Genomic DNA, 57,092 nt, shown 5'->3' on the forward strand with positions numbered 1-57,092 from the left:
AACGCGGAGAACGAGTAGTACACCCGCCCGACCGGATTCAGGTTGTCGCCGACCGTCGAACCGGCCGCCGGCTCCACGATCAGCCAGGTGCCGTCCGGTGTCAGCTGAGAGAGCACGTGCCGTGCCGCGCCCAGCGGGTCGCCCATGTCGTGCAGCGCGTCGAACGTGGTCACCAGGTCGTACGGCCCGCCGCCGAAGGTCTGTGCCCCGGCCACCTCGAAGCGGACTCCGGCGGTCCGCTTGCGTGCCTGGTCGATCGAGCCGGCGTGCAGGTCGGAGCCGGTGAAGTCGGACGACGGGAACGCCTGCGCCATCAGGGCCGTGGAAGCGCCGTGCCCGCAGCCCACGTCGGCGACCCGGGCGCCCCGGCGCAGTTTCTCCTCGACGCCGTCCAGAGCCGGGATCCACTCGGCGACCAGATGCGCGCTGTACCCGGGCCGGAAGAACCGCTCGCACCCGGCGAACACGTCGTCGTCGTGCTCGTGCCAGCCGATGCCCTCACCGGTCCGGAACGCCGACTCGACCCTCTGCGAGGCTCGTAACGAGCCCAGGGCCAGCTGGAACGCGCCGGGAGCGAAGATCGGGCCGTCCGGATTGGTCAGCGCGAAAGCCTGCTCCTCGGTGAGCGAGTACGTGCCGGTCGCCGGGTCGAACTCGACGTAACCACCGGCGGCCTGACCGCGCAGCCACTCCTCGACGTACCGGGGTGCCGTGCCGGTCTTCTCGGCGAGTTCCTCCGGCTTCGCCGGTGATCCGGCGAGGGCCTTGTAAAGGCCCAGCCGGTCGCCGATGACGATGCCTCCGGCGGCCATCGTGGCGCCGAGGTCGCCCACGAAACGGTGAACGAATTGCATGAGTTTTTGCTCGTCAACTGTCATGAATCCGTTCTACGGGTGTCGGCTCGTGCCGGAATCGGTGTGAACTACCTAGGTCGGAGAAGGGACGTACCTAGAAGTGCTGGAACGGGAGCACGAGCTGGCCGAGCTGGGCGCCGCGGCCCGGCAGGCCCTCGACGGCCACGGCTCGGTCGTGTTCGTCACCGGCGAGGCCGGCATCGGCAAGTCCACAGTGGTCGGTGCGGTGCGCTCAGTGCTGCCGGCCGAGGGGCGGCTGCTCGTCGGTTACTGCGACGACCTCGCCACCCCGCGGGTGCTCGGCCCGCTGCGTGACCTGGTCGGCAAGGTCGGTACGGCGCTGACCGACGCGCTCGGCTCCGGCGACCGGTCCCGGGTGTTCGAGGCGTTCCGGTCCGAGCTGGACTGGCCGGGTCACCCGACCGTGCTGGTGGTGGAGGACCTGCACTGGGCCGACGAGGCGACTCTGGACGTGCTGCGGTTCCTGGTCCGGCGGATCAACGGGCTGCCGGTGGTGCTGGTCGGGACGTACCGGGACGACGAGATCGGCGCCGGCCACCCGCTGCACGGCCTGCTCGGGCTGGCCGCCGGAGCGCCGATGCGCCGGCTGCCGCTGGCCCGGTTGTCGCCCGAGGCCGTGTTCTCCCTGGCTCGCGGGACATCCGTCAAGGCCGACCGGATCTTCACGGTCACCAACGGGAACCCGTTCTTCGTGGCCGAGGTCCTCGCCGCCGGTGACGCCGACGCCGTGCCGGCCACGGTGACCGAGGCCGTGCACGCCCGGCTGCAATCGTTGGACGGCCGCTGCCGGGACGCCCTCGGCCTGCTCTCGGTGATCCCGTCCACGGTGGATCACTGGCTGGTCGGCGCGGTCGTGCCCGGCGGCCTCGACGTGCTGGCCCCGGCCGAGCAGCACGGTGTTCTCACTGTCACGCCGGCCCGGGTGGCGTTCCGGCACGAGCTGATGCGCCTGGCCGTCGCGGCCGGCCTCACCGCGTCCCGCCGGATTGCCGCGAACCGGGCCGTACTGGCCGCGCTCCTGCGGCACGGCGGCGCCGACCTGTCCCGGATCGTGCACCACGCGGCCGAGGCCGGCGACACCGATCTGCTGGTCAGATATGCACCCGCCGCGGCACGGGAGGCGGCGAGCGCCGGCTCGCACCGCGAAGCGGCCGCCCATTACCGGCTCGTCCTCGAACACCGCGCCGCGTTCGGTCCCGATGAGCGGGCCGGCCTGCTGGAGGCGTACGCCGAAGAGTGTTACACCCTCGGCCTGGACGAACCGGCGGTCACCGCGCAGGAGGAAGCCGTCCTGCTGCGCCGGGCCCTGCCCGACACGGCGGCGCTCGGCCTGGCGCTGCGCCGGCTGTCCCGCCTCTACTGGTACGCGGGCCGGCGCCCACCCGCCGAGAAAGCCGCAGTGGAAGCGGTCGCTGTCCTCGAACAGGCGGGCGACCCGGCCGCGCTGGCGTTCGGCCTCAGCAACCAGTCTCAGCTGCACGCTCTGGGCGGACAGCCCGCCGATGCGATCCTGACCGGGGAACGCGCGATCGGCCTGGCCCGGGCCGCGGGTGACGCGGCGGTGCTGGCCCACGCGCTGAACAACGTGGGTTACGCGTATTGGGATCTCGACGATTCGCGGGGGCGGGGGCTGCTGGAGGAGAGCCTCGCCGTCGCGCTGGAAGCGGGGGAGGACGATCACGCCTGTCGTGCGTACACCAACATCGCCTGGCACCTGATCGACCAGCAACGACCACGGGAAGCCGGCGCGCTGCTGGACGCGGGGATGGCGTTCGCCGAACGTACCGAAGTCCTGGGTTTCCTCCGCTACCTGCACATCACTCGCTCGGTCGTGCATTTCCAGCTCTGCGAGTGGGACGAGGCCGAGGAACACGCCCGCTGGGAGGAGGGCGCGCCGTCGATGATGCGTACCCCTGCTCTGGTTGTCCGGGGCCTTGTCCGCGTCCGACGCGGTCTCCCCGGCGGCGAGAAAATGATCGAGGAGGCCTGGGAGATCGCCCGCGGCATCGGCGAGGCGCAGCGGATCGGCCCGGCGGGCGCGGCGATGGCGGAGGCGGCGTGGCTGCGCGGCGACGTCCGGCTCGCCGACCGCCTCACGCCGGTCTACCTCGAACGCCACGCCGCGGAGGGCGGCCGCCGCGTCGGCGCCTTCGGCTTCTGGCTGGTCCAGCTGGGCGCGTCGGTCCCGCTCCCTCTTCCGTACGCACTGATGCCCGCCGGCCGCGCGAAAGAGGCGGCGCAACGATGGCGGACGGCGGGTTGCGTTTACGACGAGGCGCTGGCGCTGAGCTACGGCAACGACCCGGCCGACCTGCTGACCGCGGTCCGCCTGCTCGACGCGGCCGGCGCCGAACCTCTTGCTCGTCGTGTCCGGTCCCGCCTGCGCGAACTGGGCGTGCCCCGCATCCCCCGAGGCCCATCCCCGTCGACGAGAACGAACGCGGCGGGCCTGACGGGCCGCCAGTCCGAGGTCCTGCACCTGCTGGCGGCCGGCCTGAGCAACCCGGAGATCGCGGCGCGCCTGGTGCTGTCGACGCGAACGGTGGACGCGCACGTGGCGGCGGTGCTGACAAAGCTGGCAGCCCACAACCGCCACGAGGCAGTACGCCGAGCCCAATCCCTAGGCCTACTCCCCACCCACTAAACCCGCCCGCCCCGCCGCGGCGTCGCGCTACCGCCGCCTCGCGCTGCCGCGGTGTCGCGCTGCCGCGGTGTCGTGCTGCCGTGGCGTCGCGCTGTGCAGCCCGCTCTGCCTGCGCCTATCACCCGCCGCGCGTCGTCCGCCCGCACACCGCTCGCAGCGGCCCCGTCCCGTCTCGGCCCGTCCCGTCTCGGCCCGCCCCGCCCCGCCCCGCCCCGCCCCGCCGATCTTGTGAGTTTTCGGTTGCTTGGGCGGCGCAAACTCACTAGATCGTTGGGGGAGCGAAGCGCTCAGCCGCGGCGGACGTCAGCGCGGAGTTCCTGCGGCGGTTGCCGCCCCGCCCCGCGGCCCAGCCCTGCCGCCCCGCCCCGCGGCCCAGCCCTGCCGCCCCGCCCCGCGGCCCAGCCCTGCCGCCCCGCCCCGCGGCCCGGCGCTGTCGCCCCGCCCTCGCGGTCCGGCGCTGTCGGCCCCGCCGGATCTTGTGAGTTTGTGCCGTTGCTTCAACCGCAAACTCACAAGATCAGGCAGGGCGGCGGCGGGAGACGAGTGGTCGATATGGCGGTGACGCCGCGAACCGTAGCCCAGGCACGTCATGGCCGTGTCATTCCAGGTCTGAGCTACGGCCGGTTGCGCTCGGCCGTCGCTGAGGCATCTCATAGCCCTGCCATTCCGTGGCTGAGCTACGGCTCGCGGCCGAAAGCTCTGACGCCACCCGGGCAACCCGTGCGACTGGGCGTGACCATCCCGGCCCGCATACCGACGACGGCGGCGAGGCCGCGCCAACGCCAAGAGCGGACGAGGCCCTGGCAACGCTAGGAGCGGACGAGGCCCTGGCAACGCTAGGAGCGGACGAAGCCGTGGCGACGCCAAGAGCGGGCGTGCCGAGCAGGAGCGTGTCGATTTCGGGTTCGATCCGCACCCGAAGTCGACACGCAGCAGGTGAAACGCCGCCTCGTGTTGACTTGAGGTGCGATGCGCACCCGAAGTCGACACGCGGCAGGTGGAACGCCGTCTTGTGTCGACTTGAGGTGTGATGCGCGCCCGAAATCGACACGCTGGGACTGTGCGGCGGTGGCCGGGCGGACGTCCGCCCGGCCACCGCTTCTGCGACGTGCTGTCAGGGCGCGGGTGTGCCCACTACCTTGAAGTCGCGGGCTCGGCCCACGTTGTCGAAGGAGCCGAAGCCGACGCGGCCTGAGGCGAACGTCTTGTCGCCCGCCGTGAAGACCGGGTCCTTGTTGCCGTCGACGTAGACCGCGATCTCGCCCGTCGCCGGCAGGTGCTTCACCTTGACCTTGTGCCAGGCCGTGTCGGTGATCGCCGGGTTGGCGCCGCGGGAACGGCCGTTCCACTGGTAATCGATCCGCTCCCGGTCACCGTTGTTGACCTTGAAGATGCCGTTGTGCGGAAGGATCGTGTTGTCCGACGAGAGGTGTGCGTAATAGAACTGCGTCGGTGACTGGTACCCGAACACGATGATCACGTCGCGGTTCGAGATGTCGACCGGTGTGTCCAGCCGGACGTCGGCGGTGACCTCCACACTGGAGAACGCCGGGCCCTTGGTCAGCACCGCGTACTCGAACGGCCGCCGCGGCGGGCCCGGGTCGGTGCCGGCCTCGGCGAGGATGATCTCGCCGTTGGTGAACTGCCATTTTGACGGCGTGACCGGTGCCCAGTTCGCGGCGATCGCCGTACCGTTGACGCGGGTGTGCCCGACGGGGCCGGCGGCGAACGTCCGGGTGCCGGTCACCTTCCAGACCTTGCCGTTCGCCTTCGCCAGGATGTAGAGCTCACCGCGCGCGTCGGTGCCGAACCGCAGGTCGACCCGGTTCGGGTCGCCCGGTGCGCCGGGGCTAGACAGCTGCTGGAACCTGACCGGCTCGCCGGCCGGGGTGAACAGGTTCAGCCGATGGATGGTGGCCCGGGGTCCGCCGCGCCGCATCTCGCTGACCTCGGTGTAGAACACCGTGCCGGCCACCAGGTCGCCAAAGACGTACTTGCCGCGCAGCGCCGGGATGGCGTTGCCCCGGTAGACGAAACCACCGGCGACGGCGACACCGACGTCGGAGGTGCAGTTCCAGCCGGGCGCCGGGTTGTGGTCGTACGCGGCAACCGGATAGACGTACCCGTTCTGGGCGTCGTCGGCGGGCAGCGGGTAGAGCCGGTCGCAGACGTTGGTGGCGGCCCGGTCGAAGACCCAGGAGCCCTCGCGCTCGCTCCAGCCCGCGTTGTCACCCTTGCGGACCTCGTAGATCGCCTCGATGGTTTTCTCACCGATGTGGCCGAGGTACAGCTTCCCGGTGGCGGTGTCCCAGCTGAAGCGGTGCGGGTCGCGATAACCGTACGACCAGATCTCACCGGCCGCGCCGGCCTGGCTCACGAACGGGTTGTCGGCGGGGATGCCGTATTTACCGTTCGGCGAGTTCGTGCCGCTCGGGTCGATCCGGAGCAGCTTGCCGTGCGGGATCGTCAGGTTCTGCGGGTCGGTGGTGCGCACACCGATGCCGCCGTCACCCACCGCGAGGTAGAGCTTGCCGTATTCAGCCGTTCCGCGACGCGCGGTCGGGTTGAAGTTGATCTCCTGGATGCCGTGGATCTGGCCGGCGAAACCGATCCGCAGCAGCTCCCGGTGGGTGCCGGAGAACGTGTCGGCGGCCGGGTCGGTGGCGTGCCACTCGTTGATGATGCCGTGGAAAAGGGTGGCCTCGGACTGCTGGTAGTCCGGCACCGCCGTGGTCAGCACCGCCTGCTCGGTGTGGATCGTGTAGAACAGGCCGTTGCGCTTGAAGTCCGGGTGGAAGGTGACGTACCCGAAGCCCTGGCCGAGACCCCGGCCGGAGAAGAACGACGGCGCGAACGTGGCGGCGACGTCCAGGTAGACGTGCGGCACCCCGTTCTTGACCAGATACAGGTTGCCGTTGAGGTCGGGGACCGCGCGGCGTCCGGAGCCGTCCGGCACCTCCAGGATCGTGTTGATCCGGGCGATCCGGTTGAGCCGCTGGTCGACAAGCGGCGGGTTGGTGAACGACTGCGGGAACTGGGCGTACTCGGTGAGCTCCAGGCCCAGCCGGGACGCGATGGGCTCCTCGACGATCGGGTCGTCAATCGCCTCGGCGGCCATCGCCCTACCAGGGAAAGCCACCAATGTGGACAGTAGTAACAGAATGGGAAGAATAAAACGACGCATGAATTACCCCCGGTTCTTCATGTAGCGGTACTGGTTCGCGACGTCCCGGGCCGACAGCGAGCGGTCCAGGAACATGAGCGCATCCATCCGGCAGTCACACGGGTTGCGCTCGACACTGTTCTGCGGGAAGCTCCCGCCGATCTTGATGCCACGCGGGTCGGTGGCGGTGGTGACGTGCGGTCCCGGGCCGGCCACCAGCCACGGGTCACCGGTGACCGTGTAGAAGCCGTCCACCGGCACGCCGTTGCGGTACAGCGCCATCGTCCCGGCGTTGAAGTCGAACGTCGCGGCGATGTGCACCCACTGGTCCTTGGGCAGCAGCGTCTTCCAGTCGGCGCTGGCCGCGAACGTCTGCGAGGCGCCGCCGTCGAGCCGCCGTCCGAGGGCGACCAGACGCAGCGTCCCCTGCACGTCGATCAGTTCGAGCAGGGCGCGTACGCCGTGCCCGTCCGAGTCACCGGTCAGCACACCGGCCAGGCCGATCGCGTTGAACCGGTCGTCCGGGGCGGGCGTGACGGTGTTCGGAGCGGGCCCGTCCATCGAGCGCTTGAACCAGCCCAGAACCGTGGTGCCACCCACGGCGTTGAAGGCGCGCAGCGTCCGCACGCCGGTCGGCGAGTAGATGCCGGCCTTCCAGTCGTCGTTCCCGGTGGCGTCCGGGTTGACCTGCTTGGTCTGCAGAGCGTGGCGGCTGCCGGGGTAGGCGGAGTCGGCCACCCGTTGCGCGGCGCCGCCGTTGATGAGTTCGATCTCGGTCCCGGACCGGCCCAGGTCCCGTTCGAGGGCCGGGTCGTCGGGCATCGGGTGGTCGAAGTCGTAGAAGGCGATCAGATCGGAGCGAAGGGACGGATGAACGTCACGCGGGCCTGGATCCCCCGCGTTGACCGGTGTTCCGATGGCCAGGATCAGCACCACAGAGACAGCGAAAGCAAGTCTCATGGACGACCTTTCAGATCTTCGGATTTACCGTCGGCTCGGCGGGACGGCCGCCGAGATAGAGCTCCCCGAGCTGCGGATCCGCCAACAACTGCGCGGCAGGCCCGGAGATGTGTACGCGCCCGAGATCGAGCACGCACCCCAGATCAGCGGTCTCGAGCGCGCGGCGGGCGTTCTGCTCGACGAGCAGGACCGCTGTGCCGGCGTCGCGCATCCGCACGACCTGTTCGAACACCGTGCCGGTCGCTTTCGGGTCGAGGCCCATCGACGGCTCGTCCAGCAGGACGACCTTCGGGTCCACCATCAGCGACCGAGCGAATTCCACCTGTTTCTGCTGCCCGCCGGAGAGCAGACCGGCGAGCGATCCCCAGCGGTCGGCGACCACCGGGAAGACCTCCTTCACGAACGCCACACGTTTCGCCACAAAAGACGAATCGCGAACCGTGTACGCGCCGAGCAGCACGTTCTCCTCGACCGTCATCTCACGGAAGACGCTGTGACCCTGGAGGACGAGCGACACCCCGGCCGCGAGCATGGCCTGCGGTCCGCGGCCGGTGACGTCCTCGCCGTCGACCAGCACCTGTCCGTCGCGGGGCTTGAGCAGGCCACCGGCCACCTTCAGCACTGTGGACTTGCCGGCGCCGTTCGGGCCGACCAGGCAGACGATCTTCCCGGCCGGCACCTCGACCGAGAAGCCACGGAGAACCGGCGCCGCACGGCCGTAACCGGCGACGATGTCGACGAGGGAGAGTTCAGACGCCAAGGTAGGCTCCCAGCACTTTTTCGTCCGTCCGGATCACCGACGGTGGCCCGGAAGCGATCGGACGGCCCCGGTCGAAGACCACGATGTGATCGCTGATGCTCATGACCAGGTCCATGTTGTGCTCGACGATCACGAAGGTGCGGCCCTCCGCGTTCAGCTCGCGGACCAGCAGGCCGATCCGGTCGAGCAGCGCCGGGTTGACCCCGCCGGCCGGCTCGTCGAGCAGCACGGTCTCGGGTTCGGACATCAGCACCCCGGCCAGTTCCAGGAGTTTCTGCTGGCCCCACGACATGTCCCGGGCCTCGCTGCCGGCCAGATGCTCGATGCCGAGCCGGGTCAGCCAGCTTATCGCCCGGTCGATCTCACTGCGGCGCTTGGCGCCGCGCAATCCCGCCAGAAGACCACCCACGGGTACGGCGGCGAGCACATTCTCCAGCGCGGTCATCCGTGGAAACGTGCGGCAGAGCTGGAAGGTCCGGCCCATGCCGTGCCGGGCGATGGTGTGCGGTGCCTTGCCGGTGATGTCCCGGCCGTCGTAGGTGACGGTGCCGCTGTCCGGCTTGATCATGCCGGTGACGCAGTTGAAGAACGTCGTCTTGCCCGAGCCGTTCGGCCCGATCAGAGCGTTCACCTTGCCGTGCTGGAACTCGACGGTCGCGCCGTCCAGGGCGGTCACCCCGCCGAACGCTTTCCGCAGATCAGTGGTTGCCAGGGTGGAGGTCATCGAGCCGCTCCCTCAGCCTTTTTCAGCCGTTCGTCCCGCAATTCCGAGGCGGTCACCTCACGGATCGAGCTGCTCTGCGTACGGTCGAAGCGCTTGAACAGGTCGGCGACCGCCGGCAGCACCCCGTCCGGCATGAAGAGCACCACGAGCGCGAGCAGCAGCCCGGTCGCGACCAGGTGCAGCGGCGTGTCACCGTAAGCGCCCTTGAAGTACTCCAGCGCGGTGCCCACGATGATCGCGCCGACCACCGGGCCGAACAGCTGCCGCACCCCGCCGAGCAGCGCCATCAGCACCAGGTAGGACCCGGTCAGGATGGAGAACTGGAAGACCGGGTCGAGGTCACCGAACCAGAGTGCGTACAGCCCACCGGTCAGCGCCGTGAAAAAGGCCGAGACCACAAAGACGATCAATTTGTACGCGTACGTAGCCGTACCGAGGGCTTCCGCTTTGTCCTCGTCCTCGCGGATCGATTTGAGGCCCAGCCCGAACCGGGACCTGTCGATCAGCCACCAGACCAGCAGCGCCAGAGCGAGCAGCCCGGCGAACAGGTAGTAGAAGACCCGATGGTGCTCGGGACGGCTCAGGTCGAACGGCCTCGGCACGACCAGGCCCCGGGATCCTCCGGTCACCGATGCCCAGCTCTGGAAGATCAGCAACAGGATCAGGACCAGAGAGATGGACACGATCACGAACGACGCCCCGCGTACCCGCAAGGCGGCGAAGCCGATCGGAACCGCGAGTGCGGCAACCAGAGTGGCACCGGCGAAGAGTGCGAGGAAGGGCGGTAGCCCGCCTTTCGCGACCAGCAGGCCGGTGCCGTAGGCACCCAGGCCGGCCAGCGCGCCGTGCCCCAGCGAGATGTAACCGGTGAAGCCACCGACGAAGTTCCACGACGTGGAGAGCGCCGCGTAGTTGAGCACCAGAACGCCGACGGAGAGGATGTACGGGTTCGGCGCGAGGCTCGGGAAGGCGAGGATCCCCGCCGCGAGCAGCAGAATCGCCCCGGCCTTCAGAGCTCTAGAAGCGTTGAGCAAGGCGGCCTCCGAAGAATCCCTGTGGCCGGAACGCCAGCGTGGCGAAGAGCGCGACGTAGAAGACGGTCTGCGCCCAGGTCGTGCCCATCGGGATCTGGAGCAGGCTCTGCGCCATCCCGAGCACCAGCGCCGCGATGGCCGCGCCGGGCACGCTGCCCAGCCCGCCGACCACGATGATCGCCATGAGCGGGCCGATCCAGTGCCAGTGCAGCGACGGGTAGATGGTGGTGTCCAGCGAGAGCGCGGTGCCGCCGACCGCGGCGGTGGCCAGCCCGATGCCGAAACCGAAGCCGGCGACCCGGTCGGTGTCGATGCCGAGCAGCCTCGCCGCGTCCCGGTGCTGGATGGTCGCCCGCAGCGCCCAGCCGAACCGGGTCTTCTTCATCAGCAGGTAGAGCGTGGTGAGCGCCACCACGGCGAGCCCGAACGCGATCAGCTTGACCACCGCGACCCGGGCGCCGAGCACCTCCAGGCTGGCCGAGCCGTAACCGAGGTTGATACGCCGCTGCGTGCCGGAGAACGCGTAACCGAGCAGCCCTTCGATGAGCAGCGCGATGGCGAACGTCAGCAGCACCGACATCATGGTCAGGGTGGCCGGCCGCAACCGGGTGAGCAGAGCCCGCTGCAGGCCGACGCCGGCCAGGAAGAACAGCGGGACCGTGCCGATCATCGAGAGCAGCGGGTCGATGCCGGCCTGATCGTGCAGCCACCACGCCAGGTACGCGGCGAGGATCAGGAACGCCGAGTGGGCGATCATCACCACCCGCATGATGCCGAAGTAGAGGGTGAGCCCCGAGGCCAGCAGGGCGTAGAGACCGCCCAGCAGGAGCCCCAGGAGCACACTCTGAAACAGCAACGCACCGGAGGGCATCAGCGCCTCACCAGGCTGGCTTCGGGTAGAGGAACTCGGCTTCCTTGACGTCCTCCGGCAGCACGATCTTGATGTCGCCGCCGATCCACTGCTGGATCATGTGGGCGCCCTTCGGCTTGCCCGTCTCGTCCCAGCTGAGCGGCCCGACCACGGTCTCCACCGTGTTGGCCCGCAGCCAGTCGACGAGCTTCTTCTGGCACTCACCCTGCTCAGCGCAGCCGGCCGCGGTCACCGCTGCGGCCACCACCTGGCCTGTGGTGTACCCGTTGGCCTGGTCCTCCTCGGGCGCCTTGCCGAACTGAGCCGTGTACTTCTCGACGAACTCCTTGTTGCTCGGGTACTGCGCGTCCTGGCTGTACCCGGTGGGGGAGAGCACGCCCTCGGTCTTGTTGCCGATCGCCGAGGCGAACTCCGGGTTGGTCGGCGCGGTCGAGAACGCGGCCAGTTTCGGCTGGTAACCCAGCTGCTGCAGGGCCACGATCAGGTTCACGCCGTCCTGATACTGCGAGCCGCCCACCAGGACGTCCGCCTTCGAGTCGGCGATCTTGGCGGCGATGCCGCTGAAGTCGGTGGTGTTCGGCGGGTAGACCTCGTCCACCAGCGTCTTGATCCCGCCGGCTTCCAGTTTTTCCTTCAGGCCGTACGCCGTACCCTGCGCGAACGGGTCGTCCATCGCCGCGTAAGCGGCGGTCTTGGGCCGCTGGTCCGCCGGCATCGCAAGGATCTTGTCGGCGAGGTGGTTGTAGTGGTCGTTCGCCACCGCGGGCGCGGCGTAGAAGAGGTTCTTGAAGCCCTGCTCGAAGACCTCCTTGGCGGCGCCGGCCGGCTCGACGAAGAGCATGTCGTACTCCTCGGCGACGCGCGCCGACGGCACCACGAGGCGCGTCGAGAACGGGCCGAAGACCAGATCGACCTCGTCCTTGCCGATCAGTTGCTCGTAGTCGGCGACGACCCGGTCCGCATTGGACTGGTCGTCGAGGATCTTCAGCTCCACCTGGCGGCCGAGCAGGCCGCCGGAGTCGTTGACGATCTTCGCCCAGGCTTCGTAGCCCTGCTGGACGCCTTTGCCGGGTTCGGAGAAGTCGCCGGTGAGCGGGAGCGAGACGCCGATGGTGATCGGGTCGGTCTTGTCGTTCGCGTCGTCGCCGCCGCTGCTGCTCGAGCAGGCGCCGAGTGTCACAATCATGGCCGCAGCCAGGGAGTATGCGGAGAGTCGTGCGCGGTGAGAAGTGGTCGACATCCTCGGACGTCCCTTCGGGCCGAGTACGAAAGCGCTTCCGTAAGCGCTTGCGTACTCTATGCTGTGACATCAATCACGGGCAATAGCTTGGGAGTTAACGATGCCGAAACCGGGCCCCGGGCTGCGCCTCATCGACGTCGCTCAACGGGCTGGCGTCTCGCTGGCCACGGCCTCGCGGGCGCTCGCCGGACGCGAAGGGGTGAGCGAGGAGGTCGCCAACCGCGTCCGCCAGGTCTCCGCCGAGCTCGGGTACGTCGCCAACCCGTACGCCCGGACCCTGGCCGGCGGGTCCAGCTCGACTGTCGGCCTGATCGTGCACCAGGTCGACGACCCGTACTTCTCCGAGATCGCCGGCGGTGTCATCCAGCTCGCCGGTGAGCAGGGCCTGCTCGTGCAGATCTGCCACTCCGGCCGTGACCCCGAGCACGAGCTGCGCCAGATCCGGAACCTGATCGCCCAGCGGGTCGGGATCATCATCGTGGCCGGTTCCGGTTACGGCGATCCGCGGGTGGAGGCCGAGGCCCGCACGGTCCTCGCCGGCTACCAGCGCGGCGGCGGCCGGGTCGCCGTGATCGGCCGGCACGCGCTCGGCGCCGACGCGGTGCTGCCGGACAACGAGGCCGGTGGCCGGGCCCTCGGTACTCATCTGCTCGAACTCGGCCACCGCCGGATCGCCCTGGTCGCCGGCACACCCGAGCTGAACACCGTGATCGACCGGATGGCCGGGGTTGCGGCGGCACTGCGCTCGGCCGGGCTCTCCCTCGACGACATGCCGATCGTGCACACCGACTTCGTCCGCGAGGGCGGCCGGACCGCCACCGAGCGCATTCTGCGCGACCACCCGGACACCACGGCGATCATCGCGCTTAACGACGCCATGGCGATGGGTGTGCTGGCGGTGCTGCGCGAACGCGAGATCCCGGTGCCGGACCGGATGTCGGTGGTCGGCTTCGACGACGTCTCGGTCGCCGGCGACCTGTCACCGAGCCTCACCACGATCCGCCTGCCGATGACCGACATGGGGCGGATGGCCCTGGAGCTCGCCTTGAAGCCCCAGAGCACCCGCCCCCGCCGCCGATCCACCGGCCAGCAACTGATCGTCAGAAACTCGACCGGTCCTGCCCCCTTTTAATGGATGAGGTAGGCGCGGATTATTTCCTGCGTCACCGTGTTGCGGTCACCGTCGGTGGCCTCGACGCGCAGCGACACATGTTTCGCGCCGGCCGGATGCCGCAGCACTGCCTCCCCCTGCGGGCTGAGTTTCACGGCCCGCCAGGCGACACCGTCGTCATATGACAGCTGCAGCGTCGCTGTCCGAATCCGCACATCGCTGGTCAGCGTGATCCGTTGCGGCTCGGCCCGGCGCACGGTTCCGGCCAGGTCGGTGCGCAGGTCGAAACCGATCTGCATCAGCGGAAGCGCGACCTGGGTGCCTTCGGCGGGGGCTTCAGACCTGAAGACCCAGACCGATTTCGTACGCGTAGAGGTCCCCCACGTGGCGGCGTCCCGTTCGGTGTCCTGCTCGAATCGGTAGGTGGCCGGCCCGTCCGTCGGCGGCACCTCGGTCTGCACCGCGAAGTCCGGCTGCTCCCGGCCCACCAGCGTGCCGTTCTGATAGAGCCGGGACGTGACCGTGCCGGAGTCGTTCAGTGCGCCGCTGATCAGCCCGCTGCCGCCGGCGCTCGGCACGCTGACCGCCAGGAAGTCGCCCTGCCGGTACGGCCCCCAGTAACCCGGGCCGAGGCGCGGCCGGGTGACCGGTCCGAACCAGGTCCGCTCCTCGCGCTGCCCCGGCCGGTAGTTCACCTGGTCGTGCCGCTGCTCCCAGCCCTCCAACAGGCGGACGTCCTGGTACCAGCCGGTTGTCGGGCCGGCCGTGTACCAGTCGGTGCGGGCGGCGCCGAGCTTCACCGGCGTCGGGACGCCGACGCACGGCGGCCACTGGTACGGGCGGCAGTCGGCTCGTAGGTCGTACCCGATGGTGGGTGTCCCGGTGCGCACGAACCGTTGATCCACCCGGGCCAGGTCGCTGAGCCTCGGCGCATAGTTCAGCTTCTTCGGTGCCTGCCCCTGCCACGTCTTGACCAGCTCGAACGTCTCGTCGGGGAACTCTTTTGCGACACCCTTCAAGGTCAGCTTCCCGGCCTTCGCGGCGGCGACCAGTGCCCGGCCCTGCGTGGAGCTCACCGAGACCGTCGGCACCGGGCCGAACGACCAGTCGTCGTACCGGGACGGGCCGTCGTTGACCACGACGAGCAGCTTCGCTCCGGCGCGGGCCGCCACCTCGTTGCGGGTGGCCGTGCTGACCAGCGGGTCGTAGTCGATGATCGCCGCTGCTCCGGGTGCTGAGTATTCGGCGGCGCCGGTGCCCGCGTACACACCTCGCAGCGAGACCGGGCCGTCGAGCCTGGTCGAGTTGGTCATGTAGAGCGGGTCGAACGGCACCGGCCGGGGTGTGCGCGCGGTGAGCGGAAGCGCCGGTGTGGCCCGGCTCCAGCGGGACAGCAGCTCGTAGGTCCCGGCGACCGGCCCGGTCGGCGCCACCAGCACCTCGTCCACGTCGGACGGCACCTGCATGGCGTTCAGGAACGTCGCGTACTGCCCGCCGATCCCGGAGTCGCGGTAGTACTGCACCCGCCGGTAGACGTCCTCGCTCGTCTTCGGTTCCCGCAGGGTGATCGGGTTGGTGGCACGGGCGTCCATCACCAGCGTCCGATCCTTGTCCAGGACCAGGTTCGGGGTGCCGAGCTGGGCCACGCCCTTGCCTCCGCCGGTCGCGGTGACACCGAGCCACATGCTCGCGTCGTAGTCACCCGGCGCCAGGCGGAACGGCCCGGCCTCGCCGGTCTCCGGGTCGACCTCGATGGTGCTGGCGCGGTCGTCGCCGTACCGGTAGAGGGTCACGTAGCCACCGGCCGGGTCACCTTCCCGGTCCAGCACCTTGAACCGCAGGTCGTACCGTTCCTCCTCCTTGACGAAACCGGCGGCGGTACGCGTACGGACGGCACCTGCCTGGTCGGTGGCGACCACGAAACCGGTCTTCCGGCCGACCCCGGCGACGTCGTCCGGATCGGCGGTGAGCGTCACCGCGCTGCTGCCGCCGGCCGGCACCTCGACGCTCGGGGTGCTGAGCCGCGCCCCGGGCAGGTCGGCGGAGAGGGCCAGCGTGATCGGAGCGCTGCCGTCGTTGGTGTAGGTGATCGTCCTGGTCACGGCCGGGTCACCCTCGTGCGGCCAGCCGAAGAACCCGAACGAGACCGATCCGGTCGCGTGCACCTCGCCCAGCGCGGCCGGCACGTCGACAGTGCCGGTGCCGATCTCGTACGCGGACGCGCCCGGCGTGCTCGCCGTCGACATCAACGCGTTCTTGAGCCGGCCGGCGGTCCAGTCCGGGTGCTGCGAGGCGAGCAGGGCGGCCGCTCCGGCCACGTGCGGCGCGGCCATCGAGGTACCGTCCATCGTGGTGTACAGGCCTTCGCCGTCCCACGAGTGCTGGGATCGGGCCGCCAGGATGCCGACTCCCGGTGCGGCGACGTCCGGCTTGAGCGCGCCGTCGCCGATCCGCGGGCCCATGCTGGAGAAGTACGCGCGTTGCCCGTCCGCGTCCACCGCGGCCACGGTGAGCGCGGCGTCCGCGGCGCCCGGGCTGCCGATCGTCTCCTCGTAGTAGTTGTTGCCGGCCGCGACCACGAAGAGCGTGCCGGTCTCGGCGGTGAGCCGGTTCACCGCCTGCGACATCGGGTCGGTTCCGTCGCTGGACTCCAGGGTCCCGAGGCTCATGTTGACCACGTCGGCGTGGTGGGCGGCCCACTCCATCCCGGCGATGATCCAGGAGTTCAGGCCGTACCCGCTGTCGTCGAGGACCTTGCCGATCAGCAGGTCCGCGCCGGGTGCCACGCCGCGCTCCCGGCCGTCCGAGCCGGCGCCGCTGCCGGCCACCGTGGACGCCACGTGGGTGCCGTGCCCGTGCACGTCGGTGACCTCCTCACCCGGCACGAACGAGACCGCCTCGGTCACCTGGCCGGCCAGGTCCGGATGCCCGAGGTCGGCGCCGGAGTCCAGCACCGCGACGGTCGCGCCGGTGCCGTCGACGCCCTGCGCCCAGGCCTGCGGCGCGCCGATCTGCGCGGTGCTCTCCGCCAGGTCGGCCTCGACCCGGCCGTCCAGCCAGAGCTTGGCCGCCGGGTTCGCGACCAGGGCGGTCCAGAACCTGTCGGCCTCGTTCTTTCGTACGCTCAGCGCGGAGGCGCCGATGCTGGTCAGGTCACGGACCTTGCGAGATCCGGCGGGCGCGGGCCGGGCCGCGCGGGTGGCGCCCCAGCCGGCGATCACCGGCAGGTCGGCACGGTGCGCGTCGTCGTATTCCTGTTCCAGCAGCCGGGTGACGTTGAAGAGGCGCCGGTCCACCCGGCCGCTCGCCAGCAGTGGCTGCGCCCGCTCCGGGATGACGTAGAGGTCGCCGCCGATCATCTGCTGCTCGATCCCGCCGGGCGCCGCGGCGTCCACTGTGGCCACCTCCACGCCGTGATCGTCAGTGGTGACGGTGACGACGTCCCCGGTGACCAGGGTGACTTTTTCGGGTGCCGCGGGTGCCGCGCGGACCGCGGAGACCGCGGGTGCGGCTGCTGCGGGCGTGCCCGGTGCGGCCAGGGCCAGGGCGGCGGTGACGAGGAAGGCGGCCAGGGTCGAGGGTGATCGTCGTCGCATCGATACCTCTTTTGTACTTGTGGGTACGGCGACGATCCGGCAGCGGCGGCAGACTAGGCAACGCATCGATGGCGGCGGTTTCCCACCGTGGCGTAAATCCGCCAGCCGTCGACGGCGATCACGGGGGCGGAGGGGCGCGTTGCTGCCTGATGTCATGGGTCTCGACGGGGATGCCGACGCGGCGTACCGGGCGCTGATCACGGTGGGCTCGGCCGGGCCGGACGAGCTCGCCGAGCTGGCCGGGTTCAGCGCGACGCGAGCGGCCGAGCTTCTGGACAATCTGCTGGCCGACGGTCTGGTGGCGCGCAGCCTCGGCGATCCGGGCCGGTTCGTCGCGGCGCCGCCGGGCACCGCGCTGCGGGCGATCCTGTCCCGTCGCCGGCACGAGCTGACCCTCGCCGAAGCGGAGATCGGCGCCCTCGACGAGCTCTACCGGACGGCGACGCCGCGGCGGGGCGCGCCCGGAGTGGTGGAGGTGGTGCACGGCGCCGCCGAGGTCCGCGAGATGTTCGGCCGGCTGCAGCTCGGCGCCCGCGAGGAAGTGCTGTGCATGGTCAAGGCGCCGGTCGCGGTGATCGGCGCCGTCGAGAACACGGCCGAGGACGCCGCCGTGGCGCGCGGCGTGCGATACCGGGTGCTGCTGGAACGCGCGATGCTCGACGAGGAGCCGGACACCGTCGAGCGCGTCGTCAAGGCGCGGGCGGCCGGCGAGGAGATCCGGATCGCCGCCGCCCTGCCGCTGAAGCTGATCGTCGTCGACCGCGAGGTGGCGTTCCTGCCGCTACGCCGCGATCCGTCGCTGGCCGGCGCGCTGCTGGTGCACGAGAGCGGCCTGCTCGACGCCCTGGTCGCCCTCTTCGAGGCGGAGTGGACCGGCGCCCGTGCCGTGGTCACCGAGAGCGGCGACGTCCGCGACCTGAACCCGGGCGCCATCGACGACCTGGACGTCCGCATCGTCACGCTGCTGATGACCGGCCTGACCGACGAGGCGGTAGCCGCCCACCTGGGCACCTCGCACCGCACGGTCCAGCGCCGGGTCCGCCGCCTGATGGACCTGACAGGCGGCCGGACCCGCATGCAACTCGGCTACCACGCCGCCCGCCTCGGCTGGCTGGACTGATCCTGAGATCGATCTGGTCGGAGCCGACCACGCCTCGATCAGGACCGGCGACGCCACTTCCGGCTTTCCGGATCCCAGACGAGGATGTCGCCGGGAGCGAGCAGGCCGGTGTCAAAGTGCAGCATCGCGGCCATGGCGTCCGCGTCCTCGGCTGCCTCCCGGGTGACAAGGAAGCCTCCGTTCTCGTCGCTGCTGACGACCAGCTGACCCTCGACGTCCTCCCCAGGCACCTTGCGCCGGGGGAGTTTACGGAGCAGAGCGCCTAGCTTGGCCGCGGCGGCGCCACCGGCGGCTGCGAGCATCGCCTCGAAGACGACGCGCATGCTGTCGCTGCTCAGGACCACGAGGGCGTCAAGAACTTCGGGAACGCCGAGGTGCGGCTGGAGTTCCTCCCCCTGCACCCCCAAGTCGTGGAGCAGATCACCGACGACCGCGGCCTCGTCGTCGGTCAGCGCGTGCGTGTCGAGTCGCAGAACGGGCTGGCTCATGAGTCTCCTTCGTCAGACGCCGTGGTAGGTGAAGGCTGCCCAATGCACGGGCTCGGCAAAAGGAACAGAATCGCCGGGAACAAACCGATCACGCCACAGCACGGCATATTCACGTTTGAGTTCACCGGCCGTGACAGCACGTAGCCATTGCTGGGCCTGAGTGAGCGCTTCCATCGGCGCCCTGCCCGACGCGAGGCCTTGGTGGAAGCGGAGTAGCACCAAGGCGGCGGCCGGTTCGGAGACACGCCAAAGAGCCGCGACGACGCCTCCGGCGCCGGCCTGCACCAGCGCGCCGGGAAAGCTGACCGTCTCGTCGAGCAGCTTATGGTCGGACACGCTCGACTCACAGGCTCCGAGAATGACAAGCCGCTGCCGCAGTGGCTCGCGAGCGAATATCTCGGCGAGGCTCAACGGACGGTCGGCGAGTTGCAGCCGACTGTTGAGGCCATGGGCCGGGTCTGCCACGCCGTGGCACATGAAGTGGCAGATCTCGGTACTTCCCATTTCGGCCAGAGCGTTTTCGGCCGGTACGTCGGGCATGTGCCGGAGGCGTGCGCCGTAGAGATCCGAGAGCATGCGGGCCTGTGCGGCAACGAGTCGAAACCGTGGCAGCTCCGGCTCCCCGGCCGCCTGCCAGGGATGCTCGGCGGACGCCAGCAACACGGTGTCGCTGGGGCGTACCGGATGGGTGGCCGGACTCATGGCGTGGGCGCTGACCGCGTACCGGACGTGCTGGGAAACAGCTGCGTGCAGTGGCAGCAGAGCAAGCCATCCGACCGGCACCAGGGTCAGTGCCGGGTCCGCGGTGAGCCGCGAGCGCAACGGGTCCAATGCCATGGTCAGCCAAGCGACCGCTTGGCGGACTGGTTTGTGCAGGTCACCGCCGATCCGTCGGGCGCCGAGGTTTCGGGCATGCGATTCGGCGGCGCTCTCGGTCAGCAGCGGCAGGTCCACGCACTCGGGCGGTCGCCCGTCGCGCGCGATGAGCGCATATCCCTCGGCTGCTGCCGCGACATAGACGAGCGGAATGCTCTCGCCCGGACGGACGATATCGGAGTAAGCCGGCGGACCGTCCTGAATGCCCAGCTCCTGCGCGATACGCTCCTCGAGCCTGTCGACACGGGTCTGCGCGGCGACCAACGGATCATCACCCCGGATGGCGTACCGGTTCTGCCCGATCATGACCGTGCTCGCCGCCGCCGGCCGGGGCGCACCGTACTGAGCCCGGATCAGCACCGCGAGTTCATCCACCGCTTGCTGATATGCCGCGAGCAACACACTCTGTCCGCGTTTTCGCAGGGCGTCGCGCTGGCCGGCCGGGACCGCGCCAACCGTCCTGCGCAATAGGACGCCGCGCCCGAACTCCAGGACGCGTACGGCTTCCTCGAGCCGCTCGGCGAGCAGTTGGCGATACCCGGCCTGCGCAACGGTTCGCTGGCCGATGAGCGGGACCACTCGGTGCTCGAGCGGCACTCGGCGTGCGGACTCCGGCGGCGCCACCACGATCCGGTGCCAATAGGCGTCCGCGGCCTGGCCGGCGTCTCCCGCTCGGACGGCTTCGGCGCACCATCGATCGGCCACCTCGATCAGGTCCACGTCGCTGAATCGGAAAGCTGTCGCGTAGGCGTCTCGTGCCGCGTCGAGTGGTGTTCGCGGCGTCCGTCTCAAGAAGCGCACTCCTCCTCCCTCGCCCGGGCCACTTGGGCGGCCAGCTGACGGAGAATCGGTTCGTAGTCGGACGGCTGCCGCAGCAGCCGGTCGCAGAGCCTCTCCGCCTCGTCGAGCCGGCCGCAAGCGTCGCCGCGGTCTCCCTTGTCGAGCAGGAAGTGCGCTGTCGCGGACAGGCAGCCGGCCAGCGCCAGTCCGGTGATGAGCCAGGCGGGGTCGCGCTTTCGGAATTGCGCGAAGATTTCCCTGCACTCCTGTTCGTCGGACTCCAGCCGGCTCAGCTTTCCGAGCGAATTCATCGAGGTCAGCTGGGCGTCGACCATTGCCGCACGCGCCTTGGTGACCAGGCGGAAGTCCTTGTTGGGCGCGAGCTTCGACGCGTTCAGCAGGTGGTATGCCGCATCGGTGTAATGCGGAACCACCGGCCAGAGATCCTCTCCGGAGTGTGCGGTCTCCAACACCATCTGGGCTTGGAAAAGCTCATAATCGCCGCAGCACTCGGACAGTTTGGCCTGTGCCTCCGGTACGCCCTCGGCCAGGTCGGCGAAGATTTGCAGTACGACCGGGTAGTCCCGGCCGTCCCGGTGCCGGTAGGCGTAGCTATCCACCGCGCTGACCAGATCGGCCGCTGCGTCCAGCAGATGCCAGCGGCTTGCGCGCGGATCGGTGAGCACTTCCATGATCAGCGGCCGGACCTCGGCCAGACTCTCGCGCGCGTCGCTGCGCATCGACAACCAGAGCGTGGCGCGTGCGAGATTGAGCTGCGCCACCAGGCGCCGGTCGATCCGTCCACCGGCCCGGTCGAGCGAGCGCTGGGCATCGGCCATCAGCGACCGCGCTTGGGCCGAGGAGAGCGGCTGGACGGCACTCTTGTACAGGATCATCGGGCCCACGTCGGCGGTACGCCAGTACGCGAGCGGGCCGATCGCCGCGACCGTCACACCGACGCCGGCCACCACCACGTACGGAAGGTCGAGCCAGACCCGCAAGGTGCTCGCGGCGACGAAGGCCAGGTTCGCCGAAAAGATCACTGCTAACCGCCGCCGCAGAGCCGGCCCGCGGTACACCGGCGACACGACCGCGTGACGTACCAAGGCCACGGACACCGCAAGCATCCCGACCACGATCAGGCTGATCGTGGTCGCCTCAGCGGAGGTCGCGTCCGAGAACAGCAGGCCCGTCCGGAGCAGAACGAAGAGAAGCGCGGACGAGATCACCAGTGCGGCGATCAGGGGAAGAGGTTTCGGTCGCTCGAGATCGGTTGCGCCTGGCACTAGTGGATCTCCACCCTTCCCGGCACGGCGAGCCAAGTCAGTCCATCTACGCGGGCGTCAGGAGCTTCTGTTCCACCACCACCGGGACTGAGAGGGTCTTGTAGCCGACGGTGTCGAAGAGGACGGTCATGCGTTCTTCCTCGTAGTTCATCACCATGCCGGTGCCCCACTCGTTGTGGCGGACCTGGGAGTGGACCGGGAAGGGGCCGGCCTGTTCGGCGGCGTCGACCTCGGCCGCGGTGCCGTCGGCGCAGTTGTCGCAGTGGCCGCACTGGCGCTTGATCTCCTCGCCGAAATAGGCGAGCAGGGTCTCGGTACGGCACTGCCGGGATTGTGCGAACGCGCGCATCATGTCAGTTCGTGAGCGGACGATCGCCTGCTGTCGCTCGTACACATCAATGGCGGCCTTGGCCGCGACGGCCGGGAGTGGTGCGCGGGGCGGGACCGAGAGTTTGTTGCCCGTGCCGGTCTGTACCGCGCCGACCTCTTCCAGCAGGCTGAGCAGTTGGCCGATCTTGCGGGGGCCCATGCCTGTCGCCTTCTGCAGGGCGGTCCTGGTCTGCGGTCCCTTGTGCAGGATGCCGGCGATCTCCTGCAATTCGCCGGCGTCGGGGGAGCCGCCGGCGAAGAAGCGCTGGATCGCCTCGTCCTCGGAGCGCCAGAGCAGGACGGTGCGGCCCGGTTCGCCGTCGCGGCCGGCCCGGCCGATCTCCTGGAAGTAGCTGTCCGGCGAGTCGGGCAGGGCCATGTGCGCCACCCAGCGGATGTTCGGCTTGTCGATGCCCATGCCGAACGCCGAGGTCGCCACCATGATGTCGACCTTGTCGTCGCTGAAGTCCTGGTGCCGCTGCTCGCGGATGCCGGCCGCCATGCCGCCGTGGTAGAACTCCGCGCCGTAGCCGGCCGTGGTGAGCCGCTCGGCGAGTTCCTCGGCGGCCCGGCGGGTGGCGACGTAGATGATGCCCGGCCGCTGCTCGGCGTCGAGCATCGCGGTGAGCCGGCGCCACCGATAGTCCTCGTCCGGGCAGTACGCCACTTCGAGGAAGAGGTTGCTGCGGTCCAGACCGGACACGTGGATCTCCGGCTTGTTCAGCCGGAGGCGCTCGATGATGTCCTCGCGGATCGGCGGCGAGGCGGTCGCGGTGAGAGCCAGGATCGGCGGCCGGCCGATCTGCTTGATCATCTCGCCGAGGGCGAGGTAGTCCGGCCGGAAGTCGTGGCCCCAGGTGGAGATGCAGTGCGCCTCGTCGACCGCGACCAGGCCGGGCTTGAGCGCGCGCACCTCGGCTATCCGCTCCGGGTCGCTCAGCTGCTCCGGCGTGATGAAGAGGAACTCCGCCTGACCGGTGCGGAGCAGTTCCATCGCTTCGCGTTTCTGGGCCGCCGTCTCGGCGGAGCTGACCCGGACCGCGCGGACCTTGCTGTCGGCCAGATCGTTGAGCGCGGCGATCTGGTCCTGCTGCAACGCGAGCAGCGGTGAGATCACCACGGTCGGCCCGGGCAGCAGCACGGCCGGGATCTGGTAGATGGCCGACTTTCCGGCGCCGGTCGGCAGGACCACGAGGGCGTCCTTGCGGCGCAGCACGGCACGCATCGGCTTGAATTGTCCGGGACGCAGCGACTGCCAGCCGAAGTGTTTGCGGGCGACCTTGCGCAGCCGCGGGCCATAGATGGGCAATCCCTGCTTCTTGAACATGGGCGCCCCGTTACCCCTATTTGCCCCGGAACATGCGGCGGATCGCCCAGAGCAGGAACAGGACCGCCAGGGCCACGCCGAGAAGGCGGACGGCATGCACCTCGGACCAGTCGACGGTGGCTTCCGCTAACACGTTGGGTGGCACTCCGTCAGCTTACCGGGAGCGCTCCACAGTTAATAGAAAGGTTTGTTGACTAAACTGGGATCGGGTGTGAGCATGGGTGCCCGGACGACGGGAACGTTCACATAGGCGTTCGTCAATGCATTGGAGGTACGGGGGCGCATGTCCAATCACGGCGAATTGCCGGAACTCGCCGCTGCTGTCCTACAGCCGGGTTTCGTCGGCACGTCCGCTCCGGACTGGGTCCGCCGCTGGCTCGGGAACGGATTGGGCGGAGTCGCCCTTTTCGCCCGCAACGTCGAGTCGCCGGCCCAGGTCGCGGCGCTCACCGCACAGCTGCGAGCCGAGTATCCCGATGTGATCGTGGCCATCGACGAGGAGGCCGGTGACGTCACCCGGTTCGAGTCGCGGCTCGGCAGCTCCCGCCCGGGCAACCTGGCATTGGGCGCGATCGACGACGCGGAGCTGACCGAGGCGGTCGCCCGCGATCTGGGACGCGACCTCGCCGACGCCGGCATCACCCTCGATTACGCACCGGACGCGGACGTCAACAACAACCCCGCGAACCCGGTCATCGGCGTACGGGCCTTCGGTGCCGAACCGCAGCTCGCGGCCCGGCACACCGCGGCCTTCATCCGTGGGCTCCAGGAGGCCGGCGTCGCCGGTTGTGCCAAGCACTTCCCGGGCCACGGTGACACCAGTGTGGACTCGCACCACGACGTGCCGCTGATCGACCGGACCGCCGCGCAGCTGGCCGAGGTCGAGCTGGTGCCGTTCCGTGCGGCGATCGCGGCCGGCGCCAAGTCGGTGATGACCGGGCACCTGCTGGTTCCCGCGTACGACCCGGAGCTGCCGGCCACGCTGAGCCGGCGGATCCTGACCGGCCTGCTCCGTGAGGAGCTCGGCTTCGACGGCCTGATCGTCACCGACGGCATCGAGATGCAGGGTGTCCGACGCCGGTACGGCCTGGAGGGCGCCGCCGTCCGCGCGCTCGCCGCCGGAGTGGACGCGATCTGTGTCGGTGGCGACAACGCCGACGAGCAGACCGCGATCAAGCTGCGCGACGCCATCGTGGCCGCGGTACGCAGCGGTGAGCTCCCGGAACAGCGGCTGCGCGACGCGGTCGCCCGGGTACGCGCGCTCGCCACCTGGACCACCCGCCGGCAGACCGAGACCGGTGCGCGGGCCCTCGCCGACGCCGCCGCGCAGCCCGAGGTGGCCGTCCTGGCGGCTCCCGGTGGCCGCGGATCGCCGGTCGGTTTCGCCGCCGCCCGCCGGGCCGTCAAGGTGACCGTGGCCGACGGCGGACCCGAACTGCCGATCACCGGTACGCCGCACGTCGTCGAGTTCGCCCCGCCGCGCAACATCGCGATCGGCAGCGAGACCCCGTGGGGCCTGGGCGCGCCGCTCGCCGACCTGCTGCCCGGCACCACGGCACGCCGGCTCACCGCCGAGGACGTGGACGGCCTCGCCGACCGGGCCGAGCCGGTCCTGGCCGGGGCCGGCGACCGGCCGCTCGTGCTGGTGGTCCGCGACGTGCACCGGCATCCGTGGATCGCCGAGACCCTGACCGCGGTCCTGGCGGTACGCCCGGACGCGATCGTGGTCGAGATGGGCATCCCGGTCGAGGTGGCCGGGGGAGTGCACATCGCGACCTATGGCGCGACCCGTGCCCTGGGCCTGGCCGCCGCCGAGATCATCGCCGGGGTGGACGTCCCGTCCCCGCAGCCGGTGGCCGCCTGACCCTCACCCCTCGGCTTGTGCTCGTGGTCGTCCCAGCGCCCCTGGGACGACCACGAGCACAAGCCGGCCTCGGGGGGGGGTCACCCCTTGGAGACGAGGTCGGCGTACTCGGGGTGCTCGCCGATGTACTTGGCGAAGAACGGGCAGGACGGGACGACCTTCTGGCCGCGTTCGCGGATCTGGTCCAGGGTCTGCCGGGCCAGCTCGCTCGCCAGGCCCCGGCCCTGCATCGCGGGCGCGGTCTCGGTGTGCAGGATGATCACTGCCTCGCCACGGATGTGGTAGACGGCAAGGGCGCCCACCTCGCCGTCGGCCAGCAGTTCGAAGCGGCGGGCGGTGGGGTTGTCGCGTACCTGAAATTCGCTCACCCATCACAGCTTAGGGTTGCCGGAACCCCGTACCCTTAAAGGGTGTTGATCTCTCTGTCTCGCCGCCGCCTTGCTTCCGCCGCCGCTGTTGCCGCACTCGGGCTTACCCTGCTCACCGGGTGCAGCAGCGACAACGTCAACTGCAGCCTCGACGAGTGCACCGTCTCCATCGACCGTGAGACCAACGCCAGCGTGAGTGTCCTCGGCGTCGAGGCGAAATTCATCAGCGCCGACGACAGCACGGTCACCCTGGACGTCGCCGGTGAGCAGATCTCGCTGACCAAGGGCCAGCAGGCCGTCGACGTCGCGGGCCTCCAGGTCTCGCTGGACAGCATCACCCAGGACCAGGTCCAGGTGCAGATCTCGCGGTAACACGATCGCGCCATTCGCACATGGGGTTTGACGGAAGTCGCTCTCGGTCACATTGAGGGCATGTCCTCCACGACCTCCAATGTCAAGCAGCGCGCATCGCGCGCCGCCGATAGCAAGCCGCTCGAGTACGTCGCCCGCGGTGGCTTCATCGGCTACGGCATCATCCACCTGCTCTTCGCCTGGATCGCGTTGCAGGTGGCCTTCAGTGGCTCCGGGCAGGACAGCGACCAGTCCGGAGCCCTGCAGGAGATCGCCCGCCATTCCTACGGCAAGGCGCTGCTCGTCGTCATCGCCATCGGCCTGGTCGCCATGGCGATCTGGCAGGTCTTCGAGGCCGTGATCGGCGAGAGCGGCGAGCAGACCCGCGGCATGATGGCCGAGCGGGCGCTCTCCGGCATCCGCGCCATCCTCTACAGCTACCTCGCCTGGACCGCCGTGAAGGTCGTGCAGGGCGCGAAGTCCTCGATGGGTGACAGCAACGAGAGCACGACGGCCGGCCTGATGGGCTCGAACGGCGGCCGCTGGCTCGTCGGCCTGATCGGCCTCGTGGTGCTCGGCGTCGGCATCGGCATGTTCATCTACGGCTGGAAGAAGAAGTTCGTCCGCCACCTCAACACCGGTCAGATGCCGGCCGGCACCCGTCAGCCGATCATCAAGCTCGGCATGGCCGGTTACATGGCCAAGGGCGCCGCGTACGCGGTCGCCGGTGTGCTGATCGTGACGGCCGCCGTGAAGTACGACCCGGAGAAGGCCCGCGGGCTGGACGCCGCTCTCAAGACCCTCGCCGGCAACTCGTGGGGCGTCTGGGTGCTGGCTCTGATCGCCGCCGGTATCGCCGCGTTCGGTGTCTACTGCATCGCTCAGGCCAAGTACCGCAAGATCTGAAACCGCGCGACGGCAGATGTGAGCTATGTCTGACATCTGCCGTTGCCGGTGTGCACCGCCTCCCGAGGGGCAAACTAGGGCGCTGGCACAGAACCCTACGTGGGAGGGAAAGCTCAGTGTCCAGCGTTCTGACCGCCGTTCTCGCCGTGGTTATCGCGGCGGGTGCGGCGATCGTGTTGGTGGAGATCGTCCATCGGGTGATCCGTCGTCTGGGTCAGCGATCCGATCTCGCCGCCGACATGGCGAAGAAAATTCATCGACCGTTCCTGGTGACCGTGACCCTGGTCGCGGTGCAGCAGGCGATCCGGGTGTTCGCCGGGGAGTTCCCGTTCCGGGGCGGTGTGATGCACATGCTCGTGCTGCTCTGCATCGCCTCGTCCGCCTGGCTGATCGGCGCGACCCTTCTGGTCTGTGAGGACGTCGCGCTCGCGCGCTGGCGTACCGACGTGCCGGACAACCGCCGGCGCCGGCGGATAAAGACACAGGTGGTGATGCTGCGGCGGGTCACCGTCGCGGCGATCGTGGTGATCACCGCGGGCGTCATGCTGATGACGTTCCCGGACATCCGGGCTCTCGGCGCCAGCGTGCTGGCCTCGGCCGGCGTGATCAGCGTGATCGCGGCGCTCGCCGCGCAGAGCACCCTCGGCAACCTTTTCGCCGGGATCCAGCTGGCCTTCAGCGACGCGATCCGGGTGGACGACGTGGTCGTCGTCGAGCAGGAGTGGGGCCGGATCGAGGAGATCACCCTGACCGTGGTCGTGGTGCAGATCTGGGACGACCGCCGGCTCATCCTGCCGACCTCGTACTTCACCACCAAGCCGTTCCAGAACTGGACGCGTACCAGCTCCGCGGTGCTCGGCACCGCCGAGATCGACGTGGACTGGTCGACGCCGCTGGAGCCGCTGCGCGGCGAGCTGCAGCGGATCTGTGAGGGCTCGGAGCTCTGGGACCAGCGGGTCTGCGTCCTGCAGGTCACCCAGGCGACCGACGGCTTCATCCGGCTGCGCGCGCTGGTCAGCGCGAACGACGCGCCCGCGCTCTGGGACCTGCGCTGCCTGGTACGCGAGGGCATGGTCAGCTGGATCTGGGAGCACCAGCGTGAGTCGCTGCCGCGGATGCGTGCCGACGTGCGGCCGCCGCAGCCGGTGAAACTGGCGCATCAGGCCGGCCACGACGACGCCGAGCGGATCTTCGGGGGCGGGCTGGACGCGTCGTCCGATGCCGCCCGGGTGTTCAGTGGCGGTCAGGACGGTGATTCGCGCGGGGTGGCATTCGGCGGTCCCGATCCGGCCGTGGTGTCGCGTAGCTGACCCTGTTGTCCGGTCTTCGCAGCGAGGATTGAGCGGGGTGTGATCAGGGCATACCCCGATCACACGGAAAGGGGGACACGATGGCCGATGTCTTGAACGCACCCGCGGCCACACCGACGACCGCCCAGCCCTCACGGACGCTCTCCGAGCAGTCCACCGGTGAGCTGGTCCAGCGCGCGAGCGAGCAGCTCAGCAAGCTGGTCCGCGACGAGTTGACGCTGGCCAAGGCGGAGCTGGCGGAAAAGGGCAAGCACGCGGGGATCGGCATCGGGCTGTTCGGCGGCGCGGGGGTGCTCGCCGCTTACGGCGTGGGCGCGCTCATCGCGACGCTGGTCATCGTGCTCAACCTGTTCCTCGACCTCTGGCTCGCCGCCCTGATCGTGACCGTGGTGTTGTTCGCGGTCGCCGGGGTACTGGCTCTGCTGGGCAAGAAACAGGTCAGCCGCGCGGTCCCGCCCGAGCCGGCGGCCGCCATCGCGGGCCTGAAGGCCGATGTCGACGAGGTCAAGCACGCGGTCAAGGAGCGTAGCCGGGCATGAGCGAGACGAATGGTTCCGCGGCGAAGCCGGATCTGGCTGTGCTGCGCGAAGAGATAAAACAGACCCGAGCCGACCTCGGTGAGACGGTGCAGGCACTGGCGGCCCGTGCGGACGTCAAGGCCCGTGCCAAGGAACAGGTGGTGCAGACCCGCCAGCGGGTGCTGACCCAGGCGGCCGAGCTGACCGGCCGGGTACGCGAGGCGGCGCGAGAGCCCGTTTCCGAAACAGGAGCGAGGGTACGCGCGAACCCCGCACCCGTTCTGCTCGTCGCCGCCGGCCTGGCGGCGCTCGTGGGAGTCATTCTTATCGTCCGGGGGAGGCGCTGATGGCAGGCAAACTGGGCAAGGTCGCTTTGAAGCCGGTGAACATCGCACTCGGCTTCGCAGCCGGTACGGTCGCCGGGCTCCTTTTCAAACAGGCATGGAAGGTCGTCTCCGGCGACGACGATGCGCCGGACGCCGGTGACGAGGACCGTGGCTGGGGAGAGATCCTCGCGGCCGCCGCACTGCAGGGCGCGATCTTCGCGGTGGTGAAGGCGGCGGTCCATCGGGGCGGCGCCATCGGCACTCGCCGGGTGACCGGTCACTGGCCGGACTAAGGGCTTTAAAGATCAACTTCGGTATCGACAGGAGTCTTGCCGGTCCCCCGCTTCGCCACCGCGAAGTGGGGGACCTTTTCCATATCGGCCACCCATTATTGGATTCCTTCGAGGGGCAGCTTTACCGGCCTAATTTCGGGTACAGTGTTGCCAGTTTTTGTGTACGTGGTTCGCTGCTTCTGCTTGACCACGGTGGCACCACCTCAGTGGTGGGGTCATGAGGACAAGCAGAGGGGACGTCCTCTGAAAGGGCCAGCTCGCGGCGCCGCTGCTCGAAAACGGTCATCGGCCCCGCACTACTGCGGTTGGGCGGGCCGGCATTTTCAGAAGGAGAGTTCAGCATGGCGCAAGGAACCGTGAAGTGGTTCAACGCAGACAAGGGCTTCGGCTTCATCACCGTCGACGGCGGGGGTGCTGACGTGTTCGTCCACTTCTCGGCCATCCAGACGAGCGGTTACCGCACTCTGGAAGAGAACCAGCGGGTTGAGTTCGAGATCGCCCAGGGCCAGAAGGGCCCGCAGGCGGAGCAGGTTCGCCCGCTCTGAGACCACAGCTCTTAGTCGATTGTGCCGGTCGCGAGACCGACACGCCGGCCGCCTGGCGGAGGCCGGCCTGATCGAGTAGCCCCGCACCCTTTCGAGGATGCGGGGCTTTCTCTGTGTACAGAAAGCTTTTAGCCCTTACCGGCAGTCCGGCGTCGCATCCCCACGACGATCAGAACCAGACCGATCACGGCCACGACACCGCCTGCCGCGGCCCACACCGGCTGATCACTCATGAGGTGATCGGTGAGAAAGTCCAAGCCCTGAAGCGTCCACACCGCGCCGAGGACAAGCGCCACCAGCCCGACCGACATGGTGAGCCAGCCCCGCAATCGCGGTGTCTCGGTTTCATTGTTCACCATTTGTCGTGCACCTGGGGGCGAATCAACTCATCGTAGACGGCTGCGACCTTTTCTCGGGTTTCCGGCGTAAGCGGAGCGAGATCGGCGGCGGTCGCGTTCGCACGCGCCTGTTGCGGGTTACGCGCACCCGGGATCACGACGGTCAGACCCGGCTGATCGATGATCCAGCGGATCGCGAATTGCGCCATCGTCGCGCCGTCCGGCACGAGCGGGCTCAGTCGCCGGACCGCTTCCAGGCCGACCTGGAAGTCGACGCCGGAGAACGTCTCGCCGACGTCGAACGACTCGCCGTGCCGGTTGTAGTTGCGGTGGTCGTCCGCCGCGAAGGTGGTGTTCTCGTCGTACCGGCCGGAGAGCAGGCCGCTGGCGAGGGGAACCCGGGCGATGATGCCGACCCCCGCCTCCGCGGCCGCCGGCAGGACCCGCTCCAGGGGCTTGAGGCGGAACGCGTTGAGGATGATCTGCACGCTGGCCACGCCGGGGCGGGCGATCGCGGTGAGTGCCTCCTCGACTTTCTCCACGCTGACGCCGTACGCCGCGATGCGCTTCTCCTGCACGAGGGTGTCGAGCGCGTCGAACACCTCGTCGGTGCCGAAGACCGCGGTCGGCGGGCAGTGCAGCTGGACCAGGTCGAGGGTGTCGACGCCGAGGTTGGCGCGTGACCGGTCGGTCCAGGCGCGGAAGTTGTCCAGGGTGTAGTTGGACGGCTCCTGCGGCAGGCGGCGGCCCATCTTGGTGGCGACGGTCAGGCCGGGCTTGTCCTTGACGAACGAGCCGACGATCTGCTCGCTGCGACCGTCCCCGTACACATCAGCGGTGTCGATGAACGTGACGCCCGCGTCGACGGCGGCCTGCAGGGTCGCGTGCGCGTCGGCCTCGGTGACGTCTCCCCAGTCGGCGCCGAGCTGCCAGGCGCCCAGACCGACCACCGAAGCGGTCCGTCCCATCCTCCGAAAATCTCGTTTCTCCACGTCACGACCCTACCGCTCGGCTGATAACTTCAAACAAGACGAGCGTACGGTTTGAAAGGGGTTCAATCGTGTGGGATCCGGCTGTCTACCGGCGCTTCGGCGCGGAGCGGTCCCGTCCGTTCTTCGACCTGGTCCAGCGGGTCGGCGCGGAGAAACCCCGATCGGTCGTGGACCTCGGCTGCGGGCCGGGGGAGCTCACGCGTACCCTCGCGCAGCGCTGGCCAGGCGCAAGGGTGACCGGGCTGGACTCCTCGCCGGAGATGATCGCGAAGGCCTCGGCAGAGGCCGGTTCCGTGGCCTTCTCGCTCGGTGACATCGCAGCGTGGCGTCCCGGGCCGGAAGACGACGTGGTGATCACCAACGCGGCGCTGCAGTGGGTGCCGGAGCATCTCGGCCTGTTGCCGCAGTGGTTCGCGGGGCTGCCGGCCGGTGGATGGTTCGCGATGCAGGTGCCGGGCAACTTCGACAGCCCCGGCCATCGGGCCGTGTGGGACCTGGCCGCGGATTCCGTGCCCGGGCTGCGTGCCGACCCGGTCGACGACGCCGCCGGTTACGCGGACCTGCTGATCACGGCCGGCGCGGCTGTCGACGCGTGGGAGACCACGTACCTTCACCTGCTCCCCGCGGACGGCCCGGAGCATCCGGTGCTGCGCTGGATGGAGGGCACCGCGCTGCGCCCGGTGCGGGCCGCGCTCGACGACGCCGCGTGGGCCGCGTTCCGCGCCGAGCTGGCGCCGCGGATCGCCGAGGCCCATCCGGTCCGACACGGTCTCGTGGCGTTCCCGTTCCGCCGTATCTTCGTGGTGGCCCAGAAACCGCCTGTTTAGGAGAACCCGTTGACCGACCTGACCGGATTCATCGCACGCCTGCCCAAGGCTGAGCTGCACGTGCACCACGTCGGCTCGGCCTCGCCGCGGATCGTCGCCGAGCTGGCCGCCCGGCATGAGGGCAGCTCACCCGTGCCGGCCGATCCGGAGCGGCTCGCGGAGTACTTCGAATTCCGCGACTTCGCCCACTTCATCGAGGTCTACCTGAGCGTTGTCGACCTGATCCGCGACGCCGAGGACGTCCGCCTGCTCACCTACGAGATCGGGCGCGAGCTCGGCCGGCAGCAGGTCCGGTACGCGGAGCTGACCATCACCCCGTACTCCAGCGTGCGCCGCGGCATCCCGGCGGCGGCGTTCTGCGAGGCGATCGAGGACGCCCGCACGAGCGCGGCCCGCGACTTCGGCGTGAACCTGCGCTGGTGCTTCGACATCCCCGGTGAGGCCGGGCTGGCGGCCGCCGAGGAGACCCTGCGGATCGCTCTCGACGAGCGCCCGGACGGCCTGATCAGTTTCGGTCTGGGCGGCCCTGAGATCGGGGTGCCGCGGCCGCAGTTCAAGCCGTACTTCGACAAGGCCCGGGCGGCCGGGCTGCACAGCGTTCCGCACGCCGGCGAGACCACCGGACCGGAGACGATCTGGGACGCGATCCGTGAGCTGGGCGCCGAGCGGATCGGGCACGGCATCTCCGCGGCGCAGGACGAGCGGCTGATGGGGTACCTCGCGGAGAACCAGATTCCTCTGGAGGTGTGTCCGACCTCGAATTTGCGTACCCGGGCTGTGGCGTCCCTGGACGAGCACCCGATCGCGAAGCTGGTGGCCGCCGGGGTGCCGGTCAGCATCAACTCCGACGACCCGCCGATGTTCGGCACCACCCTGGAGCACGAGTACGCGACGGCGGCCCGGCTGCTCGGGCTGGACCGCGCCGGCGTGGCCGGGCTGGCCCGCGACGCGGTCCGGCACAGCTTCCTGGACACCGCCGGGAAGTCCGCGCTGATCGCCGAGATCGACTCGTACAGCTCTCCGGGCTCGTAGAGCGCGGATTACGGGTAGAGCGGGTCCTGCCAGCAGACCAGCATGGTCAGCGTGCCGATCGTCAAGATCGTCAGCCAGCGGACCAGCCGCCGTCCGTTGAACCGGGCCGGACCCTCGTCCGGCTCGGTTTCCTTCCTGCTCAACACATCGGGCATCAACATCTCCCTGCTGCTTGTCCCGTCGGGAACGGGTCAGGTCGGGAACGGGTCAGTCGGGGACGGCCGTCCAGCTCTGGTGCCGCTGGCCGGTGTCCTCCTGGAGCACCAGCACCCGATGCGCGCCGAAGCGCTGGGCGCCGACGCCGATCACCAGGTCGCCGGTGGTGCTGCGCACCGTGAAGCCGTAATCGGAGGCCTGCAGCGTCCAGCGGGCGCCGTCGGCCGCGTAACAGTCGCCCTGCACCAGAGGCGCGCCGGCGACCGGCTTGCCGGCGAGGGCGACCGCACACCGGTTGCTGGCCCGGGAGACCAGCGAGTACGTGCCGTTCTCCGCGGGCACCAGCTGCCACTGCTGCTGGGCGCCGCCGTCCTGGTCGCCGAGGGTCACCGGGGTGCCGTCGGTGTCGCGGGCCGCGTACAGGTCGGCTGCGCCGCCGGTCAGCGAGTTGGTCAGCACGAACCAGGAGTTCTGCACCGGCCGGGCCGCCGGGGCGGTGACCGCGGTGCCCTTCGCCAGGTAACCGAGCTTGGTGTTGCGGACCTCGACGATGTACTTGGCGTCCGGCTTGAGCCCGATCAACCGGGCCCGGGTGGACTTCGTGGTGGCCACCGGCTCGCCGCCGACGGAGACCTCGTACGACGCGTCGTCGGCGCCGGAGCTCCAGGTGAGACGGACCGACGTGCTGGTCGCCTCACGGATCTCCAGGACCGCTTGGACGCCGTCGTTGGTGGTGCCCGGCGCTTCGGCCGGCGCGCCTTCCGCGGTGTCGGCGTCGGCCGGGGAGGCCGGCGCCACGGTGTGCGCGACCTCCTCGATCGGCGGGAGGGTCGAATCGCCGGTCACCGACACGCTGGGCGCGGGCGACGGGCTCTCCGACACACCGGCGTCCGGCTCCACGGTCTCCGAGACGCTGGGTGACGGCGCGACCGGGCTCTCCGGGGCGCTGGGCGCCACCGCGCTCGGCGCCGGCGAGACCGGCGTGGCCGCCGGGGCGGACGTCGCGGGCGGAGCGGCCTCGACGGTCGGGTCCGGCACCACCGCGCCCGGAGCGTCCGGGATGTCGTCGCCGCCGTCGCTGCGCAGCAGGAAGTCGCTGAGCGCGACGTTCCAGTGCAGGTCCAGGTAGCTGTCCTTCTTCGGGTTGGTGCTGAAGTAGTCGTCGTTGCCGCAGTCCAGCCGGATCTCGTGCTTCTTCGGGCAGACGTTGCGCATCGGCTTGCCCGAGCGGTCCTCGCCGCAGAGCAGGTCGAAGTCGTCGGTGCAGCTGCCCGCGCCGGTCGAATTCGGTGAGTCGATGAGCACCGCGCCGAGCGTGTGGGTCAGCTCGTGCGCGGCCATCGCCGAACTCCAGCAGCCCGAGTCGACCCGGGCGTACGACGGGCCGCCGTTGTTGCGGTTGCCCCGGCCCGGACGGGTGTCGGCCACGAACGACGAGATGCCGCAGTAGACGTTCGCGTCCGAGAAGATCAGGTACTTGCGGTCGGTGCGGTTGTAGCCGAGGTCGCGCAGCGCGTTGATGCTGCCGGTGAACGAGCTCAGCGAGTCGTCCGGCAGCTGCACCTCGGCGACGTCGACCCGGCACTCGGGCGTCGTGACGTACCGGATGTGGCGGGAGCCGCCGGTCTCCCCGGCGCTGGCGTCGTAGATCGCGTCGACGCCGGCGGCCCAGGTCCGGAACGAGTTGAGGAACTTCGCGTACCGGCTCGGGGTGGTCGACTCGTGCAGGTACAGCAGCTGCACCCGCTTGCCGCTGCGGCCGTCGCCGGAACAGGCCACGTCCTCCGGGCCGAGGATGAAGTCGGCCTGGCCGGGCGCCGCGTCCGGGATCAGCGCCGGTGCGTCCGCGGTGAGCGCGCTGCCGCCCTCGTCGCGGGCGATCTCGGCGTCCAGCGGCACGGCGCCGGTCTCCCGGCTGACCACTGTCACCTGGCGTCCGGTGCTCTCGGTCACCGGGGCTACGTCACGGCGTACCGAAAGGCCTGCCGGAGCCGAGTCCGGACCGTGCGTGCAGGTCTGCTCGTAGAGCAGATAGCTGCCGGAGCAGAGCGAGCCTTTCGAGGCGAGCTTGAGTCCGCTGTAGACCAGGCCCTCCTCGGGCGCGTCGGTCGGCAGGGCGGAAAGGGCGAAACGGTCCACCTCGTCGGTGGGGGCCGCGCCGATGACACTCGGGCCGACCACACCGCCGACACCGAGCAGTGCGACGCCGAGCGCTACCGGAAGGAGTCGGAAGGCTGCGGAGCGTGTGCGTGGGCGGTGGTCGCCTGCCGCGCGACGCCGCCCCGGGGGCGACTCGCGGAACGCTGGCCGGCGATGCGCGGACACTGCGTCTCCTCGTCGAACTTGGTGGCGGTGTGAAGCCGGAAACCGCCGAACTGGATCGGTGGGAAGACTGCCAGCCCGGCGGCCGGAGGGGAACGCTTTTAAAAGAGATATAAGCCAGCGCTGTGTCGTACGGGGGAACTGTCCGTCGTAGCCCTTGCTCATTCCCGTCCTCGTTGCCAGCGCTTGCGTTCCGGTGCTTTCTCTCGCGCCGGCCGGCCCCGCCCGACCAGCCCGAACCTGCTGGGCGTCTTCGGTGTCGCGTCCGCGTCGGCGAGCAGCATGACCACGCTCGCCCCGCCCATCGCGGCCCGGTCCAGGCTCACCGAGCCGCCGGTGGCCTGCGCCACCCGGCGGGCGATGTCCAGTCCGAGGCCGGTCGAGCCCTGGTTGCTCTGCCCGCGCCGCAGCGCCTGCTCCGGATCGTCGATGCCGGGACCGGCGTCGTCCACCCGCAGCGCCACCCAGCCGTCCCGGCGGGAGAGGCCCACCTCGAACGAGGTGCCCTGCGGGGTGTAGCGGAAGACGTTGCCGAGAACCGCGTCCAGCGCGGCGGCCAGCTCGGCCCGGGCCACCGGGACCGGGATCCGCAGGTGCGCACCGACCACCCGGTACTGCCGGTCCTGGTCGCCGGCGAGCGCGGACCAGAACATCATCCGCTCGCGAACCACCTCGCTGGCGTCGCAGAGGCCGTCCTCCGGAGCGGAGAGCTGGGCCGCCACCGCCTGCCGGGTGGTGTTGATCAGGCTGTTGACCTCGTCCTCGAGGGTGGTGATCGCGGTACGGATCCGCCGGATGCCACGACGCCGGTCCAGTTCGGCGGGGGAGAAGTCCCCTATCTGGGTGTCGTCCGGGTCGAGGGCCTCGGCGTCCAGCCGCAGCGCCGTCAGCGGTGTGCGCAGCCGGTGCGACAGGTCGGCGACCAGTTCCCGCTCGTCGGTGCGTGACGTGACCAGGCGGTCGGCCATCCGGTTGAACGCGTACCCCGCCTCGGCCAGCTCGCGCGGGCCGGACGGGTCGATGCGCACGGCGAGGTCGCCGTCGCCGACCGCGAGAGCCGCGTCGACCAGGTGGCGGGCTGAGGAGACCGCGCCGCGGGCCAGCCGGTCCACCACGAAGACGGCGCCGCCGACCAGCAGGACCGCGAGGCCGAGCAGCAGCCACCAGTCGCGGGCGGTGTCCTTGTTCAGCTCGGCGGCCGGGATGAACGCCTCGACCACCGAATGCCGGTCGCCGATGGTGATCGGAACCAGTCGCACCACGCCGCCGTCGACGTCCTCGACGGTGGGTGCGAGCGTCGTGGACGCCTTGTCGATCAGTGCCGCGCCGGCCCGGCCGCCGGCGGTCGGAGCGATGCCGGGGGTGTGCACGACGGTGCCGCCGCCCGCGAGCGCGAGCGCCGCGGCGACGCCTTTCGCGTTGGCGCCGGCGGTGAGCGCGCCGGCCACGGTCGCGGTGCGCTCGGCCGCCGCGGCGAACGCGGCGTCGCGGTGGTCGTTACGCAGGTTCCAGCCGAGGGGCACCAGGAAGATCAGTGCGACGGCGGCGGTGGTGGCAGCGGTGGTGTAGGCCAGCCGCAGCCTCAGTCCGGCGCCACCAACCGGAATCCGACCCCCCGCACGGTGCGCAGGAAGCGGGGCTTCGCCGCGGACTCGCCCAGTTTCCGGCGAAGCCAGTACAAATGCACGTCGATGGTCTGGTCCTCGCCGACCGATGGCTGTCGCCATACCTCCTCCAACAGCTCGCGGCGGGACACCACACGGCCCGGACGGGCGGCGAGGTACGCCAGAAGATCGAATTCTTTCCGGGTCAGCGCGAGTGGCTGGTCCCCGAGGGCGGCGCTGCGCTCGCCGACGTCCACCCGGAGCTCGCCGACCTCGTAGACCGCCGGCTGCGCGGCCCGGCTGGCCCGGCCCACCCGCCGCAGCACGGTGGCGATCCGGGCGTCCAGGTGAGCGCCGGTGAACGGCTTGACCATGTAGTCGTCGGCGCCGGCCCGCAGCAGGCGCACGACGGTCTGCTCGTCGTCGCGTGCGGTGGCGATGATGATCGGCACATCGGTGATGCCGCGCAGCATGCGCAACGCGTCCGAACCGTCGAGATCGGGTAGTCCTAGATCCAGCACGACCAGGTCCGGCGTCTCCGCGGCGACCCGCCGCAACGCCTCCAGTGCCGTGCCGACGGCGTGCACGGCATGCCCCCGGTCGGCGAGCGATCGGAGCATGGCACCGCGCACGACATGATCGTCTTCGACGAGCAAAACCGTGGCCATGCGAAGACCGTAGCGTCCCGCGCAAGGAGAACCTAAAGGGTGATCCAGCGAGACTCTTTGATGACTCTCGGTGATGGATTACGATCCGAAGCGCTGATGTCATTCACTCTTTTCCCCGGTACGCGACTCGCGTTGGCCCTGGAGAGCCTGGCCGGTCTCAGCGTCGGCGACGCCCTCGGAGCCCAGTACTTCGTGCCCGGAAACAAGCCGGCGGACCTGGCCGAGGGCCGGGTCCCGGACGGAACCTGGGAGTGGACCGACGACACCGAACAGGCGTGCTGCCTGGTGGCGACACTCGCCGAGGGCTACTTCGACCGCGACGCCTTCGCCGAGATGCTCGGCCGCCTGCACGATCCCTATCGGGGATACGGCCCCGGCGCGGTGGTGATGCTGCGCCAGATCCGTGAGGGCCTGCCCTGGCCGATCGCGGCGGCGGCCGCGTTCAACGGCGAAGGCTCCTGCGGCAACGGCGCGGCGATGCGCGCCGCGCCCCTGGGGGCCTGGCACGCCGATTCCCTCGCGCACGCGGCAGCCCAGGGGGTACGCGCCGCCGAGGTGACCCACTCGCACCCGGAAGGCATCGCCGGCGGTGTGGCAGTGGCCGTCGCCGCCGCGGTGGCAGCCGCGGCCCGGCTGCACGGCCACCGCCCTCCGCCGGACCAGATGCTGCTGGCCGTGGCCGCGCACACCCCGGCCGGCCTGGTCCGCGAAGGCCTCGTCGAGGCGACGACGATCCGCCGGGCCGACGAGGCGGCGTACCGCCTGGGCAGTGGTGCCCGCGCGCTGGCTCAGGACACGGTGCCGTTCGCGCTCTGGGCGGCGGCCCGTCATCTGGCGGACTACCCGGCCGCGATCACGGCGTGCGTCTCGGCGGGCGGCGACGTGGACACCACCGCCGCGATAGCCGGGGGCGTGGTGGCCGCCCATACCGGCCTCGACGGCATCCCGGCCGAGTGGCTGTCGGCCCGCGAGCCGTTGCCGGCCTGGCTGGCCCCCGCCGACGGCGAGCAGTAGCCGTCGAGGGGCGTGCCGAACCCCGGATCGACATGCTCGGCTCACCTGCGCTCAGCGTTCGCGCGTACCCATGAAGGGAGTAAATCGCTGGCCGCGCCGGTCGGGGTGTGGGAAAACGGGACGGATAGCATCGTGGGGCCCGGATTGCCGTGGGCTCACCGTCTGAATGGAGAAATACCGTGTCTGCACTCCGTAACCCCGCTGTGGCCGACCCACTAGTCGTCCCGGCCGGGACTACGGCGGCCGACGCGGTGGCCGCCGCCGGTCTGCCGGCGCACGGACCGAAAGCGATCGTCGTCGTGCGGGACGCCGACGGGCGGTTGCGCGACCTGAACTGGGCGCCGGCCGCCGACGCTGAAGTGGTGCCGGTCGCCATCGACGAGCCGGACGGGCTCGATGTGCTGCGGCACTCGGCGGCGCACGTGCTCGCGCAGGCTGTGCAGGACGTCTTTCCGGACGCCAAGCTCGGCATCGGGCCGCCGATCCGGGACGGGTTCTACTACGACTTCGACGTGGAGAAGCCGTTCCAGCCGGACGACCTCGGCAAGCTCGAGAAGCGGATGCAGGAGATCGTCAAGGCGGGGCAGACCTTCCGCCGGCGGGAGTACGCCTCGCTCGACGAGGCCAAGGCCGAGCTGGCGAACGAGCCGTTCAAGCTGGAACTCGTCGACATCAAGGGTGACGTCGACGAGGAGGCGAAGGCGGTCGGTGCCGGCGAGCTGACCCACTACGACAACATCAACTCCGACGGCGAGCGGGTCTGGGGCGACCTGTGCCGCGGGCCGCACCTGCCGTCGACCCGGCTGATCCCGGCGTTCAAGCTGATGCGCTCGGCCGCCGCTTACTGGCGCGGTTCGGAGAAGAACCCGCAGCTCCAGCGGATCTACGGCACCGCGTGGCCGTCACGGGACGAGCTGAAGGCGTACCTGAACCGGCTCGCCGAGGCGGAGCGTCGCGACCACCGCAAGCTGGGCACCGAGCTGGATCTGTTCTCCTTCCCGGACGAGATCGGTTCCGGTCTCGTGGTCTTCCACCCCAAGGGCGGTGTGATCAAGCGGGAGATGGAGGACTACGTCCGGGCCCGCCACATCGAGGAGGGCTTCCAGTACGTCGGCACCCCGCACATCAGCAAGGAAGGCCTGTTCCACACCTCGGGCCACCTGCCGTACTACGCGGACACGATGTTCCCGCCGAGCGAGCTCGAAGGCGCGAAGTACTACCTCAAGGCGATGAACTGCCCGATGCACAACCTGATCTTCAGGTCGCGCGGGCGGTCCTACCGTGAGCTGCCGCTGCGCCTGTTCGAGTTCGGCTCGGTCTACCGGTACGAGAAGTCCGGCGTGGTGCACGGCCTGACCCGGGTCCGTGGCCTGACCCAGGACGACTCGCACTCGTACGTGACCGCCGAGCAGGCACCGGGCGAGATCAAGCACCTGCTGGCGTTCGTCCGCTCGCTGCTGGACGACTTCGGCCTGGACGACTACTACCTGGAGCTGTCGACCCGGGACCCGAAGAGCGACAAGTTCATCGGCTCGGACGAGCAGTGGGAGAAGGCCACCAGCGTTCTGGAGGACGTGGCCAAGGAGACCGGGCTCGACCTGGTCCTCGACCCGGGTGGCGCGGCGTTCTACGGTCCGAAGATCAGCGTCCAGGCGAAGGACGCGATCGGCCGGACCTGGCAGATGTCGACCATCCAGTACGACTTCAACCAGCCGGCCCGGTTCGGTCTGGAGTTCCAGGCCGCGGACGGCACCCGGCAGGAGCCGGTGATGATCCACTCGGCGAAGTTCGGCTCGATCGAGCGGTTCTTCGGCGTGCTGGTCGAGCACTACGCGGGCGCGTTCCCGGCGTGGCTCGCTCCGGTGCAGGTGGTGGGCATCCCGATCCGTGACGACCACGCCGACTATCTCGCCGAGTTCGTCGCCAAGCTGCGCAAGGAAGGCATCCGGGCCGAGGTCGACTACTCGACCGACCGGATGCAGAAGAAGATCCGCACCGCGCAGCAGCAGAAGATCCCGTTCATGGCGATCGCCGGTGACGACGACGTGAGCGGCGGGACCGTCTCGTTCCGGTACCGCGACGGCTCGCAGCGCAACGGCGTCTCGATCGACGAGGCTGTGGCGCACGTGGCCGAGGTGGTCCGTTCGCGGACGAACGTGGGGCCGTCCGCGGCCTGACGTCTCTCAGCTCACGCTCGCGCCGTCCGACCTGTATTACGGACGGCGTGAGCGGAGGGCTGGATGCGGTTCCGGACACCACCGATGGCCTGGACCGGTTACGCCCTGGCCGCGGTCTGGTTCGTGGTGCATCTGACGAACGTCGGCGGCTGGGATTTCCAGATCGTCGCGTACAAACTCTTCTCGCCGCTGCTCTCGGTCATCCCGGCCTGCCTGGCCTGGCGTGGCTGGTCGCAGGCTCGTGATGCCGGGCTGCCCGCGATCCGCAGGCATCTGCTGCTGAGCGCCGGCGCGTGGACGTTCATGACGGCCGCGTCGGCGATCGCGTTCTACGAGCTGGCGGTGAACGGCGACGCGTCGTACCCGTCGCCGTTCCCGCTCATGCAGGCCTGCGACCTGGCCACCCTCGTGCTGATCCTGGCCGGTCTGCTCACTGTTCCGATCCGTAACCGGTGGTCGTCGAGCAGGCTGCGGCTCGGCCTGGACATGGGCACCGTGCTGCTGGCCGGGGCGCTCTTCCTCTGGTATTTCGTGGTGCATCCGGTGGTCAGCAGGCCGGGCGCGGACCTGACCGTTGCGGGCGCCATCTTCGTGAAGTCGGCCGGGCTGATGGTGGTGCTCTACGCGATCGCCCGGATCGTGCTGGGCGGCGTCACCGAGGTGAGCCGGCGGGCGATGATGTTCGCGATCGCGGCGACCGTGGTCCAGTTCGCGCTCAACGTGATGCAGCAGACGCTGAACGGCACCGGGTACGCGCATTTCGCGCTCGCCACCCGGCAGGTCTTCATCATGCTGCTGATCGCGATGGGTGTGGCGCATCTGCGACGGATTTCGTGGGGCCCTTCTCTTGGCAGTGCGGTGACCCGGCGGCCGTCCAGCCTGATGCCCTATCTGGCGGTGGTGGCGGCGGACTCGCTGCTCATCTATGTGATGACGCGGGGATTGGACGACCGCTCCTGGCCGGTGCTCGCCGGGACCATCACGCTGACCGCGCTGGTGGTGATCCGGCAGATCGTCGGGATGCGGGACAACACCCGGCTCGTCGTCCGGGTGGACGCCTCGATGCGGGCGCTGCGGGAGTCGATGGGGCGCGAGCAGGTCCTCAGTGACCTGGGCACCGCGCTGCTGCGCGCCACGTCCGCGGCCGACGTGCACCGGCTCGCCGCGGACGGCGCGGCGACCCTGCTCGCGGGCGTCGAGGGTACGCGTACCTCGGTGGTCACGGTCTCGCCGGACGACCCGGCCCACTGGACCGTGATGGAGGCCTCCGGGGCCTCGCCCGAGGAGTTGGCCGGCTTCCAGATACCGAGCGACGTGGTTCCGGCCGAGGTACTGGCCCGGCTGGCCGGCGGCGAGATGGTCGTCCTCCCGGGTCTGTCCGGCCTCGGTGTCCCCGGCTTCGACGACCGGCCACTCATGATCCTTCCGCTGCTCAGCGGCGAACGCTTCTTCGGTGTGCTGGCCGTCGGCAGCGACGACGAGCTGCCCGAGGACGTGCTCAAGTCGCTGCAGACGCTGCGTACGCAGGTCTCGCTCGCCCTGGACAGCGTGGCGCTGACCGCCGAGCTAACCCGGCGGGCCATGCACGACATGCTGACCGGGCTCGGCAACCGCGCCCTGCTGTGGGACCGGCTGAACGGCGCACTGGCCCGGGCCAAGCGGACCGGCCGTTCGGTCGGTGTGCTGCTGCTCGACCTCAACGGGTTCAAGCCGGTCAACGACACGTACGGGCACGATGCCGGTGACCTGGTGCTCAAGGCGGTGGCCGAGCGGTTGCGGACCTGTGTGCGTACCGAGGACACGGTGGCGCGGCTCGGCGGCGACGAGTTCGTGATCCTCACCGAGGACCTGCGGGACAGCGGGGACGCGCTGCGGGTCGCCGAGCGGGTGGTCGCGGCGCTCGACGAGCCGGTCCTGGTCGACGGCCACGAGCTGCGGACACCGGCGAGCATCGGGATCGCGCTGTCGGTCGCCGGGCAGGGGCCGGACGACGTGCTGCGGGACGCCGACGCCGCCATGTACGTGGCCAAGCGGCAGGGTTCCGGATTGTTCCACGTGCATGCCTAGTATCTGAGGCGTGGACGACGGCCTTCAGCGGCTCTGGGCGCCGCACCGGATGGATTACATCGCCGGCCAGAACCAGCCTGAGGGCTGCCCGTTCTGTGTCGCGCCGGCGCTGCCGGAGTCCAGCAGCCTGGTGGTGGCGCGAGGTGAGCTCGTTTACGCGCTGCTCAACCTGTATCCGTACAACCCCGGGCATCTGCTGGTCTGCCCGTACCGGCACGTCGCGGACTACACCGATCTCACCGAGGCTGAGGTGGGTGAGGTGGCGGCGTTCACGCGTACCGCTATGCGGGTGGTCCGGGCGGTGAGCAACCCGCACGGCTTCAACATCGGGATGAACCAGGGCTCGATCGCCGGCGCCGGGATCGCCGCCCACCTGCACCAGCACGTGGTGCCGCGGTGGGGCGGCGACGCCAACTTCATGCCGGTGATCGGAGCGACGAAGGTGCTGCCGCAGTTGCTCGCAGATACCCGGGAGTTATTGGTGAAGGCCTGGCCTGCCTAGTGCGTTGATCCCGGCGACGATCTCCTCCGCCGAGGGCGCGGTCGCCGGGTCGGTGAGCCACTGGGTCAGGACCCCGGACATCAGCGCCATCTGGACCGAGCCGACGCTGCGCACCGTCGAGTCGTCCAGTTCCTTCTCAGCGATGCCGGTCACCATCGCCGCCATCCCGCTGCGCCCCTCCTGGAGGCCGGCCGCGAGTTGAGCGCGCAGGTCCGGCATGTGCTCGCTGTGGATCAGCACCTCGACGCTGGCCAGCCAGAGCGCCCGGTGCGACTGGATCGAGCCGATCACCCGCTGCCAGAAGCGCAGCATCGGGTCGTCGGGATCGTCGTCCTTCTCCTCGGTGAGCGCCTGCCCGAACGCGTCACCCCAGTCCTCGATGGCGCTGAGCATCGCGGCGGTCAGCAGGGCCTTGGTCGAGCCGTAGTGGTAGCCGATCGAGGCGAGGTTGGTGCCGGACGCCGCCACGATGTCGCGTGCGGTCGTCTGTGCGTAACCCCTCTCCAGCAGCGCCTTCTTGGCGCCTTGCAGCAGATCTTCGCGGTGGCCCATGTTCGCGATCCTAACTTCTATACAAACGTATAAGACGTTTGTATAGTCGAGACATGACGAATCGCAAAGCGTTGATCTCAGGTGCGGGTGTCGCGGGTCCGGCTCTGGCCTACTGGCTGGTCCGCTCGGGCTGGGACGTCACGATCGTGGAGCGGGCGCCGGAGCTGCGTGCCGGCGGCTACAAGGTCGACGTCCGGGGCGCGGCGACGACGGTGCTGCACAAGATGGGGCTGCACGCCGCGGCCAAGGAGCGCGACACCGGGATGAAGCAGGTCACCTACGTGCGGAGCGACGGCCGCAAGATCGCTTCATTGCCGGCTGATCTGCTGATGGGCCGGCGGGGTGACGACCTGGAGATCATGCGGGGGGATCTGGGGCTGCTCCTGGCCGACGCGTGCGGCGCCGATGTTGTTTACGGCGACAGCATTTCCGAAATCTCCGATAAATCGGTCACTTTCGCGAGCGGCCGGACCGGGGAGTACGACGTCATCGTCGCTGCCGACGGACTCAATTCGACCACCAGGCAGCGCGTCATGCCCGAGGTCATCCTCGATCACCTCGGCGCCTACATCTCGATCTTCGAGGTGCCGAACGACCTCGGCCTCGAGCGCGAGGAGATCATGTACACCGAGCCCGGCCGGCTGATCTTCGCTTACGCGATGGACGCCGACGGTCCGGCCCGGGTCGGCATGACCTTCGCGTCCGAGCCGCTGACCTACGACCGCCGCGACGTCTCCGCGCAGAAGGATCTGCTCCGGGCGGCCTTCGCGGGCCGGGGCTGGCGCAGCGACGACTTCCTGGCCGCGCTCGACGACGCTCCCGACTTCTACTTCGACTCACTGAGCCAGGTGCAGGCGTCGTCGTACTCGTCGGGCCGGGTCGTGCTGCTCGGCGACGCCGCGTACTGCCCGTCGCCGGCGGCCGGTCAGGGTACGAGTCTGGCGCTGGTCGGGGCCTATGTCCTGGCCGAGCAGCTGAACAACGGCGGCGGATTCGACGGATACGAGCGGATCATGCGGCCTTACGTGGAGAAGAACCTCGCCTTCGGCCGCAAGATGGCCAAGGACATGGTCCCGGGCAGCCGCCTCGCCATCGGGTTCCGCAACTACGGGATGCGCACCTTGAAGTTCCACCCGCGCAAGGAGCAGGTCATCGACAAGGTGCTCGCGCCGATGCACGAGGCGGCGAACGCCATCGCGATCTAGAAGAGCTATCTGGCGTGTTCCTTCCTGGCTGAGTCAGCCAGATGGGCCGGCATCGGCTCGTGACGGACATAGTGACGAGTGAACGTGCCGGTCCCGGAGGTCAGGGCCCGCAGCTCCACGGCATAACGCACCAGCTCGGTGGCGGGCACCTCGGCACGGACGAGACTCGCCTCGCCGTCGGACTCACTGCCCATCGGCCGGCCGCGCCGGCCGGACAGATCGCTCATCACCGAGCCGACGTAGACCTCCGGAACCCTCACGACGACCTCGTCGACCGGTTCCAGCAGGGTCAGCTGGCCGCTCTCGGCAGCCGCGCGCAGGGCCAGCGCACCGGCCGTCTGGAAAGCGGCGTCCGAGGAGTCGACACTGTGCGCCTTGCCGTCGTACAGGGTGACCTTGAGATCCACCACCGGGAAACCGGCGACCAGGCCGCGCTCCAGCTGGGCCCGGACACCCTTCTCCACCGAGGGGATGTAGTTGTGCGGCACGGCGCCGCCGACCACCTTGTCGACGAACTGGAAGCCCTCGCCCCGGGGCAGCGGCTCCACCTGGATGTCGCAGACCGCGTACTGGCCGTGGCCGCCGGACTGCTTGACGTGCCGGCCGTGCCCTTTCGACCCGGCGCCGAAGGTCTCGCGCAGCGCCACCTTCACCGGTTCGGTGTCCAGCTCGACGCCGCCGGCCCGGAGTCGGTCCAGCACCACGTCGGCGTGTGACTCGCCCATCGTCCAGAGGACCAGCTGATGCGTCTCGGGGTTACGTTCCAGTCGCAGCGTCGGGTCGCCGGCGACCAGCCGGCCCAGGTTCTTGGCGAGGGCGTCCTCGTCAGACCGGGTCTTCGCCACCACGGCGATCGGCAGCAGCGGCTCCGGCATCGACCAGGGCTCCATGAGCAGCGGCTGATCCTTGCCGGACAGGGTGTCACCGGTCTCCGCGGTGCCCGACTTGGTTATCGCGCACAGGTCACCGGCGATGCAGCTCGGCACCTCGCGGAGCTGGGAGCCGAGTGGGGCGTACACATGTGCCACCCGCTCGTCGGCGTCGTGGTCGGGGTGACCGCGCTCGGCCATGCCGTGCCCGGAGACGTGCAGCGTCTGGTCCGGGCGCAGGGTGCCGGAGAAGACCCGGACCAGCGAGACCCGGCCGACGTGCCGGTCGATCGTGGTACGAACCACCTCCGCCACGAGCGGCCCGTCCGGATCGCAGCTCAGCGGCGGCCGGGGTGAGCCGTCCACACCGGTCACCACCGGAAGCTCGTGCTCCAGCGGCGAGGGCGCGCCACCGACCAGGCCGTCGAGCAGCGCGTCGAGGCCGACCCCGGTTCCGGCGCAGACCGGGATCACCGGGTAGAAGTTGCCGCGGGCGACCGCCTTCTCCAGGTCCGGGATCAGGGCGTCGGTGCTGATCAGCTCGCCGGCCACGTACCGATCCATGAGGGTCTCGTCCTCGCTCTCCGCGATGATCCCCTCGATGAGAGCGTTCCGGTCGTCGGCGATCGGGTTCAGGTGTTCCCGCTCGGCCTCGCCGGCCCGGGGCGGATATCCCTGCGAGTAGTCCAGGACCCGGAGCGTGACCAGCCCGAGCAGGCCGACGATCGACTGGCCGTCGTCACCGAGCATCGGCTGGTAGATCGGCATCACGTTGTCGCCGAACGCCTCCTGGCAGTCCTGCAGCGCCTCCTCGTAATCGGCGCGCGGGTGGTCCAGCCGGGTGATCGCCACCGCGCGGGGCATGCCCACCGAGGCGCACTCCTCCCAGAGCGCGACAGTGGAGTCGTCCACGCCGTCGACCGCGGACACCACGAAGAGCGCCGCGTCTGCCGCACGGAGCCCGGCCCGCAGCTCACCGACGAAGTCGGCGAAGCCCGGGGTGTCCAACAGGTTGATCTTCACGCCGTCGTGCACGAGCGGCGCGCAGGACAGCGCCACCGAGCGCTGCTGGCGTACCGCCGCCGGATCGTGGTCGGTCACCGTGGTGCCGTCCGCCACCGTGCCGGCCCGGGGGATCGTGCCGGTGGCCGCGAGCAGGGCCTCCACCAGCGTCGTCTTCCCCGAACCGGAGTGGCCGACCAGCACCACGTTGCGAACTCTGCCGGGATCTGTCACCACCGGCGCGGCGGCGCCGGCGAGCCCTTTCTCCGAAGTCTTCTGCGCCATGCCGAGCGCTCCCGTCATTTCAGATCTGTTTCTTGAATCCCACACCTCGGGCCTTTTAGTGGCAAGGACCACTGTTCCGGATGGTGACGATCCGGCCAACGTGGGGACGGGTGCGTACCACCGCAGGTCGCACGCCGATATGGTGGGACGGCCATGGCAAAGATCGTTCAAACAACCGCCCGTGCCGCCGTCGCTTACGGCGTCAACCCGGTCGCTCGATTCCTGCTCCGGATCGGTGTCACGCCCAACGCGGTCACCGTCGCCGGAACTGTCGGCGTGCTGATCGGTTCCTACTTCGGATCACAGGGGCACCTGCTCTGGGGCACTGTGATCGTAACTGCCTTCGCGCTCACTGACGCGCTTGACGGCACAATGGCCCGCATGAGGGGCGGAACCGGAAAATTCGGTGCCCTTCTCGATTCGTCGATGGACCGGCTCGCCGACGGCGCGGTCTTCGGCGCGGTCGCCTATTACCTGGCGACCGAGGGGATCTGGTGGGGCGTCATCGGCGCCCTCGTGTCCCTGGTGGCCGGTCAGGTCGTGTCGTACGTGAAGGCGCGCGCACAGAGCCTCGGGCTGAACGCTGACGTCGGCATCGTCGAGCGCCTGGAACGGCTGCTCATCGTCGGCGTCGGTGGCCTGCTCGGCGCCGCCGGCCTGGACTGGGGCCTGCCGGCCGTGCTCTGGGTGCTGGCCGCGCTCTCCCTGTTCACGGTCTTCCAGCGGCTGATCAGCGCGGCCCGCTCAGACGTGACGGAGAAAGCGCCGGCAGCGGAGTGAAAGATCAGCTCGTCGGATTCGGTTACTCGGCCGGGTGGCGGCTCGTCCGCGCCCTGCCGGAGCCGGTGGCGCGAAGGCTCTTCACCGCGGCGGCCGACCGGGCGTACAAGGCGAACGGCCGCGGCACCCAGCGGCTGCGCGGCAACCTGCGCCAGGTCGTCGGCCCGGACATGCCGGACACCCTGGTCCGGGACGGCCTGCGGTCGTACGCCCGGTACTGGAAAGAAGCATTCCGGCTGACGAACCGTACCCGTAAGGAGTACCTCGACGGCTTCTTCATGGAGCCGGAGAGCTACAGCTGGCTGAAGAAGGCGGTCGACGACGGCAACGGCGTGGTCCTGGCGCTGCCGCACATGGCGAACTGGGACGCGGCCGCCGCCTGGGTCGTCTCGCACGACTGGCGGATGATCACGGTGGCCGAGCGGCTCAAGCCGGAGGCCGTCTACGAGCAGTTCCTCGCGTACCGGGAAGCTCTCGGCATGCGGGTGCTGCCGCTCACCGGCGGTGAGCGGCCACCGCTCGACGTGCTCGGTGAGCATCTGAAGGACGGCTGGGTCGTGCCGCTGCTCGCCGACCGTGATCTGTCCCGGTCAGGCGTTGAGGTCGAGTTCTTCGGCGGCAAGACCCGGATGCCCGCCGGGCCGGCGATCCTCGCGATCCGGACCGGTGCGCCGATCTACGCGGTTGATCTCTGGTATTCCGAGAACCGCGTCGAGGCGCGGATGCGGCCGATCACCCCGCCGACCGAGGGGCCTCTCGACCAACGGGTCAAAGCGACCACCCAGCAGCTCGCAGACGCTTACGCGGCCGGCATCGCCGATCATCCGCAGGACTGGCACATGCTGCAGAAGCTTTGGCTGTAGGGAGGTCGCGTGCGGATCGGGATCGTCTCGCCCTACTCCTTCGACGTCCCCGGCGGTGTGCAGAACCACATCATGGACCTGGCCGAGGCTCTGATCAGCCTCGGTCATGTGGTCAGCGTGCTGGCACCGGCGGACGACGACGCCGAACTGCCCGCGTACGTCGTGTCGGCCGGCCGGGCGCTGCCGTTGCCGTACAACGGGTCGGTGGCCCGGATCGCCTTCGGCCCGGTCTCCACGGCCCGGGTACGCCGCTGGCTCAAGAACGGTGAGTTCGACGTGCTGCACGTGCACGAACCGCTCTCACCCAGCCTGTCGTTCCTGGCCGTCCTCTCTGCCCGAGGCCCGGTCGTCGCCACGTTCCACACCGCGATGACCCGGTCCCGGGCGCTCGCCGGGCTGCAGAGCTTCCTCCAGCCGGTGATCGAGAAGATCACCGCGCGGATCGCGGTGAGCGAGCTGGCCCGCAAGGTGCAGGTGGAGCACCTCGGCGGGGGAGCCGTGGAGATACCCAACGGGGTGGCGGTCGCGAAGTTCGTGAACGCCGAGCCGCTGCCGGGCTGGCCGGGCTCCGGCGGGGCGATCGGGTTCCTGGGTCGCTTCACCGAGCCGCGCAAGGGCTTCCCGCTGTTGCGCACCGCGTTCGTCACGCTGGCGGCGAAACGGCCCGACCTGAGGCTGCTGGTGGCCGGCCCCGGCGACCGCGACGAACTCTACGAGGACATTCCGGAGGAACTCCACGATAGGGTGGAATTCCTAGGATTAGTGTCTGAATCGGACAAGGCTCGGATGCTCCGCAGCGTCGACGTCTACGTCGCCCCGAACACCGGCGGCGAGAGCTTCGGCATGATCCTCACCGAGGCGATGGCGGCCGGAGCGGCCATCGCGGCAAGCGACCTGGACGCGTTCCGGCGGGTCCTGGACGGCGGCCGGGCGGGCGCACTCTTCCCCAACGGCGACGCCTCCGCGCTGACATCCCTGCTGGGTGACCTGCTGGACGACCCGGAACGGCGGGCCGAGCTGGCCTCCTGCGCGCGTACCGTCGTCGCTACTTTCGACTGGCCGAGTGTGGCCAACCGGGTGCTCGAGGTCTACGCGACATCCATCGAAGCCACCGACGGTCGGGTTTTCGACGACGAGTGGTCGTGACCGAGGTCCCACGAGGAACTGTCCGACACAATCCACCACTACGATGCCCCGCATGTGGTGGGTGGTGGGAGTCGTCGTGCTGGCCGCGATCTTCTCGGCGTACCTCGGCTGGACCGCTCAACGCGTGGAACGTCTGCACGCGCGAGCCCAATCCGCCGAGCGAGCCCTGGACGCGCATCTGGTGCGCCGAGCAGCAGCGGCAGCGGTGGTCGCCGAGCACGGCGACCGGGTCGAGCTCTACGCCGCGGCCCGCCTCGCCCTGGACGCCGACCCCGGCGACCGCGAATCCGCCGAGAACGACCTCACCCGCCAGCTGCGCGCGATGAACCTCGACCCCCAGGACCCGGCCGCCCGAGCCCTGGTCAACACGAGCCGCCGCGTGGTCCTGGCCCGCCAGGTACACACCGACCTGGTCCGCGACGCGCTGAGCGCTCGCCGCCGCGTCCTGGTCCGCGTCCTGCGCCTGTCCCGCCGCCACCCCCGCCCGGAATACTTCGACATCGTCGAACCCACCATGCCCGAACTCCCCCCACCCCTCACGGTCCCGGGCCCCACACCCCCACCCCAACGCCCGGTCCAGGCCGTCTGACCTCGCTCTTCCTTCTTGGGTACGCGTAACCGCGCCCCCCAACCGCATCAACGTGCCTCCCGAGAGTCCCCCGCGACCCAGCTGCCCACCCCAGGCCGCCAGGCGCCTCTCGCGCCCACTGCACGGTCACCCCACAACCCACCCACCCCGAGCCCACGAAGTCCGCCGAAGTGTTCCGAGCCCGCCAGGCGCTCCGAGCCAGCCAAGTGGTCCGAGCCGCGTCCGCCGAAGTGCTCCGAGCGGGAAGCGCCAGCCGACCAAGATCACGCCCGGCCCAGCCGTAGCTCAGGAGCGCTAAAGCCCGCCCATTCCGTGTCTGGACGACGGCCGGCCAGCCGCAGCCGTAGCCCAGACACGGAATGACTGCCCCAATCCATGTCTGAGCGACGGCTCCGGGCGCCGACCGCCTGATCCGAGTCCGGCTCGTGCTCGTGGTCGCCTGATCCGGGGCCCGCTCGTGCTCGTGGTCGCCTGATCCGGGGTCGGCTCGTGCTCGTGGTCGCCATTTCAGTTCCGGCGCGACCGTAAGCGCGAGCCGACCGGGACCGGCTCGCGCTTACGGTCGCGTTTCGGCCGCTTGCACGACCACGAGCACAAGCCGGCCCCAAGCCGGCCCCGCGCCGGCCCCGCGCCGAACCCGGTGCCGTAGGGGACACCAGCGCCCACGGTGTGCCCGCGTATGCGCTGCCCACCCGCTCCACGCCCGCTGCCCACCCGCTCCCCGCGTGTCGACTTCGGGGTGCGACCCGAACCCGAACTCGACACGCGAGCCTGGGCCCGCGCGTGGTGTGTTGATTTGGGGTGCGGAGCGCGCCCGAACTCGACACGCGAGCCTGTTGTGCCTCGGTGGGCGTACCCGGGGAAGGGCGTGAGCGGGGTGACTGGCTTGAGGTGCGCATGGCGAAGGCCCTCGCGCAGAGCGCGAGGGCCTTCGGGAGAGCTTGGGGTTACCAGCCGCGTTCGGCCAGGCGGTGGGGGGCGGGGATGTCGTCGACGTTGATGCCGACCATGGCTTCGCCGAGGCCGCGGGAGACCTTGGCGATCACGTCGGGGTCGTCGTGGAAGGTGGTGGCCTTGACGATGGCGGACGCGCGCTGGGCCGGGTTGCCGGACTTGAAGATGCCGGAGCCGACGAAGACGCCCTCGGCGCCGAGCTGCATCATCATGGCGGCGTCGGCGGGGGTGGCGATGCCGCCGGCGGTGAAGAGGACCACCGGGAGTTTGCCGGCCTCGGCTACCTCCTTGACCAGCTCGTACGGTGCCTGGAGCTCCTTGGCCGCGACGTAGAGCTCGTCCTCGGGGAGGGTCTGCAGGCGGCGGATCTCGGCGCGGATCTTGCGCATGTGGGTGGTGGCGTTCGAGACGTCGCCGGTGCCGGCCTCGCCCTTGGAGCGGATCATCGCGGCGCCCTCGGTGATGCGGCGCAGCGCCTCGCCCAGGTTGGTGGCGCCGCAGACGAACGGGGCGGTGAACTGCCACTTGTCGATGTGGTTCGCGAAGTCGGCCGGGGTCAGCACCTCGGACTCGTCGATGTAGTCGACGCCGAGCGACTGCAGGACCTGTGCTTCGACGAAGTGGCCGATGCGGGCCTTCGCCATGACCGGGATCGAGACCGTGCTGATGATGCTGTCGATCATGTCGGGGTCGGACATGCGCGACACGCCGCCCTGCGCGCGGATGTCGGCCGGGACCCGCTCCAGAGCCATGACGGCGACGGCGCCCGCGTCCTCGGCGATCTTGGCCTGCTCGGCGTTGACCACGTCCATGATCACGCCGCCCTTGAGCATCTCCGCCATGCCGCGTTTGACGCGGGCGGTTCCGATGGCGGGCTGGTTCTCAGACATGGATTCGGCTCCTCAGCGCGACGTGCGGGATGTGTCAACGGCAGACTACGAACTGGTCAACGGCGTCTCGATAGCCAATCGACCTGCTGGTGGCCTGCATTAGGGCCGCTGCTTAGAGTTGGCCCGTGAACATCGGAGTGCTGGCCCTGCAGGGCGACGTGCGAGAACACCTGTCCGCCCTGGCCGAGTCGGACGTGCTGGCCCGGCCGATCCGCCGCCCCGAGGAGCTGGCCGACGTCGACGCTCTGGTGCTCCCGGGCGGCGAGTCGACGGCGATCAGCAACCTCGCCGTCGCCTTCGGCCTGCTCGACCCGATCCGGAAGCGGATCGCCGACGGGATGCCGGTCTACGGGTCGTGCGCCGGCATGATCATGCTGGCCGAGACGGTTCTGGACGGCCGGCCGGACCAGGAGTCGTTCCAGGGGATCGACATGACCGTGCGGCGCAACGCGTTCGGCCGGCAGGTCGACTCGTTCGAGGCGCCGGTCACCATCGACGAGGTCGAGGGCGGAGACTTTCACGCGATCTTCATCCGTGCACCATGGGTCGAGGAGGTCGGTGAAGACGTGCGGGTGCTGGGCCGCGTAGCAGACGGGCCCGCCGCCGGTAGGATTGTCGCCGTTCGGCAGGGGAACCTGCTCGCCACGGCTTTCCACCCGGAGCTGACCGGCGACCTTCGTGTCCACCGGTACTTCGTCGAGATGGTCCGCCAGGCCGCACCCGCACGGTAGACACGGAGGTTACGCATGTCCGGCCACTCCAAATGGGCGACGACCAAGCACAAGAAAGCCGTCGTCGACGCCAAGCGCGGCAAGATGTTCGCGAAGCTGATCAAGAACATCGAGGTCGCGGCGCGGACCGGCGGCGGCGATCCCTCCGGTAACCCGACGCTCTACGACGCCATCCAGAAAGCGAAGAAGAGCTCGGTCCCGAACAACAACATCGAGAACGCGGTCAAGCGCGGCTCGGGCCTCGAAGCCGGCGGCGCCGACTGGCAGACGATCATGTACGAGGGTTACGGCCCGAACGGCGTGGCCCTGCTGATCGAGTGCCTCACCGACAACCGGAACCGCGCGGCCACCGAGGTTCGTACCCGGCTGACCCGCAACAACGGCACGTTCGCCGACGCCGGCAGCGTGTCGTACCTGTTCAACCGCAAGGGCGTGATCATCGTCCCCAAGGGTGAGACGAGCGAGGACGACGTGATGCTCGCCGTGCTCGAAGCGGGCGCCGAGGAGATCAACGACCTCGGTGAGGCGTTCGAGGTGGTCAGCGAGCCGACCGACCTGGTCAAGGTGCGGACCGCGCTGCAGGGCGCCGGCATCGATTACGACTCGGCGGAGTCCGCGCTGGTGCCGACCATGACCGTGCCGGTCGACGAGGACACGGCCCGCAAGGTGCTCAAGCTGATCGACGTGCTCGAGGACTGCGACGACGTGCAGAACATCTTCGCGAACGCCGACATTTCGGACGAGATCCTGGCGGCGCTCGACGAGGAGTGATCCTCAGTAACCGCCGGTGCTCAGCGAGCTGAAGTACTGGATCATGGCGCCGACCAGCAGGACCGCGCCGCCGGCGAGGCGCATGACGTGTCGCCACTGACTGCGGCGCCACGCGTGCACCCAGGCGATCTCGGCATCGGCCAGGGCTTCGAGAGAGGCCCTGGCCGTTCCGGGTATGACGGCCGCTTTCCGGAGTGCCATGCTGCCGTTTCGCGGGGCGTGATGCTCCGTGTGTATCGGAGTCACCCGGATCTCGTAGACCTGGTCTTCGCGCCACTGTTCGGTTCTTTTGTCCAGAAATTTCCGGATAAAGTTTTCGGTCGCGCTGGTCCGGGTCAGCCTGCCCCACCAGCGCAGCCGCCGCCAGTGCCCGGCCGTCTCCGTCAGCACGTCCAGATAGACCCGCTCGCCCGCCTCACGATCGCCGCCGACCAGGCGTACGGCCTCGGCGCGCAGGTCACGGGCGCGCAGCGTGACGAAAGCGACGTACTCCGGCGGCGGCTCGTCGTCCATCGGCGCAATGAGGTACATGGCACCTCCCAGCCCTCATCGTCGAGGCGTGTCGGCGGCGGGCGCAACCCGGTGGCGTACTAGGGTGTCGAACACACGTTCGCGAGGGGGAGGTCCGTGGTGCGGGTGCTCGGCATCGATCCGGGGCTGACGAGATGCGGCGTCGGTGTCGTCGACGGGGTGCCGGGGCGGCTGGGGAGACTGGTCGCGTACCACGTGATCCGCAGCGAACCGGACGAGGACCTCGCCGACCGGCTGCTCAACCTGGACCGTTCACTGAGCGCTCTGGTGGCCGAGCACAAGCCGGAAAGCGTGGCTGTCGAGCGGGTGTTCGCCCAGCACAACGCGCGTACCGTGATGGGCACCGCGCAGGCCAGCGGCATCGCGATCCTGGCCGGAGCGCGCGCCGGGCTGCCCGTGCAGACCTACACCCCGAGCGAGGTGAAGGCGGCCGTCACCGGCTCCGGGACGGCCGACAAGAAACAGGTCACCGCGATGGTGACCCGGCTGCTGAAACTCGACGCGCCACCTAAGCCGGCCGACGCGGCCGACGCCATCGCCATCGCCATCTGCCACATCTGGCGCGGGGGCACCCGCGCGAAACTTGAAGCAGCCGCTCTTGTCGCCGCCCGCGGGAGAAGAAGATGATCGCCAGTGTCCGCGGTGTGGTCGCCGCGATCAGCCACGACAGCGCCGTGGTCGAGGTCGGCGGCGTCGGCATGCGGGTCTTCTGCACTCCCGGCACGCTGGCCGGTCTGCGCAGCGGCATCGAGGCCCGGCTGTCCACCACGCTGATCGTCCGCGAGGACTCGCTCACTCTGTACGGCTTCGCCGACGAGGACGAGCGGCAGATGTTCGACCTGCTGCTGACCGCCAACGGGGTGGGCCCGCGGATCGCCCAGGCGGTCCTCGCCGTGCACCAGCCCGACACGGTGCGCCGGGCCATCGCCGGTGGCGAGCTGGCGGTGCTCACCGCGGTGCCCGGCATCGGCAAGCGCGGCGCCGAGAAGATGATCGTCGAGCTGAAGGACAAGATCGGCCCGGTCGGGCTCGGCGGCACGTCCGCGGGCGTGCTCAACGGCGCCTGGCAGGAGCAGGTACGCCAGGGCGTACTCGCCCTCGGCTGGTCCGCGTCCCAGGCCGATCAGGCGGTGGCCGCGCTGACCGAGACGATCGACGGTGAGACGCCGCCGGTCCCGGTCCTGCTGCGCCAGGCGATCCGGCTGCTGGGCAAGACCCGATGAGCGACGACGTCGTCTCGCCTTTCGCGGAGGACGAGGAACTGGATGCGGAGTCCAGCGTCCGGCCGAAACGGCTCTCCGACTTCATCGCCCAGCACCGGGTGCGTGACCAGCTCGAACTGCTGCTGCAGGGCGCGATGGGCCGGGGCACGCCACCGGACCACATCCTGCTGTCCGGCCCGCCCGGCCTCGGCAAGACCACCCTGGCGAACATCGTGGCGGCCGAACTGGGCACCGGGATCCGGACCACCAGCGGTCCGGTGATCGAGAGGTCCGGTGATCTGGCCGCGATCCTGACCGGCCTGGCCCCCGGCGACGTGCTCTTCATCGACGAGATCCACCGGATCGCGAAACCGGCCGAGGAGCTGCTCTACAGCGCCATGGAGGACTTCCGGGTCGACGTGGTGGTCGGCAAGGGACCCGGCGCGACCGCGATCCCGCTGGACGTGGAGCCGTTCACCCTGGTCGGCGCGACGACCAGGGCCGGCCTGCTCTCCGGTCCGATGCGTGACCGGTTCGGCTTCGTCGCGCACCTCGACTTCTACTCACCGGCGGATCTGGACGCGCTGCTGCACCGCTCGGCCCGGATCCTCGGTGTGCCGATCACCGCGGAGGGCGCGGGAGAGATCGCCGGCCGCTCGCGCGGCACGCCGCGCATCGCGAACCGCCTGCTGCGCCGGGTACGCGACTTCGCCGAGGTACGCGCGGACGGCATCGTCACCGAGGACGTGGCGAAGGCCGCCCTCAAGGTCTACGACGTCGATGCGCTCGGCCTGGACCGGCTGGACCGCGCGGTGCTGCGGGCCCTCATCGAGTCGTTCAAGGGCGGTCCGGTCGGCCTGTCCACTCTCGCCGTCGCGGTGGGGGAGCAGTCCGACACGGTCGAGGAGGTCTGCGAGCCGTTCCTGGTCAGGGCCGGTCTGCTGGCGCGTACGCCCCGGGGCCGGGTGGCGACCGAAGCGGGCTGGGCGCACCTCGGGAAGACCCCGCCGACCGACGGACGGTCCGGTGTGTTCCAAGGTGACCTGTTCGCCCGGGACGCGTGAGTTTTGCTCGTGATGTGAACGTGACGTGTGCCGCAGTCGTTATCTCAAGGTTGACCTATTAGACTCGCCGCCGTTCCAACTGGCATTTGCATCTCTCATCGGCGCCCGCCCACCGTCGCGCCGGTGGCCTACGGAAGGCTCTTTCAGTGCTCCAAGCAGCTGAACAAGCGAGCGGCGGAAACTACTCGTTCCTGCTGATTCTCGTCCTGCTCTTCGGCTTCATGTACTTCGTGATGATCCGCCCGCAGCAGAAG

Annotated in this window: 53 protein-coding genes (2 of these 53 only partly in view); 28 read left to right on the forward strand and 25 right to left on the reverse strand. The window is 69.7% G+C overall.

The window, feature by feature from the left end:
* On the reverse strand, positions 1-854 hold the 5' portion of the coding sequence (locus B0I29_RS14890; protein ID WP_245972529.1) for a class I SAM-dependent methyltransferase. The gene continues 160 nt to the left of window position 1, outside the view; only the first 854 of its 1,014 coding nucleotides appear in the window; its start codon is at positions 852-854; the stop codon falls past the left edge of the window.
* Between the two features lie 100 nt (positions 855-954).
* Here B0I29_RS14890 and B0I29_RS14895 point away from each other — a divergent pair, with 100 nt between their 5' ends.
* Positions 955-3,519: an ATP-binding protein gene (locus tag B0I29_RS14895; protein ID WP_111649537.1), complete on the forward strand. Its 2,565-nt coding sequence runs from the start codon at positions 955-957 to the stop codon at positions 3,517-3,519.
* Between the two features lie 1,114 nt (positions 3,520-4,633).
* Here the strand turns inward: B0I29_RS14895 and B0I29_RS14905 are convergent.
* From B0I29_RS14905 to B0I29_RS14935, 7 genes are read right to left on the reverse strand one after another with little or no spacing between them, the layout of a single operon-like run.
* Complete coding sequence (locus B0I29_RS14905) at positions 4,634-6,658, reverse strand: PQQ-dependent sugar dehydrogenase (protein ID WP_245972530.1); 2,025 nt, start codon at positions 6,656-6,658, stop codon at positions 4,634-4,636.
* Between the two features lie 48 nt (positions 6,659-6,706).
* Complete coding sequence (locus B0I29_RS14910) at positions 6,707-7,642, reverse strand: LamG-like jellyroll fold domain-containing protein (protein WP_111649540.1); 936 nt, start codon at positions 7,640-7,642, stop codon at positions 6,707-6,709.
* Between the two features lie 10 nt (positions 7,643-7,652).
* On the reverse strand, positions 7,653-8,402 hold the full coding sequence (locus tag B0I29_RS14915; protein ID WP_111649541.1) for an ABC transporter ATP-binding protein: 750 nt from the start codon (positions 8,400-8,402) through the stop codon (positions 7,653-7,655).
* Positions 8,392-9,126 (reverse strand): ABC transporter ATP-binding protein, encoded by a 735-nt coding sequence (locus B0I29_RS14920; RefSeq protein ID WP_111649542.1) that lies wholly within the window; start codon positions 9,124-9,126, stop codon positions 8,392-8,394. The genes B0I29_RS14915 and B0I29_RS14920 overlap by 11 nt, the downstream gene beginning before the upstream one ends.
* A complete protein-coding gene (locus B0I29_RS14925; protein ID WP_111649543.1) occupies positions 9,123-10,160 on the reverse strand; it encodes a branched-chain amino acid ABC transporter permease in 1,038 nt (345 codons plus the stop codon). The genes B0I29_RS14920 and B0I29_RS14925 overlap by 4 nt, the downstream gene beginning before the upstream one ends.
* On the reverse strand, positions 10,144-11,016 hold the full coding sequence (locus B0I29_RS14930; RefSeq protein ID WP_245972531.1) for a branched-chain amino acid ABC transporter permease: 873 nt from the start codon (positions 11,014-11,016) through the stop codon (positions 10,144-10,146). The genes B0I29_RS14925 and B0I29_RS14930 overlap by 17 nt, the downstream gene beginning before the upstream one ends.
* Positions 11,017-11,038: 22 nt before the next feature.
* Positions 11,039-12,217 (reverse strand): amino acid ABC transporter substrate-binding protein, encoded by a 1,179-nt coding sequence (locus tag B0I29_RS14935; protein ID WP_181557808.1) that lies wholly within the window; start codon positions 12,215-12,217, stop codon positions 11,039-11,041.
* A 154-nt stretch (positions 12,218-12,371) separates the two neighbouring features.
* On the opposite strand from B0I29_RS14935, the gene B0I29_RS14940 reads away from it, so the two are divergent.
* Entirely contained in the window at positions 12,372-13,403 is a 1,032-nt protein-coding gene (locus tag B0I29_RS14940) for a LacI family DNA-binding transcriptional regulator (protein ID WP_111649545.1), read from the forward strand.
* Here B0I29_RS14940 and B0I29_RS14945 read toward each other — a convergent pair.
* The gene (locus B0I29_RS14945; protein WP_181557809.1) at positions 13,400-16,978 is read right to left on the reverse strand and encodes a S8 family serine peptidase; all 3,579 of its coding nucleotides are present in this window, start codon (positions 16,976-16,978) and stop codon (positions 13,400-13,402) included. The two genes, B0I29_RS14940 and B0I29_RS14945, sit on opposite strands and share 4 nt — an antisense overlap.
* A 139-nt stretch (positions 16,979-17,117) precedes the next feature.
* Here B0I29_RS14945 and B0I29_RS14950 point away from each other — a divergent pair, with 139 nt between their 5' ends.
* On the forward strand, positions 17,118-18,098 hold the full coding sequence (locus tag B0I29_RS14950; protein WP_146616793.1) for a helix-turn-helix domain-containing protein: 981 nt from the start codon (positions 17,118-17,120) through the stop codon (positions 18,096-18,098).
* A gap of 38 nt (positions 18,099-18,136) precedes the next feature.
* Here B0I29_RS14950 and B0I29_RS14955 read toward each other — a convergent pair whose 3' ends face one another.
* The 5 genes from B0I29_RS14955 to B0I29_RS47420 all read right to left on the reverse strand — a co-directional run bounded on the left by B0I29_RS14955 (position 18,137) and on the right by B0I29_RS47420 (position 23,369).
* Positions 18,137-18,586 (reverse strand): hypothetical protein, encoded by a 450-nt coding sequence (locus tag B0I29_RS14955; protein ID WP_111649548.1) that lies wholly within the window; start codon positions 18,584-18,586, stop codon positions 18,137-18,139.
* Positions 18,587-18,598: 12 nt separating this feature from the next.
* A complete protein-coding gene (locus B0I29_RS14960) occupies positions 18,599-20,182 on the reverse strand; it encodes a CHAT domain-containing protein (RefSeq protein WP_111649549.1) in 1,584 nt (527 codons plus the stop codon).
* Between the two features lie 68 nt (positions 20,183-20,250).
* Positions 20,251-21,369, reverse strand: coding sequence for a hypothetical protein (locus B0I29_RS14965; RefSeq protein ID WP_146616794.1), 1,119 nt, complete (start codon positions 21,367-21,369; stop codon positions 20,251-20,253).
* A gap of 205 nt (positions 21,370-21,574) precedes the next feature.
* Positions 21,575-23,224 (reverse strand): RecQ family ATP-dependent DNA helicase, encoded by a 1,650-nt coding sequence (locus B0I29_RS14970; RefSeq protein WP_111649551.1) that lies wholly within the window; start codon positions 23,222-23,224, stop codon positions 21,575-21,577.
* 16 nt (positions 23,225-23,240) lie between these two features.
* On the reverse strand, positions 23,241-23,369 hold the full coding sequence (locus tag B0I29_RS47420) for a hypothetical protein (protein ID WP_260329413.1): 129 nt from the start codon (positions 23,367-23,369) through the stop codon (positions 23,241-23,243).
* A gap of 138 nt (positions 23,370-23,507) precedes the next feature.
* Between B0I29_RS47420 and B0I29_RS14975 the strand changes: the two genes are divergently transcribed.
* The gene (locus tag B0I29_RS14975) at positions 23,508-25,088 is read left to right on the forward strand and encodes a glycoside hydrolase family 3 protein (protein ID WP_111649552.1); all 1,581 of its coding nucleotides are present in this window, start codon (positions 23,508-23,510) and stop codon (positions 25,086-25,088) included.
* 80 nt (positions 25,089-25,168) lie between these two features.
* Here B0I29_RS14975 and B0I29_RS14980 read toward each other — a convergent pair whose 3' ends face one another.
* Positions 25,169-25,456 carry a GNAT family N-acetyltransferase gene (locus B0I29_RS14980; protein WP_111649553.1) on the reverse strand — a complete coding sequence of 96 codons (288 nt, stop codon included), beginning with the start codon at positions 25,454-25,456 and terminating at the stop codon, positions 25,169-25,171.
* 42 nt (positions 25,457-25,498) lie between these two features.
* Between B0I29_RS14980 and B0I29_RS14985 the strand changes: the two genes are divergently transcribed.
* From B0I29_RS14985 to B0I29_RS15015, 7 genes are all read left to right on the forward strand, one after another.
* Entirely contained in the window at positions 25,499-25,828 is a 330-nt protein-coding gene (locus tag B0I29_RS14985; RefSeq protein WP_111649554.1) for a hypothetical protein, read from the forward strand.
* A gap of 60 nt (positions 25,829-25,888) precedes the next feature.
* A complete protein-coding gene (locus B0I29_RS14990; protein WP_111649555.1) occupies positions 25,889-26,713 on the forward strand; it encodes a DUF1206 domain-containing protein in 825 nt (274 codons plus the stop codon).
* A gap of 116 nt (positions 26,714-26,829) precedes the next feature.
* On the forward strand, positions 26,830-28,023 hold the full coding sequence (locus B0I29_RS14995; protein ID WP_111649556.1) for a mechanosensitive ion channel family protein: 1,194 nt from the start codon (positions 26,830-26,832) through the stop codon (positions 28,021-28,023).
* Positions 28,024-28,103: 80 nt separating this feature from the next.
* A complete protein-coding gene (locus B0I29_RS15000; RefSeq protein ID WP_111649557.1) occupies positions 28,104-28,562 on the forward strand; it encodes a phage holin family protein in 459 nt (152 codons plus the stop codon).
* The gene (locus B0I29_RS15005; protein WP_111649558.1) at positions 28,559-28,888 is read left to right on the forward strand and encodes a DUF3618 domain-containing protein; all 330 of its coding nucleotides are present in this window, start codon (positions 28,559-28,561) and stop codon (positions 28,886-28,888) included. The genes B0I29_RS15000 and B0I29_RS15005 overlap by 4 nt, the downstream gene beginning before the upstream one ends.
* Entirely contained in the window at positions 28,888-29,160 is a 273-nt protein-coding gene (locus B0I29_RS15010) for a DUF4235 domain-containing protein (RefSeq protein ID WP_111649559.1), read from the forward strand. The genes B0I29_RS15005 and B0I29_RS15010 overlap by 1 nt, the downstream gene beginning before the upstream one ends.
* A gap of 341 nt (positions 29,161-29,501) precedes the next feature.
* On the forward strand, positions 29,502-29,705 hold the full coding sequence (locus tag B0I29_RS15015; RefSeq protein ID WP_011905669.1) for a cold-shock protein: 204 nt from the start codon (positions 29,502-29,504) through the stop codon (positions 29,703-29,705).
* 128 nt (positions 29,706-29,833) lie between these two features.
* On the opposite strand, the gene B0I29_RS15020 is transcribed toward B0I29_RS15015, so the two are convergent.
* Positions 29,834-30,064 (reverse strand): hypothetical protein, encoded by a 231-nt coding sequence (locus tag B0I29_RS15020; RefSeq protein WP_111649560.1) that lies wholly within the window; start codon positions 30,062-30,064, stop codon positions 29,834-29,836.
* On the reverse strand, positions 30,058-31,035 hold the full coding sequence (locus B0I29_RS15025) for an aldo/keto reductase (protein ID WP_111649561.1): 978 nt from the start codon (positions 31,033-31,035) through the stop codon (positions 30,058-30,060). Before B0I29_RS15025 ends, B0I29_RS15020 begins: the two co-directional genes overlap by 7 nt.
* Positions 31,036-31,103: 68 nt before the next feature.
* On the opposite strand from B0I29_RS15025, the gene B0I29_RS15030 reads away from it, so the two are divergent.
* Positions 31,104-31,862, forward strand: a complete 759-nt coding sequence (locus B0I29_RS15030) for a trans-aconitate 2-methyltransferase (RefSeq protein ID WP_111649562.1) — start codon at positions 31,104-31,106, stop codon at positions 31,860-31,862.
* A 9-nt stretch (positions 31,863-31,871) separates the two neighbouring features.
* The gene (locus tag B0I29_RS15035) at positions 31,872-32,894 is read left to right on the forward strand and encodes an adenosine deaminase (protein ID WP_111649563.1); all 1,023 of its coding nucleotides are present in this window, start codon (positions 31,872-31,874) and stop codon (positions 32,892-32,894) included.
* Positions 32,895-32,902: 8 nt separating this feature from the next.
* On the opposite strand, the gene B0I29_RS45740 is transcribed toward B0I29_RS15035, so the two are convergent.
* The 4 genes from B0I29_RS45740 to B0I29_RS15050 form a co-directional block, all read right to left on the reverse strand.
* Complete coding sequence (locus tag B0I29_RS45740; RefSeq protein WP_181557811.1) at positions 32,903-33,049, reverse strand: hypothetical protein; 147 nt, start codon at positions 33,047-33,049, stop codon at positions 32,903-32,905.
* A gap of 52 nt (positions 33,050-33,101) precedes the next feature.
* A complete protein-coding gene (locus tag B0I29_RS15040) occupies positions 33,102-35,231 on the reverse strand; it encodes an RICIN domain-containing protein (RefSeq protein ID WP_245972532.1) in 2,130 nt (709 codons plus the stop codon).
* 302 nt (positions 35,232-35,533) lie between these two features.
* Positions 35,534-36,952: a HAMP domain-containing sensor histidine kinase gene (locus tag B0I29_RS15045; RefSeq protein ID WP_375790601.1), complete on the reverse strand. Its 1,419-nt coding sequence runs from the start codon at positions 36,950-36,952 to the stop codon at positions 35,534-35,536.
* Positions 36,953-36,954: 2 nt separating this feature from the next.
* Complete coding sequence (locus B0I29_RS15050) at positions 36,955-37,644, reverse strand: response regulator transcription factor (RefSeq protein ID WP_111649565.1); 690 nt, start codon at positions 37,642-37,644, stop codon at positions 36,955-36,957.
* A gap of 96 nt (positions 37,645-37,740) precedes the next feature.
* Here B0I29_RS15050 and B0I29_RS15055 point away from each other — a divergent pair, with 96 nt between their 5' ends.
* From B0I29_RS15055 to B0I29_RS15070, 4 genes are all read left to right on the forward strand, one after another.
* Entirely contained in the window at positions 37,741-38,658 is a 918-nt protein-coding gene (locus B0I29_RS15055) for an ADP-ribosylglycohydrolase family protein (RefSeq protein ID WP_111649566.1), read from the forward strand.
* Positions 38,659-38,837: 179 nt separating this feature from the next.
* A complete protein-coding gene (gene thrS / locus B0I29_RS15060) occupies positions 38,838-40,835 on the forward strand; it encodes a threonine--tRNA ligase (protein WP_181557812.1) in 1,998 nt (665 codons plus the stop codon).
* 63 nt (positions 40,836-40,898) lie between these two features.
* Positions 40,899-42,902, forward strand: coding sequence for a diguanylate cyclase domain-containing protein (locus B0I29_RS15065; protein ID WP_111649568.1), 2,004 nt, complete (start codon positions 40,899-40,901; stop codon positions 42,900-42,902).
* Between the two features lie 49 nt (positions 42,903-42,951).
* Complete coding sequence (locus B0I29_RS15070) at positions 42,952-43,404, forward strand: HIT family protein (RefSeq protein WP_111649649.1); 453 nt, start codon at positions 42,952-42,954, stop codon at positions 43,402-43,404.
* On the opposite strand, the gene B0I29_RS15075 is transcribed toward B0I29_RS15070, so the two are convergent.
* Positions 43,378-43,956: a TetR/AcrR family transcriptional regulator gene (locus tag B0I29_RS15075; RefSeq protein WP_111649569.1), complete on the reverse strand. Its 579-nt coding sequence runs from the start codon at positions 43,954-43,956 to the stop codon at positions 43,378-43,380. The two genes, B0I29_RS15070 and B0I29_RS15075, sit on opposite strands and share 27 nt — an antisense overlap.
* A gap of 53 nt (positions 43,957-44,009) precedes the next feature.
* Here B0I29_RS15075 and B0I29_RS15080 point away from each other — a divergent pair, with 53 nt between their 5' ends.
* Positions 44,010-45,161: an FAD-dependent monooxygenase gene (locus B0I29_RS15080; RefSeq protein WP_111649570.1), complete on the forward strand. Its 1,152-nt coding sequence runs from the start codon at positions 44,010-44,012 to the stop codon at positions 45,159-45,161.
* A 5-nt stretch (positions 45,162-45,166) separates the two neighbouring features.
* Here the strand turns inward: B0I29_RS15080 and B0I29_RS15085 are convergent, their stop codons facing one another.
* Positions 45,167-47,317 carry an elongation factor G-like protein EF-G2 gene (locus B0I29_RS15085; RefSeq protein ID WP_111649650.1) on the reverse strand — a complete coding sequence of 717 codons (2,151 nt, stop codon included), beginning with the start codon at positions 47,315-47,317 and terminating at the stop codon, positions 45,167-45,169.
* A gap of 153 nt (positions 47,318-47,470) precedes the next feature.
* Here B0I29_RS15085 and pgsA point away from each other — a divergent pair, with 153 nt between their 5' ends.
* The 4 genes from pgsA to B0I29_RS15105 are packed head-to-tail and all read left to right on the forward strand — an operon-like array spanning position 47,471 to position 50,695.
* Complete coding sequence (gene pgsA / locus B0I29_RS15090; RefSeq protein ID WP_111649571.1) at positions 47,471-48,097, forward strand: phosphatidylinositol phosphate synthase; 627 nt, start codon at positions 47,471-47,473, stop codon at positions 48,095-48,097.
* The gene (locus tag B0I29_RS15095) at positions 48,094-48,960 is read left to right on the forward strand and encodes a phosphatidylinositol mannoside acyltransferase (protein ID WP_111649572.1); all 867 of its coding nucleotides are present in this window, start codon (positions 48,094-48,096) and stop codon (positions 48,958-48,960) included. Before pgsA ends, B0I29_RS15095 begins: the two co-directional genes overlap by 4 nt.
* Before the next feature lie 9 nt (positions 48,961-48,969).
* Positions 48,970-50,106, forward strand: a complete 1,137-nt coding sequence (locus B0I29_RS15100; protein WP_111649573.1) for a glycosyltransferase family 4 protein — start codon at positions 48,970-48,972, stop codon at positions 50,104-50,106.
* A gap of 43 nt (positions 50,107-50,149) precedes the next feature.
* Complete coding sequence (locus B0I29_RS15105; RefSeq protein ID WP_111649574.1) at positions 50,150-50,695, forward strand: hypothetical protein; 546 nt, start codon at positions 50,150-50,152, stop codon at positions 50,693-50,695.
* Between the two features lie 947 nt (positions 50,696-51,642).
* On the opposite strand, the gene pdxS is transcribed toward B0I29_RS15105, so the two are convergent.
* Positions 51,643-52,539, reverse strand: a complete 897-nt coding sequence (gene pdxS, locus B0I29_RS15110; protein ID WP_111649575.1) for a pyridoxal 5'-phosphate synthase lyase subunit PdxS — start codon at positions 52,537-52,539, stop codon at positions 51,643-51,645.
* Positions 52,540-52,664: 125 nt separating this feature from the next.
* Between pdxS and pdxT the strand changes: the two genes are divergently transcribed.
* Complete coding sequence (gene pdxT / locus B0I29_RS15115) at positions 52,665-53,270, forward strand: pyridoxal 5'-phosphate synthase glutaminase subunit PdxT (RefSeq protein WP_111649576.1); 606 nt, start codon at positions 52,665-52,667, stop codon at positions 53,268-53,270.
* 15 nt (positions 53,271-53,285) lie between these two features.
* Positions 53,286-54,041: a YebC/PmpR family DNA-binding transcriptional regulator gene (locus B0I29_RS15120; protein ID WP_111649577.1), complete on the forward strand. Its 756-nt coding sequence runs from the start codon at positions 53,286-53,288 to the stop codon at positions 54,039-54,041.
* Between the two features lie 3 nt (positions 54,042-54,044).
* Here the strand turns inward: B0I29_RS15120 and B0I29_RS15125 are convergent, their stop codons facing one another.
* A complete protein-coding gene (locus B0I29_RS15125) occupies positions 54,045-54,572 on the reverse strand; it encodes a hypothetical protein (protein ID WP_111649578.1) in 528 nt (175 codons plus the stop codon).
* A 99-nt stretch (positions 54,573-54,671) separates the two neighbouring features.
* Between B0I29_RS15125 and ruvC the strand changes: the two genes are divergently transcribed.
* The 4 genes from ruvC to yajC form a co-directional block, all read left to right on the forward strand.
* Positions 54,672-55,199: a crossover junction endodeoxyribonuclease RuvC gene (ruvC, locus tag B0I29_RS15130; RefSeq protein ID WP_111649579.1), complete on the forward strand. Its 528-nt coding sequence runs from the start codon at positions 54,672-54,674 to the stop codon at positions 55,197-55,199.
* Positions 55,196-55,795, forward strand: a complete 600-nt coding sequence (gene ruvA, locus B0I29_RS15135) for a Holliday junction branch migration protein RuvA (RefSeq protein ID WP_111649580.1) — start codon at positions 55,196-55,198, stop codon at positions 55,793-55,795. The genes ruvC and ruvA overlap by 4 nt, the downstream gene beginning before the upstream one ends.
* Positions 55,792-56,838, forward strand: coding sequence for a Holliday junction branch migration DNA helicase RuvB (gene ruvB / locus B0I29_RS15140; protein ID WP_111649581.1), 1,047 nt, complete (start codon positions 55,792-55,794; stop codon positions 56,836-56,838). Before ruvA ends, ruvB begins: the two co-directional genes overlap by 4 nt.
* A gap of 146 nt (positions 56,839-56,984) precedes the next feature.
* Positions 56,985-57,092: the 5' end (the start) of a preprotein translocase subunit YajC gene (gene yajC, locus B0I29_RS15145; protein WP_111649582.1), read on the forward strand. It continues 264 nt past the right edge of the window; the window shows 108 of its 372 coding nt (coding positions 1-108); the start codon lies at positions 56,985-56,987; its stop codon lies beyond the right edge, outside the window.

Origin of the sequence: Actinoplanes lutulentus (genome assembly GCF_003259845.1) — a bacterium.
GTDB lineage: Bacteria > Actinomycetota > Actinomycetes > Mycobacteriales > Micromonosporaceae > Actinoplanes > Actinoplanes lutulentus.

What these genes read in the sequence shown, in the direction of transcription:
- B0I29_RS14910 (WP_111649540.1), bottom strand. Translation starts at nt 7,642, where the DNA reads ATGAGACTTGCTTTCGCTGTCTCTGTGGTGCTGATCCTGGCCATCGGA.
- B0I29_RS14920 (WP_111649542.1), bottom strand. Translation starts at nt 9,126, where the DNA reads ATGACCTCCACCCTGGCAACCACTGATCTGCGGAAAGCGTTCGGCGGG.
- B0I29_RS14935 (WP_181557808.1), bottom strand. Translation starts at nt 12,217, where the DNA reads ATGATTGTGACACTCGGCGCCTGCTCGAGCAGCAGCGGCGGCGACGAC.
- B0I29_RS14940 (WP_111649545.1), top strand. Translation starts at nt 12,372, where the DNA reads ATGCCGAAACCGGGCCCCGGGCTGCGCCTCATCGACGTCGCTCAACGG.
- B0I29_RS14945 (WP_181557809.1), bottom strand. Translation starts at nt 16,978, where the DNA reads ATGCGACGACGATCACCCTCGACCCTGGCCGCCTTCCTCGTCACCGCC.
- B0I29_RS14955 (WP_111649548.1), bottom strand. Translation starts at nt 18,586, where the DNA reads ATGAGCCAGCCCGTTCTGCGACTCGACACGCACGCGCTGACCGACGAC.
- B0I29_RS14965 (WP_146616794.1), bottom strand. Translation starts at nt 21,369, where the DNA reads ATGCTTGCGGTGTCCGTGGCCTTGGTACGTCACGCGGTCGTGTCGCCG.
- B0I29_RS14970 (WP_111649551.1), bottom strand. Translation starts at nt 23,224, where the DNA reads ATGTTCAAGAAGCAGGGATTGCCCATCTATGGCCCGCGGCTGCGCAAG.
- B0I29_RS14975 (WP_111649552.1), top strand. Translation starts at nt 23,508, where the DNA reads ATGTCCAATCACGGCGAATTGCCGGAACTCGCCGCTGCTGTCCTACAG.
- B0I29_RS14990 (WP_111649555.1), top strand. Translation starts at nt 25,889, where the DNA reads ATGTCCTCCACGACCTCCAATGTCAAGCAGCGCGCATCGCGCGCCGCC.
- B0I29_RS15000 (WP_111649557.1), top strand. Translation starts at nt 28,104, where the DNA reads ATGGCCGATGTCTTGAACGCACCCGCGGCCACACCGACGACCGCCCAG.
- B0I29_RS15005 (WP_111649558.1), top strand. Translation starts at nt 28,559, where the DNA reads ATGAGCGAGACGAATGGTTCCGCGGCGAAGCCGGATCTGGCTGTGCTG.
- B0I29_RS15010 (WP_111649559.1), top strand. Translation starts at nt 28,888, where the DNA reads ATGGCAGGCAAACTGGGCAAGGTCGCTTTGAAGCCGGTGAACATCGCA.
- B0I29_RS15015 (WP_011905669.1), top strand. Translation starts at nt 29,502, where the DNA reads ATGGCGCAAGGAACCGTGAAGTGGTTCAACGCAGACAAGGGCTTCGGC.
- B0I29_RS15020 (WP_111649560.1), bottom strand. Translation starts at nt 30,064, where the DNA reads ATGGTGAACAATGAAACCGAGACACCGCGATTGCGGGGCTGGCTCACC.
- B0I29_RS45740 (WP_181557811.1), bottom strand. Translation starts at nt 33,049, where the DNA reads ATGCCCGATGTGTTGAGCAGGAAGGAAACCGAGCCGGACGAGGGTCCG.
- B0I29_RS15050 (WP_111649565.1), bottom strand. Translation starts at nt 37,644, where the DNA reads ATGGCCACGGTTTTGCTCGTCGAAGACGATCATGTCGTGCGCGGTGCC.
- B0I29_RS15055 (WP_111649566.1), top strand. Translation starts at nt 37,741, where the DNA reads ATGTCATTCACTCTTTTCCCCGGTACGCGACTCGCGTTGGCCCTGGAG.
- B0I29_RS15065 (WP_111649568.1), top strand. Translation starts at nt 40,899, where the DNA reads ATGCGGTTCCGGACACCACCGATGGCCTGGACCGGTTACGCCCTGGCC.
- B0I29_RS15070 (WP_111649649.1), top strand. Translation starts at nt 42,952, where the DNA reads ATGGATTACATCGCCGGCCAGAACCAGCCTGAGGGCTGCCCGTTCTGT.
- B0I29_RS15075 (WP_111649569.1), bottom strand. Translation starts at nt 43,956, where the DNA reads ATGGGCCACCGCGAAGATCTGCTGCAAGGCGCCAAGAAGGCGCTGCTG.
- B0I29_RS15080 (WP_111649570.1), top strand. Translation starts at nt 44,010, where the DNA reads ATGACGAATCGCAAAGCGTTGATCTCAGGTGCGGGTGTCGCGGGTCCG.
- B0I29_RS15085 (WP_111649650.1), bottom strand. Translation starts at nt 47,317, where the DNA reads ATGGCGCAGAAGACTTCGGAGAAAGGGCTCGCCGGCGCCGCCGCGCCG.
- pgsA (WP_111649571.1), top strand. Translation starts at nt 47,471, where the DNA reads ATGGCAAAGATCGTTCAAACAACCGCCCGTGCCGCCGTCGCTTACGGC.
- B0I29_RS15105 (WP_111649574.1), top strand. Translation starts at nt 50,150, where the DNA reads ATGCCCCGCATGTGGTGGGTGGTGGGAGTCGTCGTGCTGGCCGCGATC.
- pdxS (WP_111649575.1), bottom strand. Translation starts at nt 52,539, where the DNA reads ATGTCTGAGAACCAGCCCGCCATCGGAACCGCCCGCGTCAAACGCGGC.
- B0I29_RS15120 (WP_111649577.1), top strand. Translation starts at nt 53,286, where the DNA reads ATGTCCGGCCACTCCAAATGGGCGACGACCAAGCACAAGAAAGCCGTC.
- B0I29_RS15125 (WP_111649578.1), bottom strand. Translation starts at nt 54,572, where the DNA reads ATGTACCTCATTGCGCCGATGGACGACGAGCCGCCGCCGGAGTACGTC.
- ruvA (WP_111649580.1), top strand. Translation starts at nt 55,196, where the DNA reads ATGATCGCCAGTGTCCGCGGTGTGGTCGCCGCGATCAGCCACGACAGC.
- ruvB (WP_111649581.1), top strand. Translation starts at nt 55,792, where the DNA reads ATGAGCGACGACGTCGTCTCGCCTTTCGCGGAGGACGAGGAACTGGAT.